The organism is Terrabacter sp. Root181 (genome assembly GCF_001428505.1).
Lineage (GTDB): Bacteria > Actinomycetota > Actinomycetes > Actinomycetales > Dermatophilaceae > Terrabacter.
The window spans coordinates 227,149-284,201 of record NZ_LMHU01000007.1; the positions used below are offsets into that span (position 1 = coordinate 227,149).

55 protein-coding genes (2 of these 55 only partly in view) are annotated in these 57,053 nt (G+C 71.5%); 27 read left to right on the forward strand and 28 right to left on the reverse strand.

Going from position 1 to position 57,053, the window contains the following annotated elements; genetic code table 11:
- The 6 genes from ASD90_RS15225 to ASD90_RS15245 all read right to left on the reverse strand — a co-directional run.
- Positions 1-904, reverse strand: partial view of a hypothetical protein gene (locus ASD90_RS15225; protein WP_056758304.1) — the 5' portion only. Its footprint begins 29 nt before the window's first position; only the first 904 of its 933 coding nucleotides appear in the window; the start codon lies at positions 902-904; its stop codon lies off the left edge, out of view.
- Positions 901-1,617 carry a cytochrome b N-terminal domain-containing protein gene (locus ASD90_RS15230; RefSeq protein ID WP_082588763.1) on the reverse strand — a complete coding sequence of 239 codons (717 nt, stop codon included), beginning with the start codon at positions 1,615-1,617 and terminating at the stop codon, positions 901-903. Before ASD90_RS15230 ends, ASD90_RS15225 begins: the two co-directional genes overlap by 4 nt.
- Entirely contained in the window at positions 1,614-1,787 is a 174-nt protein-coding gene (locus ASD90_RS23595; RefSeq protein WP_157623198.1) for a hypothetical protein, read from the reverse strand. Before ASD90_RS23595 ends, ASD90_RS15230 begins: the two co-directional genes overlap by 4 nt.
- 120 nt (positions 1,788-1,907) lie before the next feature.
- A complete protein-coding gene (locus tag ASD90_RS15235) occupies positions 1,908-3,479 on the reverse strand; it encodes a hypothetical protein (protein WP_056758307.1) in 1,572 nt (523 codons plus the stop codon).
- A complete protein-coding gene (locus ASD90_RS15240; RefSeq protein ID WP_056758310.1) occupies positions 3,455-4,261 on the reverse strand; it encodes an ABC transporter ATP-binding protein in 807 nt (268 codons plus the stop codon). Before ASD90_RS15240 ends, ASD90_RS15235 begins: the two co-directional genes overlap by 25 nt.
- Positions 4,262-4,282: 21 nt before the next feature.
- Entirely contained in the window at positions 4,283-4,936 is a 654-nt protein-coding gene (locus tag ASD90_RS15245) for an MBL fold metallo-hydrolase (RefSeq protein WP_056758313.1), read from the reverse strand.
- Between the two features lie 168 nt (positions 4,937-5,104).
- Here ASD90_RS15245 and ASD90_RS15250 point away from each other — a divergent pair, with 168 nt between their 5' ends.
- Positions 5,105-6,874, forward strand: coding sequence for a hypothetical protein (locus ASD90_RS15250; protein WP_056758316.1), 1,770 nt, complete (start codon positions 5,105-5,107; stop codon positions 6,872-6,874).
- Between the two features lie 49 nt (positions 6,875-6,923).
- Here ASD90_RS15250 and ASD90_RS15255 read toward each other — a convergent pair whose 3' ends face one another.
- The 4 genes from ASD90_RS15255 to ASD90_RS15270 form a co-directional block, all read right to left on the reverse strand.
- Complete coding sequence (locus ASD90_RS15255) at positions 6,924-7,961, reverse strand: aldo/keto reductase (protein ID WP_056758320.1); 1,038 nt, start codon at positions 7,959-7,961, stop codon at positions 6,924-6,926.
- 65 nt (positions 7,962-8,026) lie between these two features.
- Positions 8,027-8,422 (reverse strand): MerR family transcriptional regulator, encoded by a 396-nt coding sequence (locus ASD90_RS15260; RefSeq protein WP_056758323.1) that lies wholly within the window; start codon positions 8,420-8,422, stop codon positions 8,027-8,029.
- Between the two features lie 502 nt (positions 8,423-8,924).
- Entirely contained in the window at positions 8,925-10,139 is a 1,215-nt protein-coding gene (locus ASD90_RS15265; protein ID WP_082588764.1) for an aromatic acid exporter family protein, read from the reverse strand.
- An 85-nt stretch (positions 10,140-10,224) separates the two neighbouring features.
- A complete protein-coding gene (locus ASD90_RS15270; RefSeq protein WP_056758329.1) occupies positions 10,225-11,322 on the reverse strand; it encodes a YihY/virulence factor BrkB family protein in 1,098 nt (365 codons plus the stop codon).
- Between the two features lie 203 nt (positions 11,323-11,525).
- On the opposite strand from ASD90_RS15270, the gene ASD90_RS15275 reads away from it, so the two are divergent.
- Positions 11,526-13,310, forward strand: a complete 1,785-nt coding sequence (locus tag ASD90_RS15275) for a serine/threonine-protein kinase (RefSeq protein ID WP_056758332.1) — start codon at positions 11,526-11,528, stop codon at positions 13,308-13,310.
- A gap of 137 nt (positions 13,311-13,447) precedes the next feature.
- Here ASD90_RS15275 and ASD90_RS23600 read toward each other — a convergent pair whose 3' ends face one another.
- Positions 13,448-13,630 (reverse strand): hypothetical protein, encoded by a 183-nt coding sequence (locus ASD90_RS23600; RefSeq protein ID WP_157610805.1) that lies wholly within the window; start codon positions 13,628-13,630, stop codon positions 13,448-13,450.
- A gap of 249 nt (positions 13,631-13,879) precedes the next feature.
- Here ASD90_RS23600 and ASD90_RS15280 point away from each other — a divergent pair, with 249 nt between their 5' ends.
- A complete protein-coding gene (locus ASD90_RS15280) occupies positions 13,880-14,326 on the forward strand; it encodes a hypothetical protein (protein ID WP_056758926.1) in 447 nt (148 codons plus the stop codon).
- 39 nt (positions 14,327-14,365) lie between these two features.
- Positions 14,366-14,602, forward strand: a complete 237-nt coding sequence (locus ASD90_RS15285; RefSeq protein WP_056758334.1) for a hypothetical protein — start codon at positions 14,366-14,368, stop codon at positions 14,600-14,602.
- On the opposite strand, the gene ASD90_RS15290 is transcribed toward ASD90_RS15285, so the two are convergent.
- The 3 genes from ASD90_RS15290 to ASD90_RS15300 all read right to left on the reverse strand — a co-directional run bounded on the left by ASD90_RS15290 (position 14,599) and on the right by ASD90_RS15300 (position 16,283).
- Positions 14,599-14,994, reverse strand: coding sequence for a nucleoside 2-deoxyribosyltransferase (locus ASD90_RS15290; protein WP_056758337.1), 396 nt, complete (start codon positions 14,992-14,994; stop codon positions 14,599-14,601). The two genes, ASD90_RS15285 and ASD90_RS15290, sit on opposite strands and share 4 nt — an antisense overlap.
- A 205-nt stretch (positions 14,995-15,199) precedes the next feature.
- Positions 15,200-15,469 carry an ANTAR domain-containing protein gene (locus ASD90_RS15295; RefSeq protein WP_056758340.1) on the reverse strand — a complete coding sequence of 90 codons (270 nt, stop codon included), beginning with the start codon at positions 15,467-15,469 and terminating at the stop codon, positions 15,200-15,202.
- Positions 15,470-15,533: 64 nt separating this feature from the next.
- Positions 15,534-16,283 carry a metalloregulator ArsR/SmtB family transcription factor gene (locus ASD90_RS15300; protein ID WP_056758343.1) on the reverse strand — a complete coding sequence of 250 codons (750 nt, stop codon included), beginning with the start codon at positions 16,281-16,283 and terminating at the stop codon, positions 15,534-15,536.
- Positions 16,284-16,566: 283 nt separating this feature from the next.
- Here ASD90_RS15300 and ASD90_RS15305 point away from each other — a divergent pair, with 283 nt between their 5' ends.
- The 6 genes from ASD90_RS15305 to ASD90_RS15330 all read left to right on the forward strand — a co-directional run bounded on the left by ASD90_RS15305 (position 16,567) and on the right by ASD90_RS15330 (position 27,492).
- Positions 16,567-20,343, forward strand: coding sequence for a nitrate reductase subunit alpha (locus ASD90_RS15305; protein WP_056758345.1), 3,777 nt, complete (start codon positions 16,567-16,569; stop codon positions 20,341-20,343).
- Complete coding sequence (narH, locus tag ASD90_RS15310) at positions 20,343-22,034, forward strand: nitrate reductase subunit beta (RefSeq protein WP_056758348.1); 1,692 nt, start codon at positions 20,343-20,345, stop codon at positions 22,032-22,034. Before ASD90_RS15305 ends, narH begins: the two co-directional genes overlap by 1 nt.
- A gap of 53 nt (positions 22,035-22,087) precedes the next feature.
- Positions 22,088-22,720, forward strand: a complete 633-nt coding sequence (gene narJ / locus ASD90_RS15315; protein WP_369793618.1) for a nitrate reductase molybdenum cofactor assembly chaperone — start codon at positions 22,088-22,090, stop codon at positions 22,718-22,720.
- Positions 22,717-23,466, forward strand: a complete 750-nt coding sequence (gene narI, locus ASD90_RS15320) for a respiratory nitrate reductase subunit gamma (protein ID WP_056758354.1) — start codon at positions 22,717-22,719, stop codon at positions 23,464-23,466. Before narJ ends, narI begins: the two co-directional genes overlap by 4 nt.
- A gap of 52 nt (positions 23,467-23,518) precedes the next feature.
- A complete protein-coding gene (locus tag ASD90_RS15325) occupies positions 23,519-24,751 on the forward strand; it encodes an MFS transporter (RefSeq protein WP_056758356.1) in 1,233 nt (410 codons plus the stop codon).
- A gap of 446 nt (positions 24,752-25,197) precedes the next feature.
- Positions 25,198-27,492 carry an FG-GAP-like repeat-containing protein gene (locus ASD90_RS15330; protein WP_056758359.1) on the forward strand — a complete coding sequence of 765 codons (2,295 nt, stop codon included), beginning with the start codon at positions 25,198-25,200 and terminating at the stop codon, positions 27,490-27,492.
- Positions 27,493-27,630: 138 nt separating this feature from the next.
- On the opposite strand, the gene ASD90_RS15335 is transcribed toward ASD90_RS15330, so the two are convergent.
- The 3 genes from ASD90_RS15335 to ASD90_RS15345 all read right to left on the reverse strand — a co-directional run bounded on the left by ASD90_RS15335 (position 27,631) and on the right by ASD90_RS15345 (position 30,767).
- Positions 27,631-28,581, reverse strand: a complete 951-nt coding sequence (locus ASD90_RS15335; RefSeq protein WP_157623200.1) for a hypothetical protein — start codon at positions 28,579-28,581, stop codon at positions 27,631-27,633.
- 144 nt (positions 28,582-28,725) lie between these two features.
- Entirely contained in the window at positions 28,726-29,172 is a 447-nt protein-coding gene (locus ASD90_RS15340; protein ID WP_056758364.1) for an SRPBCC family protein, read from the reverse strand.
- Positions 29,169-30,767, reverse strand: a complete 1,599-nt coding sequence (locus ASD90_RS15345) for an NAD(P)/FAD-dependent oxidoreductase (RefSeq protein WP_235506685.1) — start codon at positions 30,765-30,767, stop codon at positions 29,169-29,171. Before ASD90_RS15345 ends, ASD90_RS15340 begins: the two co-directional genes overlap by 4 nt.
- Before the next feature lie 173 nt (positions 30,768-30,940).
- On the opposite strand from ASD90_RS15345, the gene ASD90_RS15350 reads away from it, so the two are divergent.
- Positions 30,941-31,219: a helix-turn-helix transcriptional regulator gene (locus tag ASD90_RS15350; protein WP_200958636.1), complete on the forward strand. Its 279-nt coding sequence runs from the start codon at positions 30,941-30,943 to the stop codon at positions 31,217-31,219.
- Between the two features lie 98 nt (positions 31,220-31,317).
- A complete protein-coding gene (locus tag ASD90_RS15355) occupies positions 31,318-31,728 on the forward strand; it encodes a hypothetical protein (protein ID WP_056758368.1) in 411 nt (136 codons plus the stop codon).
- A 27-nt stretch (positions 31,729-31,755) separates the two neighbouring features.
- Here the strand turns inward: ASD90_RS15355 and ASD90_RS15360 are convergent, their stop codons facing one another.
- Entirely contained in the window at positions 31,756-32,385 is a 630-nt protein-coding gene (locus ASD90_RS15360; protein WP_056758372.1) for an STAS domain-containing protein, read from the reverse strand.
- Between the two features lie 262 nt (positions 32,386-32,647).
- Here ASD90_RS15360 and ASD90_RS15365 point away from each other — a divergent pair, with 262 nt between their 5' ends.
- From ASD90_RS15365 to ASD90_RS15380, 4 genes are all read left to right on the forward strand, one after another.
- Complete coding sequence (locus ASD90_RS15365) at positions 32,648-33,391, forward strand: GAF and ANTAR domain-containing protein (protein WP_056758375.1); 744 nt, start codon at positions 32,648-32,650, stop codon at positions 33,389-33,391.
- Positions 33,392-33,606: 215 nt separating this feature from the next.
- A complete protein-coding gene (locus ASD90_RS15370; RefSeq protein WP_082588766.1) occupies positions 33,607-34,686 on the forward strand; it encodes an acyl-CoA desaturase in 1,080 nt (359 codons plus the stop codon).
- 107 nt (positions 34,687-34,793) lie between these two features.
- The gene (locus ASD90_RS15375) at positions 34,794-35,291 is read left to right on the forward strand and encodes a pyridoxamine 5'-phosphate oxidase family protein (protein WP_056758380.1); all 498 of its coding nucleotides are present in this window, start codon (positions 34,794-34,796) and stop codon (positions 35,289-35,291) included.
- A gap of 52 nt (positions 35,292-35,343) precedes the next feature.
- Positions 35,344-35,958, forward strand: a complete 615-nt coding sequence (locus ASD90_RS15380; protein ID WP_056758383.1) for a maleylpyruvate isomerase N-terminal domain-containing protein — start codon at positions 35,344-35,346, stop codon at positions 35,956-35,958.
- Between the two features lie 254 nt (positions 35,959-36,212).
- Here the strand turns inward: ASD90_RS15380 and ASD90_RS15385 are convergent, their stop codons facing one another.
- Both ASD90_RS15385 and ASD90_RS15390 read right to left on the reverse strand, forming a co-directional pair.
- Positions 36,213-37,376, reverse strand: coding sequence for an acyl-CoA desaturase (locus ASD90_RS15385; protein ID WP_056758386.1), 1,164 nt, complete (start codon positions 37,374-37,376; stop codon positions 36,213-36,215).
- Positions 37,377-37,433: 57 nt separating this feature from the next.
- The gene (locus tag ASD90_RS15390) at positions 37,434-38,564 is read right to left on the reverse strand and encodes a ferredoxin reductase (protein ID WP_056758387.1); all 1,131 of its coding nucleotides are present in this window, start codon (positions 38,562-38,564) and stop codon (positions 37,434-37,436) included.
- A gap of 85 nt (positions 38,565-38,649) precedes the next feature.
- Between ASD90_RS15390 and ASD90_RS15395 the strand changes: the two genes are divergently transcribed.
- A complete protein-coding gene (locus tag ASD90_RS15395; RefSeq protein WP_056758390.1) occupies positions 38,650-39,882 on the forward strand; it encodes a helix-turn-helix domain-containing protein in 1,233 nt (410 codons plus the stop codon).
- A gap of 22 nt (positions 39,883-39,904) precedes the next feature.
- Here ASD90_RS15395 and serA read toward each other — a convergent pair whose 3' ends face one another.
- Positions 39,905-41,104, reverse strand: coding sequence for a phosphoglycerate dehydrogenase (gene serA / locus ASD90_RS15400; protein WP_056758393.1), 1,200 nt, complete (start codon positions 41,102-41,104; stop codon positions 39,905-39,907).
- A gap of 268 nt (positions 41,105-41,372) precedes the next feature.
- On the opposite strand from serA, the gene ASD90_RS23045 reads away from it, so the two are divergent.
- From ASD90_RS23045 to ASD90_RS15450, 10 genes are all read left to right on the forward strand, one after another.
- Positions 41,373-42,455 (forward strand): sigma-70 family RNA polymerase sigma factor, encoded by a 1,083-nt coding sequence (locus ASD90_RS23045; protein WP_082588767.1) that lies wholly within the window; start codon positions 41,373-41,375, stop codon positions 42,453-42,455.
- Positions 42,448-43,362 carry an STAS domain-containing protein gene (locus tag ASD90_RS15410; protein WP_235506686.1) on the forward strand — a complete coding sequence of 305 codons (915 nt, stop codon included), beginning with the start codon at positions 42,448-42,450 and terminating at the stop codon, positions 43,360-43,362. Before ASD90_RS23045 ends, ASD90_RS15410 begins: the two co-directional genes overlap by 8 nt.
- A 26-nt stretch (positions 43,363-43,388) precedes the next feature.
- Positions 43,389-43,775: an STAS domain-containing protein gene (locus tag ASD90_RS15415; RefSeq protein WP_056758933.1), complete on the forward strand. Its 387-nt coding sequence runs from the start codon at positions 43,389-43,391 to the stop codon at positions 43,773-43,775.
- Positions 43,772-44,077, forward strand: a complete 306-nt coding sequence (locus ASD90_RS15420; protein ID WP_056758395.1) for a phosphatase RsbU N-terminal domain-containing protein — start codon at positions 43,772-43,774, stop codon at positions 44,075-44,077. Before ASD90_RS15415 ends, ASD90_RS15420 begins: the two co-directional genes overlap by 4 nt.
- 216 nt (positions 44,078-44,293) lie before the next feature.
- Positions 44,294-44,845 (forward strand): ABC transporter substrate-binding protein, encoded by a 552-nt coding sequence (locus tag ASD90_RS15425; protein WP_235506687.1) that lies wholly within the window; start codon positions 44,294-44,296, stop codon positions 44,843-44,845.
- A gap of 152 nt (positions 44,846-44,997) precedes the next feature.
- Positions 44,998-45,327, forward strand: coding sequence for a hypothetical protein (locus ASD90_RS15430; RefSeq protein WP_056758398.1), 330 nt, complete (start codon positions 44,998-45,000; stop codon positions 45,325-45,327).
- A 361-nt stretch (positions 45,328-45,688) separates the two neighbouring features.
- Positions 45,689-46,753, forward strand: coding sequence for an acyl-CoA/acyl-ACP dehydrogenase (locus tag ASD90_RS15435; protein WP_056758401.1), 1,065 nt, complete (start codon positions 45,689-45,691; stop codon positions 46,751-46,753).
- Complete coding sequence (locus tag ASD90_RS15440) at positions 46,750-48,099, forward strand: bifunctional PIG-L family deacetylase/class I SAM-dependent methyltransferase (RefSeq protein WP_056758403.1); 1,350 nt, start codon at positions 46,750-46,752, stop codon at positions 48,097-48,099. The genes ASD90_RS15435 and ASD90_RS15440 overlap by 4 nt, the downstream gene beginning before the upstream one ends.
- 35 nt (positions 48,100-48,134) lie before the next feature.
- Positions 48,135-48,824: a glycosyltransferase family 2 protein gene (locus ASD90_RS15445; RefSeq protein ID WP_235506688.1), complete on the forward strand. Its 690-nt coding sequence runs from the start codon at positions 48,135-48,137 to the stop codon at positions 48,822-48,824.
- Positions 48,825-48,979: 155 nt separating this feature from the next.
- Positions 48,980-49,477, forward strand: a complete 498-nt coding sequence (locus ASD90_RS15450) for a hemerythrin domain-containing protein (RefSeq protein WP_056758407.1) — start codon at positions 48,980-48,982, stop codon at positions 49,475-49,477.
- Between the two features lie 1,112 nt (positions 49,478-50,589).
- Here the strand turns inward: ASD90_RS15450 and ASD90_RS24375 are convergent.
- The 7 genes from ASD90_RS24375 to ASD90_RS15500 form a co-directional block, all read right to left on the reverse strand.
- Complete coding sequence (locus tag ASD90_RS24375) at positions 50,590-50,991, reverse strand: hypothetical protein (RefSeq protein ID WP_056758417.1); 402 nt, start codon at positions 50,989-50,991, stop codon at positions 50,590-50,592.
- Between the two features lie 509 nt (positions 50,992-51,500).
- Entirely contained in the window at positions 51,501-52,115 is a 615-nt protein-coding gene (locus tag ASD90_RS15475; protein ID WP_056758419.1) for a DUF3618 domain-containing protein, read from the reverse strand.
- Positions 52,112-52,702: a phage holin family protein gene (locus tag ASD90_RS24750; RefSeq protein WP_082588768.1), complete on the reverse strand. Its 591-nt coding sequence runs from the start codon at positions 52,700-52,702 to the stop codon at positions 52,112-52,114. The genes ASD90_RS15475 and ASD90_RS24750 overlap by 4 nt, the downstream gene beginning before the upstream one ends.
- Positions 52,702-53,520 (reverse strand): hypothetical protein, encoded by an 819-nt coding sequence (locus tag ASD90_RS15485; protein ID WP_056758422.1) that lies wholly within the window; start codon positions 53,518-53,520, stop codon positions 52,702-52,704. Before ASD90_RS15485 ends, ASD90_RS24750 begins: the two co-directional genes overlap by 1 nt.
- Positions 53,521-53,817: 297 nt before the next feature.
- The gene (locus ASD90_RS15490; protein ID WP_056758425.1) at positions 53,818-54,498 is read right to left on the reverse strand and encodes a GPR1/FUN34/YaaH family transporter; all 681 of its coding nucleotides are present in this window, start codon (positions 54,496-54,498) and stop codon (positions 53,818-53,820) included.
- Complete coding sequence (locus ASD90_RS15495) at positions 54,495-54,977, reverse strand: hypothetical protein (protein WP_056758426.1); 483 nt, start codon at positions 54,975-54,977, stop codon at positions 54,495-54,497. The genes ASD90_RS15490 and ASD90_RS15495 overlap by 4 nt, the downstream gene beginning before the upstream one ends.
- Positions 54,974-57,053, reverse strand: the 3' portion of a protein-coding gene (locus ASD90_RS15500; protein ID WP_056758429.1) for a molybdopterin oxidoreductase family protein. 335 nt of this gene lie beyond the right edge of the window; only the last 2,080 of its 2,415 coding nucleotides appear in the window; its start codon lies off the right edge, out of view; it ends in the stop codon at positions 54,974-54,976. Before ASD90_RS15500 ends, ASD90_RS15495 begins: the two co-directional genes overlap by 4 nt.

The window sequence follows — 57,053 nt, forward strand, 5'->3', positions numbered from 1 at the left end:
GGACCCCCAGATGGCGTGGCAGCGTGCGCAGACCCGGGATCCAGGGGATGCAGATGAAGCCGATGCTCAGCAGGACCATCAGGGCCCAGACGGCTATGTCCGCGTTCTCGGACGTCGAGAACGGCGGCACCTGGTACCACAGCGAGTAGAGCCAGAGCCACGGCTGGCCGGGGTAGTTGCCGGTCTCGTTCATGATCCCCCACTGGTCCCCACCGAGGTTCTGGGCCCGGGCCGCGTCCTCCAGGTGGGTCCCGTCGGCGAGCAGCAGCAGTGCCTTGGTGCTGTCGGCACCGAAGAAGGATGTGCGGGAGGTGAGCAGGCCCTCGAGCGCCCCGCTGTCGGCGAGCCGCAGCTCGGCCGCCGCAAGGGCCGGGACCGGTCCGTAGTCGCCGGCGGCGACCTTGGCCGGGTCACCGTCCGGCGCGCTCGCCAGCGCGTCCGCGTACGCGGTGGCCCACGCCTGCTGCCGGTCCGCCGGCGCCGCGTCCCAGACGCGTATCGCAGCGGTCGCAGCCGGGTCCGAGGTGAGGCTCCGGACCGGGTCGAGGACGAGATCCTTGGCGGAGTCGACCGGGATGGTGACCCCGGGCATCGTCTGGAGGTTCACCGGACCGAGGCTCTGGCCCTCCCCCGCCGTGTTGTAGGGCGGACCGTAACCAGCGCTCGTCGTGGTCCCCGCCAGCTCGCCTGCGGCGGTGGCGACGACGTCTGCGGGCGCCTGACGCGCCCACTGCTGCAAGGAGATCGCCGGTTCGTCGGGAGACGAGAAGACGAGTGCGGCGCCGACGGAGAGCACCGAGACCGCGGCGAGTGCGATGACGAACTCCTTGACGAGGTCATAGCGACGCGTCGGGAAGGCGTGCGAATCCGGCGTGGGTCCCCACCCACCGGTCCGGCGAGTCATGGCTGCACCCCAGGGGGCATGCTCTGCGTCGGGGACCGGTCGCCCGGGGCGACGGACGGCTCGGTCGCGCCGATCGGTGGGACGACGCCGTGTCGGCGCACCAGGACGATGTGCACGACGACGATCGCTCCCACGACGAGCGGGAGCAGCGAGACGTGCCACAGCATCATCTGGCCGAGGTCCATGACGTTGAACCACGCGCCGATGCCCGCGGCGTTGAGCCCGTCCTTGGCCTGCGTCGAGATCCACTGGGCGTCGAAGTTGGTCTGGACGAGGTAGCCCGTGAACGCTGTCCCCAACGAACCGAAGAAGGCGAGCGCCCCTGTCGCCCAGGTGAGTCCACGGTCGCCGCGCCACGCGGCCATGAAGAACTTGCCCCACAGGTGGATCACCATGGTGGCGAAGAAGAGCTCGACGCTCCACAGGTGGACGGAGTTGACGAAGTGCCCGAGGGCGCTCGTGTGCCACCACGCGACTCCGCCGATCGCCAGGACCAGTCCGGAGACGATGATGACGACGAGGCTGGCGAGGCAGGCGACCCCGAAGACGTAGATCCACGAGGCGACGTAGGCCGGCTGGCGATCGGGAAGCCACTGGCCCTGGGGGACGAGGCCCTCGACCCAACGGGTGACGGCAGCCGTCCACGTGTTGCTCCGGGACCGCGCCTGCGGCTCGGGAGATCCCGGGCGCAGGGGCGTCGCCGCCCGGCTCACCGGTCCTCCTCCTCAGGGGGCGCCGGGAACGGCAGCAGGAGTGCGAGCACGAAGACGGCGATCATGAGCAGGATGACGAGGAGGTTGGCGACCGTGATCGTGAGCCACCCCCAATGGACGACGGGGCCGGCGGGAACCGGCTGGGACGCGGCGAGGTACTGGGTGATCATGTCTGGCCTCCGGGAGCGCGAAGCTGTGAGTCCTCCTGCCCGGCGCAGATCTACTACACACCGTAAGAGTAGATCCAGGTGCGGCCCCCCGGCACCGGATTGGGATCTGCTGCGGTCGGCCTACGAGCGTCGCAGCGCCGACAGCAGCTCGGGCGCGCGCCGCTCGTAGAGGCGCGCACCGACGCCGACGCCGGCGACGCCGACGAGACCGCCGAGCAGGACACCGACGACGCCGGCTGCCCAGACCGCTGCCGGTGACCCCTGCCAGGCGAGCCACGCGAGCAGGATCGTGGGTGATGCGAGCGCCAGGGTGCCGATGCTCGCCATCGACTGAGCGGCAATGGTGATCCCGGCGGCCCCCGGTGGCGCGTTGAAGGGACTCTCGCCCGACTCGGGGACGGGATAGGGCATCACGACGCTCATGACGCTCGACACGGCATACCCCGCACCGAGCAGGGACACCGACAGACCGAGCGCCGCGGGCAGCAGGTCCCAGCGGTCGGCGACCGCGACCCCGACGACGACGTAGACGGGCACCAGCACGGCGGCGAGGAGGACGTCGGGCAGGAGGCGCCCACGACGGTCGTCGCGGCCGGACGTGCCCGAGACGATGTGCAGCCACAGGGCATCCGACTCGTAGGCGACGGCGTTGTGCTCGCTCCAGCCGAGGAGGAACGCGACGAGCGGACCCATGAGCAGCGGTGTCCATGGGACGTCGCCCGTGTAGAACGGGACGAGCAGCGCCAACGGGACCACGGGCGTCATGGCCATGCTGATCTGGAACCGCGGGTCGCGGCGCCAGTAGGTGAGCACCCGCGCGGCGACGGCGCCGAGCGGTGTGCCGGGCAGGCGGGCGAGGAGGCCGAGGTCGTCTCCCGCCGAGGCGCCCGAGTCGGACCGCGAGACGGCGCGCGGGTTGTCGACCTCGGCGCGCAGGACCTTGGACCACTGGAGGAAGACGAGCACGAGCAGTCCTGCGGCGAGGGCCAGCCGCACCAGTCCGGTGCCGGGGTCACCCGCCGCCACGTCACCCGGGGCGGCCCAGGCCCAGCCGAGCGGGGACCAGCTCACGACCTGCGCGGCGGTCGTCGCGAGGTCGCGCAGGCCCGCGCCGAGGTTGGCGACGACCGAGATCGCCGGACCGATGACGACGAGCAGGAGCAGACCGAGGACCGCGATGACGTCACGGCCCCGACGGCTCGAGATCGCGTGGGTCATGATCGCCGAGACCCATCGGCTCGTCGTGATCGCCGTCAGCAGCCCGACAGCGGTCGCGACGACGGCGACCGCGGTCGAGGCCACGGTGTGGGACCAGGCGACGACGACGCCGGCCGACAGCACCATGGATGCGATGGCGGGCAGGCCGACGAGCGCGGCGGCCACGAGCCCGATCGCCAGCTCGCGGTGCGGGACGGCGAACGTTGCGAACCGCCCCGGGTCGAGCGTCGGGTCGGACCCGAAGGAGAAGAGGGGCACGACCGTCCACAGCACGATCCCGGCGGCTCCGGCGAGCGGGATGACGACGCGCGCCGCGTCGAGCGACCCGCGGAGGGACGCGAGGATGACGGCGAGACCGGCCACGAACACCGCGAAGTAGACGATCCCCACGACGGCCCCGATCGCCTGGGCCCGGCTGCGCCGGAAGATGTTGCGCAGCAGGGTGAGCTTCAGTCGGACGAGGTGCGCAACCACGAGAGCCCCACCACCTCGGTGGACCCGCCGACGAGGTCGACGAACCGCTCCTCGAGGGACCGGTCACCCCGGACGTCGTCGAGCTCGCCCGCGGCGAGGACGAGCCCGTCCGAGATGACGGCGACGTGCGTGCAGATGCGTTCGACGAGGTCCATGACGTGGCTCGAGAGCACGACCGTGCCTCCGGACTCGACGAAGCCGGAGAGGATGCGGCGGATCGTCGCCGCCGAGATCGGGTCGACCGCCTCGAACGGCTCGTCGAGCACGAGCACCCGAGGCGCGTGCACGAGCGCCGACGCGAGCGTCACCTTCTTCGTCATGCCGGCCGAGTAGTCGACCACGAGCTTGCCCTGCGCGTCGCCGAGACCGAGCGCCGCCACGAGCTCGGCAGCCCGCTCGGACGCGAGCTCGCGCGACATGCCACGGAGCAGGCCGGCATACGTGATCAGCTGGAGACCGGTGAGCCGGTCGAAGAGCTTGAGCCCGTCGGGCAGCACGCCGATCAACCGCTTGGCGGCGACGGGGTCGTCCCAGACGTCGCGGCCCAGGACGAACGCCTGCCCCGCGTCGGGGCGCAGCAGGCCCGTCACCATCGAGAGGGTCGTCGTCTTGCCGGCGCCGTTGGGACCGACGAGCCCGAAGAACGAGCCGCGCGGCACGTCGAGGTCGATCCCCTTGACGGCGATGAGGTCACCGAAGCGCTTGCCCAGCCCGCGCAGCGCGATCGCCGGCCCCTCGGTCGGGTCGCCTTGCGGTGCAGGCAGATCGGTCACGTCACTCATACCACTCCCCCGAGTCGAGCGTCAGAAGGTCGCGGACTCGGCGTCGCGCAGCGGGGTGTACGTGAGGCCCTCGACACCGGAGAACTGCTCGATGTGGCCGGAGTACATCCGGTGCCCGACGTCGCTGAGCAGCGCGTCGTGGATGGGGATGAAGACCTTCGGGGCGATGCGTGCGACGAAGGCGATGGAGTCGCGGCTCGCGGCCCACGGGGCGTTGAGCGGGTGGGCGAGGACGTCGACCTGCCCGGGCTCGCCGTCGTAGGCGTCTCCCGGGTGGAAGAGGGAGGGCTCACCGGGGGCCCGCAGGACGACGCCGACGTTGGGGATGCGGGGCATCGCGGCGTGGTTGAACGCGTGCAGCTCACCGACCGGGGAGACCGTGACGTCGCCGACGGCGAAGTCCTCGCCCTGCCGTGACGGCTCCGCGGCCAGACCCTCGTCGCGCAGCTTCTCGGCCGTGAGGGGGTCGGTGTGCACCGTCGCGCCCGGGTTGGCGCGGATCAGGGCGCCGACCCGCGCCGGGTCGAAGTGGTCGGCGTGGTTGTGGGTCACGAGGACCGCGTCGAGACCGGTGAGCTCCTCGAAACCCGACGAGAAGCTGCCCGGGTCGATGAGGATGCGGCGGTCGGCGGCCTCGACGAGGAGGCAGGCATGTCCGAGGTGAGTCACGCGCATGCCACCACCTAATCACGCTCCCCGCCGACCGACCCGCGAGACACAGCACGCACCGGGGGGCAACCCACTGCGCCCGGCCGGGTCGGGTGACAGACTCGCGGCAGGACCGGTCCCGACCCAGGGCCGGCGCGTGGTCGTTCGGCGGGATCGGGGTGACAGGTGGACGCCATGACGCATGAGGAGGACCTCCGCCTGCTCCGGGCCTACGAGCCCGTCGTCCGCCTCACCCGTGGTGAGTACTTCCTCCCGGTCGCCGTCGACGCGTACGTGACCCACGCGAGCCTCATCCGCGACGAGGCAGGGGTGACGACGGTCCTCGCCGGCCCGGGCACGATCGACCTGACCGCACTGGCCGCCCACGGCGCCGACCACGACGGACCGGGCCTCTCGCTGTCGGGGATCGCTGAGCCGCGGTCGTGGACCGACCGGCTGCGCCGCATCCTTCCGGGCGCCCGACCGAGCTTCCGCGCCGGCAACCGGCTCGCCCAGGTCGGGCTCCTCGGACGCACCATCGACACCCTGAGCCGGGTCTCGCTCCTGCTCCGCGGGTCGGTGCCGGGCGGGAGCGCCGCAGCCGCGTACGCCGCCCAGGGCGAGCACCTGTCCCCCGACCGCCCCACGTACTACGGCCGCGTGGTGCGCAGCGACGGCTGGGTGGTGTGCCAGTACTGGTTCTTCTACGCGTTCAACAACTGGCGTTCGGGCTTCTCCGGGGTCAACGAGCACGAGGCCGACTGGGAGCAGGTGACGGTCTTCCTCGACGGCACGGGCACGCTCGACGACGACGGCCTGCCCGCACCGCGGTGGGTCGTCTTCAGCGCCCACGACGAGACCGGCGACGACCTCCGGCGCCGCTGGGACGACCCCGACCTCACGACCGTGGACGGGCGCCACCCCGTGGTCTTCGCAGGGGCCGGATCCCATTCGGGCGCCTACCTGCCCGGCGACTACCTCATCACGGTCGCACCCCCGTCGTGGGGCGGCGTCATCCCCGCCGTGCGCCGCCTCGCCAAGCTCTTCGCCCCGTGGGCGCGAGCGGCCCAGGGCGCCGGACTGGGCATCCCCTACATCGACTACGCGCGCGGCGACGGCCCGTCGATCGGCCCGTCGGCGGAGCTGGCCTGGGACCCCGTCGTCATCGACGAGCAGACGCCCTGGGTCCGGGACTACCGGGGGCTCTGGGGTCATGACACGAAGGACCGTCTCGGCGGCGAACGGGGGCCCGCCGGCCCTCGCTACGAGCGCAACGCCACGGTCCGGCTGTCCTGGGGCGACCCCGTCGGCTGGGCGGCGCTCGCCAAGGTCGCACCCAGCCCGGAGGCCGAGGCGGCCCTCGTCGCCGACCGCATCGACGAGATCGACCAGCAGCTCGCCGACCTGACCGAGGAGTCCGACGCTCGGGTCCACGCCCTGACGACGCGCGCGGCCGGGCTCGGGCCGGACAGCCCCGACGTGCGCGCCCTGGCTCCCGACGAGCACGCGGTCACCGCGCTGCGCATGGACGCCGTGAGACTGCGCGACGAACGGACCCGGATGGAACGCGCCCTGCGCGACGGCCTTCCCACTCCCTCGCCGCACGCCCACCTCTCCCACCGCCGGACCCCGATCGCGGCGGGCGAGCGCTCGCGGGACCGGCTGCTGGCGGTCTGGGCCGTCGTCAGCACGCCGATCGTCCTCTACCTGATCGCCGGCTTCTTCAAGCCGGAGATCACCGACCGTCCGCTCGGTGCCGCCCTGCTGCTCGTGCTCGTCCTCGGCATCGAGGCCTTCACCCGCGGCTACTTCCTGGCGTATGCCGTCCGCGTCGTCGCGGTGATCGGCCTCGTGGCGCTCGTCGGCGAGTTCGCGGGCAACTGGCAGCCCGTGACGTACTGGGTGCTGGTGTCCGTGGCCGTCGTCGTCCTCGTCGTCAACCTGCGCGACGTCGTCCGCCGGTAGGCCCGGGACGACCACGTCGTCGCCGGACCTCCCGTCGCCGCAAGGGCGCTCAGGCGTCGATGCTGGACATGTCGCCGTATCGCGCGCCCTGCACGGCGTCCCGCGGCACGGCCTCGTCGATGGCGGCGAGGTCGTCGGCGGTGAGCACGAGCGACGCGGCGCCGACGTTCTCCTCGAGGTAGCGCACCCGCTTGGTCCCGGGGATCGGCGCGATGTCGTCACCCCGGGCCAGGACCCAGGCGAGCGCGAGCTGCCCGGCGGTCGCACCCTTCGACTCGGCGATGTCACGGACCCGCCCGACGAGCGCGAGGTTCGCCTCGAGAGCCTCGCCCTGGAAGCGCGGGAAGTACGCCGTGCGACGGGAGTCCCCGGCCTCGAGGTCGTCCGCCGAGGCGATGGCACCGGTGAGGATGCCCCGGCCGAGCGGCGAGTACGGCACGAGTCCGATGCCGAGCTCGCGGAGCGTCGGGAGGATCTCGTCCTCGATGTCACGGGTGAACAGGGAGTACTCGGTCTGCAGTGCCGTGATGGGGTGGACAGCGTGGGCGCGCCGGATCGTCCGCGGGGAGGCCTCCGACAGCCCGAGGTGCCGGACCTTGCCCGCCTCGACGAGCTCGGCCATCGCGCCGACGGTCTCCTCGATCGGGACGGTCGGGTCGACGCGGTGCTGGTAGTAGAGGTCGATGTGGTCGACCCCCAGTCGCCGGAGCGAGGCATCGGCGGCCCGCCGGACGTAGTCGGGACGGCCGTTGATGCCGAGCCGTGTGCCGTCCTCGGCCCGCTCGTTGCCGAACTTCGTGGCGAGGACGACGTCCTCGCGGCGACCGACGAGAGCCCGCCCGACGAGCTTCTCGTTGGTGAAGGGGCCGTACATGTCGGCCGTGTCGAGGAAGGTGACGCCGAGGTCGACAGCGCGGTGGATGGTCGCGACGGCGTCGCCCTCGTCACCGGTCCCGTAGAACTCGGACATCCCCATGCAGCCGAGGCCGATGGTCGAGACGACGAGCGGCGACGTCGTGCCGAGGGTGCGGGTGCCGAGCGGTGCTCGTGCTGCGCGGGTGGTGGTGGTCTCGTGTTCGTGGGTCATGTGACCGAGTCAAACCCTTCGAGCGCGCTCGAGGTCAAGACGTGGGGCGCCAGCAGGCGCCACGGTCAGGACTCGGTCCGCTCGAGCGTCGACTGGTAGATCCCGATCTTGTTGTCGATGGCACCGAGGTGCTCGGTCACCTCGGCGAGCTGCGCGAGGACCCGCGCCCGATGGTTCTGCAGCAGGGCGAGGCGCTCGGTCTCGTTCCCGTCCCCCTGCCGGCAGAGGGCGGCATACGCCTTGACCTCGCGGATCGGCATTCCCGTGGCGCGTAGGCGCGTCAGCATCCGGACCCAGGTGAGGTCGCGCTCGGTGTAGACGCGGTGACCCGAGCTCGTGCGGCCGACGCCGCGCAGCATCAGCCCGTCGCGCTCGTAGTAGCGCAAGGTGTGCGTCGTGAGGCCGGTGCGCTCGGAGGCCTCGGCGATGGTCAGGCCCTGGGGCGGTGCGATGACGGTCACTGCACCATGCTGACGCTTCGAGCGCACTCGAAGTCAAGCGGGAGGACTGCTGTCCTGCTCCCGGCCACCCGCCACCGGCCGGCAGACGGCCGCTCGGAGCAGCCGCTGCCGACGCCGGCCGACGCCGCGCGCCGGGGTGAGACGCCGCTGCTGTGCGGCCGGCCACGTCCAGCACTCCCAGCTGGAGCCGCTGCGCTCCGAGCACCCGTCGCGCCTCACCGGACACCCCCCGAAGAAGCGACGGGACGACGGTGTACGCGTGGGGTCGGCGTCCGCGTCGAAGCGGCGTCGGGTGGGAGGTCGGGTGGGAGGTCGGGTGGGAGGCCGGGGGCGAGCTGGGTCGCTGCACGCACGGGGCGCTCCTCTCCTCGGCGGACGACCGGACGGTGGGTCCCCCGACCCCGCACGGGCCGCGGGCGACCGTGCTGGACGCCGACCTCGTGGCCACGTGCTCTGGGAACGAGACGACACCCCCGGGGGTTACGCGTCGGTAGCCCTGGTGTCAGGAGCGGTGCCCTGCCCCGCGTCGGAGTCGAGCCCATACGCCGGACCCGGACGCCGGGGGCCGCAGCGACGCGGTGTCGCCGGGGACGACCGCCGACTCCCGCGCCGACTCGAGCTCGTCGACGGCCCGCAGCGAGTCACTGATGAGCGAGCCGTAGACGGGCCACTGCTCGGGGTCCTCCAGGGGCGTCGTGCGCACCTGCTCGCGCAGCGTCGTGAGGACCTCGCGGGCCTTCGCCGTCCCCGCGTCGAACCTCGTGGTCGCGTCGTCGTCGTGTCGGCCGAGCTGCGAGACGGCCTGCGCCATGCCGTCGAGCGCCACGGCGTACTCCGCGACGAAGGTGTCGGACGGCGCAGGCCCGCGACGTCGCTCGTCCGCGGCGTCGACGAGGGTCCGTGCGATCCCCGTGACCTCCCAGACGGTCCGCCGCAGGGTCGTGACCGTGCGTTCGTAGCCGTCCCAGTCGACGTCCGCGGGACGGAGGTTTTCGCGCAGGTTGAAGCGCGTGCTCTCGCGACCCGTGTGGATGTCGTCCACGACGTACGGCGCCTTGTCACCGATCTCGGTGCCCCGGCGGTACCACCGCCGAGCCGTCTGCTCGTCCCAGTCGCCACGCAGTCCTTCGGCCATCTCCTCGAGGAGCTCGCGCACCTGCCGCGCCAGGGCCGACACCCGCTGGCGCGGCTTGGTGAGGTGGAGCGGTGCGAACACGATCGCGTTGGTCGCGACGCCGATGACGCCTCCGGCGACCGTCTCGACGATCGTGAGGTAGGTGAACTGCTCGTCCGTGCCTCCGACCGTGATGAGCGACAGGAGGACCATGGCCGGCACCTGGATGCCGTGCTCCCCCAGTCGCGACCACCGCCCGATGACGAGCGCGACGAGGATGACCCCGAACATCGTCCACCACGTCACGCCAAAGACCGTCGCGACGATCCACGCGACGCTGAGCCCCAGCACGACGGCCGCGATGCGCTGGGCGCTGGCGGACAGGGAACGCACCATGGTGCGGTCGACGACGAGCAGGGCGGCCATCGGCGCGTAGAACGGGACCGGGCTGTCGAGCACCCGCACCGCGAACTGCCAGGCGAGAACGGTCGCGATCGCGGCCTTGACGAGGAGCAGGAGGGCGTCGCGCTCGGGACCGGGCTGGTGGAACGCCCGGCGTAGGGCACGCACCCGCTGTCTGGTGTCGTCACGCCACTGGCTCATGCGGGATCACCCCTGCGGGGCGCCGGTCGGACGGGCCGGGGGCGTGCGTCGTCTCCCACCCTTCGCACTCTACGGGGCAGGAGGTTCAGCTCGACCTGCGTTCGGAGGCCTCGGCCACGGCCCGCTTGTCGATGTCGTCCATGGCCCGGGTGTCTCGAGGTTCTGCAAACGGCTCGAGGTCCTCGGGCACGCCCTCGGCGATCGCCCGGCTCCGGTCGAGCTCGGCGTTGACCTCGGCGCCGAGCAGGATCGCGATGTTGGTCAGCCACAGCCAGACGAGGAAGATGATCACGCCGGCGAGAGACCCGTAGGTCTTGTTGTACGACGAGAAGAGGGCAACGTAGAGCGCGAAGAGACCGGAGACGACGAGCCAGATGACCACGGCGATGATGCCCCCGGGGCTGACCCACTTCACGCCACCCTGCTTCGCGTTCGGGCTGGCCCAGAAGAGCACGGCGAACAGCACTGAGACCAGGACGAGCAGCACGGGCCACTTGAGGACGCCCCAGACGACGAGGGCCGTGTCCCCCGCGCCGATGAGGTTGCCCACCTGCTCGGCGACCGGTCCGCTGACGACGACGATGACGGCGCTGACGACCATGACGACGACGGCGAAGAGAGTCACGCCGACACGGATCGGCACTGTCTTCCAGAGGGGGCGTCCCTCCGGGATGTCGTAGATGACGTTGGAGGCCCGCATGAAGGCCGAGACGTAGCCCGACGCCGACCAGAGGGCCACGAGCAGGCCGAGGACCGCGCCGAGCCCGGCGCTCGTCCGGTTCGCCTGGGCCTGGGCGATGAGCGTCTGCACGAACTGGGCACTCGACCCGGGTGCGATGGCCTGGACCTGCTTGACGACCTCTGACGTGGCGTCGCGTCCGAGCAGCCCCAGGGCTGCGACGAGCACCGCGAGGGCGGGCGCGATCGACAGCAGGCCGTAGTACGTCAGGGACGCCGCGAGGTCGGTGAGGTTGTCGCGCTTGAACTCCACCCGAGCCCGCTTGACGGCCGCTACGAGGGAGGCCCGCGGGAGGTCGGCTGGACCGGAGGGCCCGCTGGAGTGGTCCGGATCGTGCTCGCGTTCGTGGTCCGAGTCGTTCACGTCGCCGTGCGCGGCGTCGCCCGCGCTGGTTGGCTCGGCCTGGCCTCGGCTGCTGCGTGAGGGGTCGCTTGCTGGTGCCATGCCCGGTGCGTACCCAATGAGCGGCGCGGCCGCACAGCGACGGGGGCCGGTCCCGGGACGTCGGGGCGCAATGGCAGCATGGGGCGCTGGTCTGGGTACGAACCACTGGGCGAACGCCCGGGACTGCCTGGGGTCGTCACCCCGGAGGCCCGCTGCACCCGACCGCAGCACGAGCCGACACCAACCAGAGGGAGAGAGCCAGCATGGTGGGCCAGGAGCCTGACCTCATCGCCGGGCGCTACCGGCTCATGAACCGGATCGGCTCCGGTGGCATGGGACACGTGTGGCTGGCCTGGGACGAGCGCCTGAGCCGCGCCGTGGCCCTCAAGCAGCTCCACTCGCCGGTCGGTCTGGGCGAGGCCGACGCGCGCGTCGCACACGAGCGTGCGATGCGCGAGGCCCGCAACACCGCGCGTCTGCACCACCCGAACGCCGTGCCCGTCTTCGACGTCGTCGACCACGACGGCCAGCCCTGCCTCGTGATGCAGTACCTCCCGTCACGGAGCCTGCACGCCGTGCTTGTCGAGCGAGGACCCCTGCCGGTGCGCGAGGTCGCCAAGCTCGGCGCAGAGCTCGCGTCCGCGCTGGCCGCCGCCCACCGAGCGGACATCGTGCACCGCGACGTCAAGCCCGGGAACGTGCTCGTCGCCGAGGACGGCACGGCGCGCATCACTGACTTCGGCATCTCCCACGCCCTCGGCGACGCGTCCCTGACCTCGACCGGAATGGTGACCGGCACCCCGGCCTACCTGGCGCCCGAGGTCGCACGGGGAGGACCGTCGAGTCCGGCCTCGGACGTCTTCTCCCTCGGAGCCACGCTGTATGCGGCCGTCGAGGGCGCTCCCCCGTTCGGCACCGGCGACAACCCGATGGCCCTGCTGCACCGCGTTGCATCCGGTTCGATCACGCCGCCCGGTGACGGGCCCCTCGCCCCGGTCCTGCTCGCGATGCTCGCCGCCGCGCCCGACGACCGTCCGTCGATGCAGGAGGTGTCGGCGAACCTCGCCGAGGTCGCCGCGGGACGCCGGCCACCCAGCGGGGTGGCCCCGTCGCCGGCCGACGCCCGCGAGGAGCGCGAGGGCCGTGTCAGCCCGACGCGCGTCCTTCCCGTCGGTCCCCGGTCCCGGGAGGACGGAGTCGGCCGACCCGGCGTCGCCGGTGCGGCAGCGGGTGCCGCTGCGGGTGCCGCTGGGGGTGCCGCTGCGGGCAGCGCGCCGGCGGACGTCACCGACGACCTCGGCGGTGAGATCCCGAGCGCCCCTCGACCTGCCTCAGCCGCCCGGGTTGCCGTCGGCGCGCCGCCGAGGACTCCCGCGGCGGCACCCGCGGACGCCACCGGGGCCGACGATGACGGGAGCGAGGGCGAGGATCCTGCACGACGTCGGGCCGCGATCCTGGTGCTCCTCGCCCTCGTGGTGCTCGCCGGTGCGGGTCTCGCCGTCTGGGGCCTGCAGCGCGACGCCGGGAAGGCCGGCGACGTGGCCGCACCCCCCGTCGCCACGAGCAGCCCGAGGGCGCCGAGCACGACGCCGAGACCCACCACGACGGCTCCCACGACGTCGAAGGCTCAGGCCGCCTCGCCGAGCACGCCCCCCAGCCCCAGGCCGTCGACGTCGTCGCCGAGGCCCTCGACGGCTGCGCCGACCACGGCACCGGCCGGGACCACGGACGCCGAGCTGGCGCGCGCGGTGCGGGACTACTACGCGCTGCTCCCGGGTGACACGGACGCCGGGTGGGCACGCCTGACCGACCGCTACCGTTCGACGACCTCCGGCAGCCGTGCGACCTACGAGCGCTTCTGGAGCTCGATCACGTCCGTCGACGTGCGCCAGGCCACGGGGTCGGCTCCGGGTTCGGTGGTCGCGACCCTGCGCTACGTCTTCGACGACGGACGCCGCTACGAGGAGCGGACGTCCTACTCGCTCGTCGACGACGGCGGGACCCTCAAGATCGACCGCTCATCGGTGCTGAGCAGCCGCCGACTCTGATGTCGGGCCGACGGCCGGCGCCGGGGCGGGCCGAGCCCCCGCCGACCGCGTTCGGGTGGCCGTGCCTCAGATCTGGGGCGGGGCGCCGCGGACGACGGGGTGCTCGGGTGCGGCCCGGCGGCTGACGGGAGGACCCGTCAGGGGCAACGCCACATGACCAGTGAACGAGCGGAGTGCCCGACTCGGTTCCGCGCCGCGCCGACCGGGGCCACGACGCTCGTCGTGCATGCCTGCGCGAGACGCTCGAGCATCGCTGCCCGCTCGCTGCCGGTCATCACGGCCACGATGGTCTCGTCGTCGGCCGCCGTCACTGCGCTCATCGTGGTTCTCCCTGGTCGTGGCACCCGGCTCAACCCAGTGACCGGTGTCCCAGGAGTAGGTGTATCAGCCCCAATCGTCGGTTACGTCGCTAATGCCCCGATTTCCGCAAGAAAGTCTCAAGGAAAGTGCAAGAGATGGTCAGTTGACTCCGGTGACGCCGTCGGGCGGATCCGGATTTCCCTGCCCCAACGAGCCGGTCGGTCGCGATGTCACGGCCACCTCGTCGATGCGCCCCTACCGTGGGACCCGTGCCCGGTCCGGAGCCTCGCCCGCCCCGCCCGACCGACGGGCGCGCCGCCGACGTCGTCGACGTCTTCGTCTACGTCGTCGTGCTCAACCTCTTCGTCGAGTACCTCCCTGCGGTCATCAGCGAGACCTTCACCCTGTCCCTGCTCACGGCCGTCCTCCTCAAGGCCGTGCTCGAGGTCGTCGTCGCGGTGAAGAAGCGTGCGAGGGGTCGGTTCAGGTCGGCCCGCAGCACCGCGGGCAAGGTCGCCGCGGGGCTCCTGCTGTGGGGCGTCCTCGTCGGGAGCAAGTTCGTCGTGCTGAAGACCATCGACGTCGTGTTCGGCGACAGCGTCAGCCTCGGCGGGTTCGTGTCGGTGACGCTGCTCATCCTCGCCCTCCTCGTCAGCCGTGCCGCGGTGCGCCGCCTGCTCGCACCCGCGCCCCGGGTGCTCGGCCCCGGCGACTGAGGGTCGACGGGCACGGTCGAGTGCTGCGACAGTGGTCCCATGTCCCTCGAGACGTGGTGGTCGGCGGTGCGGCCCGACACGCGCGACTGGCTCGTCGCGCACAACGGCGAGCCGCTCCCGATGCACGTCGTCGAGGACATCACCCGGGTCGACGGTCCCGTCGACCCCGAGGCCTCGTGGGTGGACGTCGACGAGGACGGAGTGCTGCGCCTCACGGACGCGGCCGTCGACTGGGTCGAGGCCGTGGCCAACGGCGAGACTCCACCGGCTCCCTAGGACACGTCGGCGAGCCACTCGTCGACGGCTCGCACCCGGCGCACGCGCGGGTGGAAGTGGAAGACGCTCTCGTGGACGATCTCTCCCACGACGACGACGTGGTCGAGCCGACCGAGCTCGGCGCGCGCCAGGGCCGCCCCCAGCTCGACGAACAGACCCCGCCCGGGCTCGGCGCTCGACGCCAGCACGACGACCGCGTCGGCCGTCATGACGCCGCTCAGGTCGGTCCGCGCGATCTCCGCGGACCGCGCGGGCTGGTCGGCGTAGCCGTCGGAGAGCTCGAGGTCGTGGGTCCAGTCGTGCGTCAGCGTGTGTCCGGCGTGCTCGATCTCGCGCTGGACCGCCCTGACGGCCTGCGTGTCGCGCAGCTGACCAGCGACGTAGACCTTCACGGGCACCTCCAGGGATCGTCGGGGCGGGGACCACACACCCTGCCACGACGGCCCGACAGCCGGTCGGGCCACGCGGGCCGGTCGAGCCACGCGGGCCGCTCGAGCCACGCGGGCCGCTCGAACCACGCTGGCCGGTCGAGCCACGCTGGCCGGTCGAGCCACGCGGGCCGGTCGAGCCACGCGGGCCGGTCGAGGCCCGGAGGGCTCAGCGCGGCAGGCGCGAGGTCCCGAGGTCGATGACGTCGCTCGCCACGTGTCCGAGGTCGCGGCCGCTCGCCTCAGCGTGCGCCCGCAGCCGGTCGTGGGCCTCCTCGGCCGTCAGGCCGCGGTGGAGCATCACCAGGTCGACGGCCACGGCGACGTCGATGCCGTCGCTCGGGTGCCCGCGCCCGGGTCCCAGCCGTGCCCTGACCGCGGTCGACCGGGACGTTCCCTCGGGACGGCCCCGGTCGGGTCGGGACGACGACGTGCTCACGCCGGTGTCATACCCCGCATCCGTCCGGAGATCTCGCCGTGTCACGGTCCGCACCCACCTCGGATCAGGTCCGCTGCGGCGCCGGGCGATGGAAGGTGGCGGCCGTCGTGAGCCGCGCCGAGCAGGTGCGGTCGGTGACGAAGGGCCGCAGCTCGACGTCGGCGCCGTCCTCGCCGACCGCCGCCATGGTGCCGCGGATCAGACCCCGGTGGATGCCGCACACGATCTCGGGGTGGGCCCGGGCCATCGTCAGGAAGGGGCAGTCGTGGAGGGTCAGCTCGACGGTGCGGCCCCCGGCGGACGTGCCCAGCTCCGGCTGGTAGCCCCACTCGTCGAGCAGGTCGACGGCCATGCCGACCTTGCCGAGCCACGCTCCGCGGGTGCCCGCGACCGGCGGAGCCGGCTCCTCGGCGCGCTCCCGGACCCACCGTTCGCCGGCGCGCTCGGGGTCGCCGGGAGTGCCGTCCTCGGCAGCGGACCAGGCGCTGGTCAACAGCTCGGTGAAGGCCTGGAGGGCCTCGGCACTGGCGAGGCCGGGTCGCCGGCTCCGGGCGTCGACGTAGATCTTGCGCGGCCGGCCCACGGCGCCGCGACGCTGCAGGCTCTCCACGACCCCGACCGCCACGAGGCGCTCGAGGTGGAAGCGGGCCGTCGTGACGTGCAGGTCGAGGGCGGAACCCACCTCGGCGGCGCTGAGCCCGTGGCGCTCAGGACCGCGCTCCGCGCCCACGGCGCCCACGTCGCCCGTCGAGTCCGCGGTGTCGGCCGCGGCGGCGAGCAGGTCGAGGATCGCTCGACGCGTGGACGACGCCATGACCTCACTCCGAGTGCTTGCTGCCACGTCGGTCCTCCATTTCGTTGATTTGGAGGATAGATGACGACCCGTCGCGCCGGGCGGCCGGGTGAGAAACCCATGCCTCAGCCCCGCGATTGCCGCGCCGAAACTGCTTGGGACCAGTAGCGTTGCGGACGCTCGGGGTCACCGGGGCGTCGCCACGGAGGCGCCCGGACGCGCCGCAGCCGATCGTTTTCGATGAACCCCGTCGTCGATTTGGAGGAGTCATGGATCTCCTGCCCCGTCACCGCCCCGGACCGGGGTGGCACCCGTGAGCGCGGCCTTCCGGAGCACCGGCACGGCCCCGGGCGGGGTGGACGGCCCGGCCTCGGCCGCCCTGCTCCGGGCGGGCCGCTTCTTCACCCGGTGGGAGGAGTCCGACGACGGGCGGGCCGTCTTCCGGGAGGGTGGTCGCGCCGGTGACGTCTTCTACCGCGACCGCTGGAGCCACGACAAGGTCGTCCGCTCGACGCACGGCGTCAACTGCACCGGGTCCTGCTCGTGGAAGGTCTACGTCAAGGACGGCATCATCACGTGGGAGACGCAGCAGACCGACTACCCCTCCGTCGGTCCTGACCGACCCGAGTACGAGCCGCGTGGCTGCCCCCGCGGTGCCGCCTTCTCCTGGTACACCTACTCCCCCACCAGGGTGCGCTACCCCTACGTCCGCGGCGTCCTGCTCGAGATGTACCGCGAGGCCAGGGCCCGCCTGGGCGACCCGGTCGACGCCTGGCACGAGATCACGACGGATCCGGACAAGCGGCGGCGCTACCAGAGCGCCCGCGGCAAGGGCGGGCTCGTGCGCGCGTCGTGGGGTGAGGCCGTCGAGATCGCGGCCGCCGCCCATGTCCACACGATCAAGGAGTACGGGCCCGACCGCGTCGCCGGCTTCTCGCCCATCCCCGCTATGTCGATGGTGTCGCACTGCGTGGGCACCCGCTTCATCCAGCTCATCGGCGGCGTCATGACGAGCTTCTACGACTGGTACGCCGATCTGCCCGTCGCGAGCCCGCAGGTCTTCGGCGACCAGACCGACGTGCCGGAGTCGGGCGACTGGTGGGACGCGACCTACCTCATGATGTGGGGCTCCAACGTCCCGGTCACCCGCACACCCGACGCGCACTGGATGGCGGAGGTCCGCTACCGCGGCACCAAGGTCGTCACGGTCAGCCCCGACTACGCGGACAACACGAAGTTCGCCGACGAGTGGATGCCCGCACAGGCCGGCACCGATGCGGCGCTGGCGATGGCGATGGGCCACGTGCTCCTCACGGAGTTCTTCGTCGAGCGCGAGGTCCCCTTCTTCACCGACTACGTGCGCACCTACAGCGACCTCCCCTTCCTCGTCCGCCTCGAGGCCCCCGAGGAGGCGTATGCCGCCGCGTCGGGTGACGGGGCCGGCGCTCCCCTCGTGCCCGGCAAGTTCCTCACTGCCGCCGACCTGGCTGCCGAGGGCAGCACCGTTCCCGACGAGGACGCGTGGAAGACCGTGCTGCTCGACGGGACGACCGGCCAGCCGGTCGTGCCGAACGGCTCGATGGGCTTCCGCTACGCCGACTCCGGCAAGGGGCGGTGGAACCTCGACCTCGACGGAGTGACACCCGCCCTCACGATGGCGGGCGACGGCGCCGAGGCCGTCGAGGTGCTGCTGCCGGCCTTCGTCGAGCCCGACGGCACCGGCTCGGTCCTGCGTCGCGGCGTCCCCGCCCGCCGCGTCGGCGGACACCTCGTGACGACCGTCCACGACCTCATGCTCGCGCAGTACGGCGTCGCGCGGCCGGGACTGCCGGGCATCTGGCCGACGGGATACGACGACGTGACCGCCCCCTACACGCCCGCCTGGCAGGCCGAGATCACCGGCGTGCCGGCCGAGCAGTGCATCCGCATCGCCCGCGAGTTCGCCACGAACTCCGAGCAGTCGCAAGGCCGTTCGATGATCATCATGGGCGCGGGCATCTGCCAGTGGTTCCATGGAGACGCGACCTACCGTGCCATCCTCTCGCTCCTCGTCCTCACCGGCTGCATGGGCCGCAACGGCGGCGGGTGGGCGCACTACGTCGGGCAGGAGAAGTGCCGGCCGATCACGGGCTGGATCTCCCTCGCCAACGCCCTCGACTGGGGCCGTCCTCCGCGCACCATGACCGGTACGTCGTACTGGTACATGCACACCGACCAGTGGCGCAACGACGGCTACTCGGCCGACTCGCTCAACTCGCCTCTCGCCAGAGGGCATCTGGCCGGCAAGCACACGGCCGACACCATCGCGCAGTCCGCCCGGATGGGCTGGATGCCGTTCTACCCCCAGTTCGGCACCAACCCGCTCCAGGTCGCCGAGGACGCCGAGGCCGCCGTCGACGCGGGCACCGCTGCCAGCCCCGCGGCATACGTGGCCGGCGCCCTCCACGACGGCACGCTGACCTCGGCGATCGAGGACGTCGACGCCCCGGAGAACTGGCCGCGCACCCTCGTGCTCTGGCGCAGCAACCTCATGGGGTCCTCGGCCAAGGGCAACGAGTACTTCCTGCGCAACCTTCTGGGCACGCACCACAACGTCCTCGGCAGCGAGAACCCCCTGGCGCCGAGGCCGTCCGAGGTGACGTGGCACGACGAGGCGCCGGAGGGCAAGCTCGACCTGCTGCTCTCGGCCGACTTCCGCATGACGTCCACGACCCTGCTCTCCGACATCGTCCTGCCCGCGGCCACGTGGTACGAGAAGCACGACCTCAGCTCGACCGACATGCACCCGTTCGTGCACGCCTTCACCCCCGCCATCGACCCACCGTGGGAGGCCAAGAGCGACTTCGAGCTCTTCCACCTCCTCGCCGAGAAGCTCTCGGACCTCGCGCGCACCCACCTCGGCGTGCGCAAGGACCTCGTCAGCGTGCCGCTCATGCACGACACCCCCGGCGAGACGGCGCAGCCCGGTGGACGGGCCGTCGACTGGCGTGCGACCGGACAGCCCGGCGTGCCGGGCCGGACGATGCCGGTCTTCCAGCTCGTCGAGCGCGACTACACCGCGATCAGCGAGAAGCTCGCCACCGTCGGCCCGCTCGCCGACACCCTCGGCTTCACCGTCAAGAACGTCACCTACCGGGTCGAGGAGGAGGTCGCCCGGCTCGCCGCCAAGAACGGCGTCATGCTCGGCGGCGCCGGTGACGGCCGGCCGGCGATCGACACCGACGAGAAGCTCGCCGAGGCGATCCTCACCTTCTCGGGCACGACGAACGGCCACCTTGCCGTCCAGGGCTTCCGCACCCTCGAGGAGCGGGTCGGCAAGAAGCTCGTCGACCTCGCCGAGGGGTCGGAGGAGAAGCGGATCACCTTCGCCGACACGCAGGTCGCGCCCGTCGCCGTCATCACGTCACCGGAATGGTCGGGCTCCGAGACCGGCGGTCGGCGCTACGCGCCCTTCACCGTGAACATCGAGCGGCTCAAGCCCTTCCACACCCTGACCGGCCGGATGCACTTCTACCTCGACCACGACTGGATGCAGGACCTCGGCGAGGCACTGCCGATCTACCGTCCGCCGCTCGACATGCACCGGCTCTTCGGCGAGCCGAGGCTCGGGCCCGACGGCTCGAAGCAGGTCACCGTCCGCTACCTGACCCCGCACTCGAAGTGGTCGATCCACTCGGAGTACCAGGACAACCTGCTCATGCTCTCGCTCTCGCGCGGCGGCCCGACGGTGTGGATGAGCCCGCAGGACGCGGGGTCGATCGACGTCGCCGACAACGACTGGGTCGAGTGCCTCAACGCCAACGGCGTGCTCGTGGGGCGGGCCATCGTCAGCTCCCGTATGCCGGAGGGCGTGGTCTACGTCCACCACGCCCAGGAGCGCACCATCGACGTCCCGAAGTCGGAGGCCACCGGTCGCCGCGGCGGCATCCACAACTCGGTGACGCGGCTGCTCGTCAAGCCCACCCATCTCATCGGCGGCTACGCCCAGCTGTCCTACACGTTCAACTACCTCGGGCCGACGGGCAACCAACGCGACATGGTCTCGACGGTGCGCAAGCGCTCGCAGGAGGTGACGTACTGATGCGTGTCATGGCCCAGATGGGCATGGTGATGAACCTCGACAAGTGCATCGGGTGCCACACGTGCTCGGTCACGTGCAAGCAGGCGTGGACCAACCGCGCCGGCACCGAGTACGTCTGGTTCAACAACGTGGAGACGAGGCCCGGCCAGGGCTACCCGCGCCGCTACGAGGACCAGGAGACGTGGAAGGGCGGCTGGACGCTGACCCACCGCGGCAACCTCAGGCTCAAGGCCGGCGGCCGGGTGCAGAAGCTGCTCGGCATCTTCGCCAGCCCCGTGCAGCCCAAGCTCGCCGACTACTACGAGCCGTGGACCTACGACTACCAGACCCTCATCGAGGCGCCCCTGGGTGACGACTTCCCCGTCGCCCGCCCCAAGTCCCTCATCACCGGCGAGAACACGAAGATCACGTGGTCGGCGAACTGGGACGACAACCTCGGCGGCTCGAGCGCGATGGGCCACCTCGACCCGATCGTGGCCAAGCTCAACGCCTCGGTCCGGCGCGAGTCCGAGGAGAAGGTCCGCTTCGAGCTCGAGAAGACCTTCATGTTCTACCTCCCCCGCATCTGCGAGCACTGCCTCAACCCGTCGTGCATGGCCTCGTGCCCCTCCGGCGCGATCTACAAGCGCGAGGAGGACGGCATCGTCCTCGTCGACCAGGACCGGTGCCGAGGCTGGCGGCAGTGCATCACCGGCTGCCCGTACAAGAAGATCTACTTCAACCACAAGAGCGGCAAGGCCGAGAAGTGCACCTTCTGCTACCCGCGGGTCGAGGTGGGCCTGCCGACGGTCTGCTCCGAGACGTGCGTGGGCCGGCTGCGCTACCTCGGGCTCTTCCTCTACGACGCCAACCGGGTCACGGCCGCGGCGGCGACACCTGACGAGGGCGACCTCTACGAGGCCCAGCTCGACCTCCTGCTCGACCCGAGCGACCCCGAGGTCGTCGCGGCGGCCCGGCGTGACGGCATACCGGACGACTGGATGGACGCGGCCCGGCGCTCGCCCGTCTACGCGCTGGCCAAGACCTACCGCGTCGCGCTGCCGCTCCACCCGGAGTACCGCACGATGCCGATGGTCTGGTACGTCCCGCCGCTGTCGCCGATCGTCGACGTGCTCTCGTCGCAGGGCCACGACGCCGAGGACCGCACCGTGCTCTTCGGCGCGATCGAGGCGCTGCGCATCCCCGTCGACTACCTCGCCGAGCTCTTCACGGCCGGGCGCACCGACATCATCACGGGTGTGCTGCAGAAGCTCGCCGCGATGCGCGCCTACATGCGCGACGTGTCGCTTGGCCGCGACGGCGACCCCGCGATCCCCGAGGCGGTCGGCATGAGCGAGGAGACGCTCTACGAGATGTACCGCCTCATGGCGATCGCGAAGTACGCCGACCGCTACGTCATCCCGACCGCGCACGTCGAGCGCGCCCACGAGCTCGAGGAGATCGGCTGCTCGCTCGACTTCGACGAGGGACCGGGGATGTACGAGTCCGGTCCGTTCGGTGAGGCGAGCGGCCGGCCGGCGCCCGTGGCGGTCGAGACGTTCAACGCCCTCAAGCAGCGGCAGACCTCCGACACGGCGATCTCGACGAGCCCGTCGGGCGCGCTGACCGGTCGGGTCAACCTGCTCAACTGGGACGGCAACGGCGCACCCCCGGGACTCTTCCCCGGCCGCACGGACGGCGACGCACCGTGATCGGCCGACGGCGCCGGGCGGCGGCACGCCGGGACGACCGCGTCGTCCACCTCGTGGCGGGGCGTTGCCTGGACTACCCGTCCGGCGACCTCCTCGCAGCGATCCCCTCTATGCGCGATGCACTTGCGGAGCAGGGCGACTCGCCGCCGGCCACGGGACTGTCGAGTCTCGTCGCCCACCTCGACGGAGCCGACCTGGCCGAGCTGCAGCGGGCCTACGTCGACACGTTCGACCTCAGCCGCAAGCACGCCCTCTACCTGTCGTACTGGACCGACGGCGACACCCGCAGACGCGGCGAGGTGCTGGGACGGTTCAAGACGGCATACCGCAGCAGTGGTGCGGTCGTCGACACGCACGGCGAGCTGCCGGACTACCTCCCGATGGTGCTCGAGTTCGCGGCACGCGTCGACGCGGCGGCCGGCGTCGCGCTGCTGCAGGAGTACCGCGCAAGCCTCGAGCTGCTGCGGATCGCCTTGCAGGAGAAGCAGAGTCCGTATGCCGCTGCTGTCGTCGCCGTGTGCGCGACCCTTCCCGGGGAGTCGCCACCCGACCGGGCTGCGGTCATGGAGATGGTCGGCATGACCGGTCCGCACCCGACGGAGTCGGTCGGGCTCGAGCCCTACGACCCCAGGCTGCTTCCGCTGCAAGCGGTCCCGTCGGGCACGACGACGGGAGGAGGCTCGTGAGCACCTTCCTCTGGGGCGTCCTGCCCTACCTCTGCGTCGCGAGCCTCGTCGGAGGGACGATCTGGCGCTACCGCTACGACAAGTTCGGCTGGACGACCCGGTCGTCGCAGCTCTACGAGTCGCGCCTGCTGCGCATCGGCTCGCCGCTCTTCCACTTCGGCATCCTGCTCGTCTTCGTCGGCCACGTCGGCGGACTCGTCATCCCCGAGTCGTGGACCGAGGCCGTCGGTGTCAGCGAGGGGCTCTACCACTTCAACGCGCTGCTCTTCGGCGGTCTCGCCGGGCTGTGCACGCTCGTCGGCATCCTCATCCTCGTCTACCGGCGCCGCACGACCGGACCCGTGTTCATGGCGACGACGAAGAACGACAAGCTGATGTACGTCCTGCTCGGCGCAGCCATCGTGCTCGGCCTCTGGACGACGCTCGTCAGCGTCGCCGCCGGATCCGAGGCGCACAACTACCGCGAGACGGTGTCGCCCTGGTTCCGGTCGGTCTTCCTGCTGAGCCCCGACGTCTCCGCGATGGCCGCGGCGCCGGTCCAGTTCCACGTCCACGCGATCGTCGGGATGCTGCTCTTCGCCCTGTGGCCGTTCACGCGGCTCGTGCACGCCTTCACCGCCCCGCTGCACTACCTGTTCCGGCCCTACATCGTCTACCGCTCGCGCGACGGCGGGACCTCCGGCAACCGCTCCAGCCGTCCCGGCTGGAGCGGGGTCGGCACCTCCGACCGCGACCGTCGCCCCTGAGGGCGCCCCGCACCTCGGCCTCCGTCCACCCACCCCTCGTCCAGGAGCCACCATGAGCCAGACCGCGGCCACGCCCCGAGCGGGCGCCGCACCCGACCTGACCGGGCAGAACCGCAACCTCGCGCTCGCCCTGTTCGCGTTCACCGTGACGTTCTGGGCGTGGAACATCATCGGTCCGCTCGGGGTCCGCTACACCGAGCAGATGGGGCTGAGCAGCAGCCAGAAGGCGCTGCTCGTCGCGACTCCCGTGCTCGTCGGCTCCGTCGGCCGCATCCTCGCCGGCGCCCTCACCGACCGCTTCGGCGGCCGCATCATGTTCCCGATCCTCACGCTCGCCAGCATCCCCTTCGTGCTCCTCGTCGCCGTGGCCGGCAACGCGGGCTCGTTCACCCTGATGCTCGTCTTCGGTTTCTTCCTCGGCATCGCCGGCACGACGTTCGCCGTCGGCATCCCCTTCGTCAACGCGTGGTTCCAGGCCGACCGGCGCGGGTTCGCCACCGGCGTCTTCGGGGCCGGGATGGGCGGCACCGCGCTGTCGGCGTTCTTCACGCCGAGGTTCGTCACCTGGTTCGGCTACACGGCGACGCACGTCATCCTCGCCGTCGCCCTGGCCGCGACGGCGGCCATCTGCTGGACCTGGATGCGCAACTCGCCGCTCTGGCGGCCCAACACCGACCCCGTCGTGCCCAAGCTCGCAGCGGCGCTGCGCCTACCGATCACGTGGCAGATGTCGTTCCTGTATGCCGTCTGCTTCGGCGGCTTCGTCGCCTTCTCCACGTACCTGCCGACCTACCTCAAGGACGTCTACGCGTTCGACCTCACGGCAGCCGGCACGCGCACCGCGGGGTTTGCCATCGCGGCAGTCGTCGCCCGGCCGATCGGCGGCATCCTCAGCGACCGCATCGGGCCTCGTGCCGTCCTCGGCATCTCGCTCGCCGGGACGACGGCGCTCGCCGTCGTGCTCGCGCTCCGACCTCCGCTCGAGCTGCCCGCGGGCCTCTCGTTCGTCTCGATCGCCTTCTTCCTCGGTCTGGGCACCGGCGGCGTGTTCGCCTGGGTCGCCAAGGCCGCCCCCGTCGAGCGGGTCGGCAGCGTGACCGGTCTCGTCGGCGCCGCTGGAGGGCTCGGCGGCTACTTCCCGCCGCTCGTCCTCGGCGCCACCTACGACAAGGTCCTCCCCCAGTACGGTCTCGGGCTCGCCCTGCTCGCGTGCGTGGCCGGCACCGCGCTCGTCTTCTCCCAGCTCGGCATCCGCACTCCCGACCGTCGAAGCCGCACGGCCTGAGGCCGAGGACGCACCGGGCACCGGGGTCGCTCGACCACGGTGCCGGACCACCCGGCATACGGCAGCGGGCGCTCAGTCGTCGGCGTGGCCCAGGGCCGGCTCACTGATGGACGCGCGCCCCGTCTCGAGGTGACCGGCGAAGCCACGCAGGAAGGGCCCCTCCTCTGCGGCGACGGTGAGGTCAAGGTCGTTGCTGCCAGCGGGCCGGCCAGGGCCAGGCGGACGAGGAGACGGCGTACGTGCATGGGGTGTCCTTCGCTCGGGTCCGGTCTGACCCCTCGACGCTAGGGACTGCGCTCGTGGTCGCGGTGCCCTCGACGTGGCGAGTCCGTGAACCCTCGTCGAACACGGATGAACCGGACACCGGCGCGCTTTCGCCGGAACCGGCATCTCGGTGCTGTCAGGCCGTATGCTGCGCTCGTTTCATTCGTCCGACAGGGGGACTCGTGTTCTCGTACGCCCACGCCCGTCGCCGGCTGGCAGCGCTCCTGGCCGTGGGAGTCGCGGCGACCACGGCCGCGACGACAGCAGCCGCTCCCGCTGCCTGGGCGGTCGACGACGTCGCCCCTCGGCTCGACTCGGTCGCGTTCACGTCGCCCGTGGACGTGGGACCGGGCGATCCCGTCACGATCTCGTACTCGGCTACGGACGCCTCTCCGACGGTCTCGATCGTCGCCTCGTTCGTCGACGCAGCGGGACGACGGACGGAGTGGGACTTCGGTGACCAGCTGCCGTTGACCGGCGTCGCGTCGACGACCGTGCCCGACGGCCTTGCCGACGTGCCCACCACGCTCTACACCCTGACCGTCCGCGACGAGTCGGGCAACACGACGACGTACTCGCCGACCACCATGACCTGCGTGCCCGAGTGCCCAGGCGCCGTGCACCAGCTCCCGTTGGACGTGTCGTTGGCCGTCACGGGCTCGACGCCCGACTCGGACGCGCCGCTGGTCACGTCGGTCACGCTCGCCTCACCGAGCGCCGCTGTCGGCTCGGAAGCCCGCCTCCGGCTGGGCCTCGACGAGGCGCACCCGCCCGTGACGTCCCTGGGCTCGATGGCGTATGCCGTCTTCACCGACGGGAGCCACACCTTCCGTCTCACGGGCGACCCGGCGGCATACGGCACCGTGGTCGGGGTCGTGCCGACGTCCGTGCCGAACGGGACGTACCGGCTCGACTCCGTCTATGTGCGCGACCTGGCGGGCAACAGCGCGACGTACCGCTCCTCGGGCGCCGTCCAGGTGTGGCCGCAGGGAAGCGCCAGTGGCCCCTCGACGCACACGCTCCCCTTCGCGGCGACGACCGTCACGGTGACCGGGTCGTCCGTCGACGTCGAGTCCCCCGTGCTCTCCCGCATCGCCTGGACGACACGTCCGACGACGAGCGGCTCGACCGGCACCCTGTCCTACGCGGCGGCCGACGAGTCCCTCGCCTCGGTCACGGTCCAGTACCGGGCGGCCACGGGCTTCCAGAGCCCCTCCTGGTGGGAGTTCGCGACCTCGGCGACCGGCTCCGGAGTCGCGTCCGGACGGGTACCAACGGTGAGCACCGGGACCTGGTACGTCGACGCGGTCGTGCTCCGCGACAGGGCAGGCAACTACAGCGAGTACCGCCACGACGGCACACTCACCTGCAACCGGTCGTGCCCGTCCACCCACACCGTGGGCATCGCAGCCCTCGACCTCTCGGTGGTCGCCGCGCCGACGGCGCCCTCCTTCCTTGCCGCAGTCCCGCTCGACCGGTCGGCCCGCGTGCAGTGGGATCCGCCCACCGACGTCGGCAACAGCGCGGTCACCGGCTACGCCGTGACCGTCTCACCCGGCGGCAGGACGTACCCGGTCGGCGGGAGCGCCCGCACTCTCACCGTGACCGGGCTGGCGAACCACACGGCATACAGCTTCTCGGTGCGCGCCAGCAACGCGGCCGGCCTCGGCCCCGCGCGCGTCGCGACGGCGACGCCCCGCCCGCGGCAGCGACTCTTCATCACCGGTGACGTGAGCAACGACGGGCGCGCTGACATCATCGGCGTCACCCACGGCAACGTCGCCTACCTCTACCGCGGCAACGGGATCGGTGGCATCACCGGCAGCGCCAAGGTCGGCTCGGGCCTCGGCGCCGTGCGCACGCTGCTGCCCGCCCTCGCGAAGCCGGGCGACGACTTCTTCGGCGGCAACGTCCTGTCGGTGACCTACACGGGGTGGGACGAGTCGTGGTGGGCCTACAACGGCAACCGGCTCGTCGCGTTCAACTCGATCTCCCCCTCGACGTTCAACAGGTACCGCCACATCGTGACGCCCGGTGACTTCGACGGCAACGCCAAGGCCGACGTGCTGACGATCGCCGACAACGGCGACCTGTACCTCTGGGCCAACCGGGACTGGGCGCGCTTCTGGGGACCGAAGAAGATCGGCAGCGGTTGGCAGTCCTTCACCACCGTCGTCGGGGTCGGTGACCTCGACGGCGACCGGCACAACGACCTCGTCGCCCGGAGGAACGACGGGACCCTCTGGCTCTATGCCGGCAACGGCTCCGGCGGGTTCCGCTACCGCAAGCAGATCGGCACGAGCAAGGGCTGGAACGCCTTCACCCAGCTCGCCGGCATGGGCGACTTCACGGGCGACGGCCGGAAGGACCTGCTGGCCCTCGCGCCCAACGGCTACCTCTACGTCTACAAGGGCACCGGCACGGGCAGCTTCACGAGCCGGGTCCTCGTCTCCACGGGATTCGGCAGCTTCACCTGAGACCCGGCGTTCACCCCCACGGAGGGGCGCCGGCCACGGTGGAGCCCGCCGACGTGTCCGCCTTGGCCGGGCCCCTGCTCATCGCGTTCCTCTTCGGCATCGTCGGCATCGCGGGCTTCTGAGCCGTCGCCGCCCGCGTCACGGAGCCATGACGGCGTACCCGGAGGCGTCGTGGATCGCCAACCCGGCGTAGGTCGCGTAGCCGCTCGCGCCGGCGTTCACCTGGGCCAGCTGGGCCTCCATCGCCGTGCGGGTCCAGCCGAAGTACGTCTGCTTCGTGTCGACCGCGGTCGCGCCGAGGTAGTTCGTCTCCTGTCCGAGGCGCACCGGCTTGCCGAGCGACGCGCCGGCGGCGAGGGCGGGAGCGGCGACGCCGAGCGTCCCGTCGGTGCCGGTCGCCGTGTTGCGGTAGGACATGACCGTCACGCCGGCCGTGCGCTTGATGATCTCGCGGTCGAGTGTCGAGGCCGCGCCGGTGGTCGCGACGGCGGGAACCGTGTCGAACCAGAAGGGGATGTCGGCCTCGATCGGGTAGGTGCCGGCGTTCGCCTGGAGCTTGTCGAGCAGGGTGAGGTACCTGCCGACGACGCTCGGCCGGTCGGTCGACCACGCGGAGGTGGAGTAGGGCTCGACGTCGACGTGGATGCCCGTGAAGAGACCCGAGCTCTTGGCCGGCTTGAGCCAGTAGGTGATGACCCACGTCGGGTTGTCGACCCAGCCGGGGTCGCCACCGAGGGCGTCCACGCGGATGCCCGCGGCGCGGGCCCGGTCGCTCAGCGCCCTGATGTTCGGCAGCTGGCCGGAGGTGGCGAGGTTCGGCGGGACGGCGACGAAGAGCTGGTCGGTGCCGGTGCTCACGGCGAGGTCGACGGTGGCCGCGGGAGTGCTCGTGTCCCACACCCACATCGCCCGGGTGTCCTGGGCTGAGGACGCCGGGGTGGCAAGCGCCGGGGTCACGGTCCTCACCGCCCTCGGCGTGGACGCCGCCGCGGCCCCGGGAGCCATCGCCAGCAGTGCGACGGCGGTGCCCGCCAGTGCAAGGGCCCCGGCGACGAGTCGGGGCGAGCGGGCACGAGGAGTGGTGAGCATGTGGGGACTCCGGGACGAGGGACGAGGACCAGCCCTCCGAATTGTCCGGATTGTTCAAGACTCGCGCAGGCGATTCGCAAGATTCCCGCAAGACCGTCCAGCCGGGCGGTGTGCACGCGTCGCCCCGGGGCTCGAGGGGCGTCGTCAGGCAGGATCTGGCTGGGCGCGCTCGACGAGGATCGCCAGACGCCGGAGCGCCTCCCGGTTGCGGCGGTCCAGCACGACGTCGCGCACCGGCTTCGGGACGAGCACCGCAGGCCCCTTGGTCGCGTCCTCCTCCATCGTCACCTCGGTGTCGGCGCCGTCCGCGCGACAGGTGATGCGCACGACCCCCTCACCGGACGGCCACGCGCGCACGGTCAGCTCGAGCAGCTCGGGCCGCTCAGACCGACGCACCGTCGTCGTGTCGTCGATGAGCAGGGGCCAGGCACCGACGGAGTGGTGGATGTGGGTGTCGGGCGCCGGCCAGCCCGGTGTGACGTCACGGACGCGCGAGGCGCCGACGACCCACTGGCTGTAGCTCCACCCGTCGGCGAGGACGTCGAACACCGCGTCCGGACTGCCGTGGATCGTGCGGGTCGTCGTGCTCACGTGCGCCTCCAAGGGAGTTGGATCGTGTGGTGGAACAAGGCAGCCCGTGCGGCATTCGCTCCGCATGCACCGTGCACGCCGCCGCCGGGATGGGCCGACGCGGACGCGAGGAAGAGGCCCTTGACCGGCGTCTCGGCGCGCCCGGATCCGGCGACCGGTCGGAAGACGAGCTGTTGGTGCAGCCCCGCCGTGCCGCCGTTGATCGCCCCGCCGACGAGGTTGCCGTCGAGCGCCTCCAGCTCGTGCGGGCCGAGGACCCGCCGGGCGGTGATGCGGTCGCGGAAGCCGGGCGCGCGGCTCTCGAGGCGCGCCTCGATCCGCTCGGCCATGGCGTCCAGGTCGCTCTCGTCCCACATGCCGCGCACCTCGCGGATGCCGGGTCGACCCGCGGCCGCGTCACCCCGAACCCGTTGGGGCACATGGGTGTAGGCCCACAGCGCCTCTCCCCCGGCCGGGACGCGCGTGGCGTCCGCCGCGCCCATCTGACCGACGAGCAGGAAGGGTCGGTCCGGCACGAGGCCGGCTGCCACCTGTGCCCCGGCCAACGTCATCTCGTCCATGGAGTCCGCGACGTGCACCGTGCCCGGGGCCGCCGCGGGTGCGCCCTCCCACGGCACCGGTCCGCCGAGGGCCCAGTCGACCTTGACGGTCGACGGGTCCCACTCGAAGCGCTCCATCCGATGGCGCAGCCGCGAGGGCAGGTCGGCCCACGGCACGAGTCCGCCGTAGAGGGCGGGCGCCGACACGTCCGCGAGCACGGCACGCCTGACCCGGATCTCGCGTCCGGCGGTGCGCACGGCGACCGCGCGACCTCGCTCGACGCGTACGCCCTCGGCCCGCTCTCCGAGGCTCAGCTCGCCACCACGGGTCTCCAGACGACGGACCATCGCGGTCGACAGCCGGCCGGCGCCACCGCGCGGGACGGGGAAGCCGACGGTCTGGCCGAGGAGCGCGAGCAGCAGACCCATGGCCGCCGAGCCCGGGGACTCGAGGCCGATGTCGGCGTGACCGGCGTTGCCCGCCACGAGCATGCGCGCCGCCTCTCCCCGGAAGAGCCGCTCCGTCAGGCTCCGGGCCGGCATCGCCATCTCGCGCAGCAGCTCCAGACCGCCGGAGCGGAGCATCTGGCGGGCGAGACCGGCGCCGCCCCGAACCGGTGGGAACGGACTCAGCAGGCCGCGCAGCACGTCGTCACCGACCCGGTCCCACGTGTCGCAGAGGGCGAGCCACGCGTCGCCGTCGCCGGGTGCGTCGTCGTCGAGAGCTGACGCGGTCGCCGCCCGGTCCCGGTGGAGCACGCCCCACCGGCCGTCGCCGAACGAGTGCCCGAGCACGGACGGGGCGTGAGCCCACGCGAGCCCGTGCTCCTCGAGACGGAGCCCGCGGATGGTCGGCGAGGCTGCGGCCAGGGGGTAGAAGGAGCTGAAGGTGTCGTGCACGTGCCCCGGCGCGACGGAGTCGTCGCTCCACACCGCCCCTCCCGGCCGGTCCTGCTCCTCGAGGACGATGACCGACCACCCGGCGTCGGCGAGGAGGTTGGCCGCCACGAGCCCGTTGGGTCCGCTGCCGATGACCACGGCGTCCGTCGTCGTCACGATGTCCCTCCGTCCGGTCGTGCTCGACGTACCCCGTCGACGACAGAACGAACCCGAGGCGGCACTCGCCGCCCCAGGTCGTCGGCTACGAGGGACTCGCGAGAGGGAGCACGGTTCGTCCGGGGTCGGGCCCGACCGCCGGTCGTCCGACGACACGGAAGCCGATGTGGCTCATGCCGGTGTCGACCATCTGGGGTCGCCGCGCGGGCAGGCGCACCGCCTGGGTGTCGCTCGAACGGGGCGACAACGGCTCGGTCGCCGAGTCGCTGACGGACCGCGAGCTGTCCGTCCTGCGCTGGCTCACGACGATGATGTCGGTGGCCGAGATCGCCGACGAGCTGTGCGTGTCCACCAACACGGTGAAGACGCACGTCGCCGCTGTCTACCGCAATCTCGGTGTCGCGAAGCGACGTGACGCCGTGTCGCGGGGGCGCGAGCTCCGCCTGCTCTGAGGCACGAGCGGGCCGATCCGCGATCTCATGCCGCCAGGGTGACGACCACCGCTCTGCGCTCGTCGGACCATGGGGCATCGCCAGACACGGGAGGACGCATGACCAGCTCGCCCATCAGCACGCCGACGCGACCGCACGGTTGGAAGTACGGGACGGTGCTGTTCGTCGGGACCCTGTTGCTCATCTCCGGGGTCCTCGAGTTCCTCCGGGGCCTGTCCGCCCTCTTCGACAACACGCTCTACGTCAACACGCCGAAGTACATCCTCGCCTTCGATACGACGGCCTGGGGCTGGATCCACCTCGTCTGGGGCGTCGTCCTCGTCGTCATCGGCGGGCTGATCCTCGCCGAGCGGCCCATCGGTCGCATCCTCGCCCTCGTCCCGGTCTCGATCGCGATGGTGCTCAACTTCGCCTCGTTGCCGCTCTACCCGTTCTGGTCGATCGTGCTGCTCGCCCTGAACGGGCTCATCATCTGGGCGCTGTGCACCGCCGAGTTCGCCGAGCTCTGACCGACCTGGTCGTCCACGCACCGCCCTTCAGCGGGCTCTGAGCTCCTCGAGCGCCGCGCGGTTCGTGCCGAACATCGCCGACCGTTCGTCGAGCCCGAAGCGGTGCAGACGGTCCGCGACAGCCGGGCGGACACGGCTGTAGTGCACCTGTGTGCCGCGGCCCTGGAGCCAGGACGTGAGCTGCTCGAGTCCGTCGGCACCGGTCACGTCGATGTCGGTGACGCCCTCCATGTCGAGCACCAGGTGTCGGACGGCGGGCGCGCCCGCCCCGTCGGACGCGCCCGATGGGGCAACCTGCGCCGCTTCGACGACGGCGTGCACGCGATCCCGCAGCAGGCCGACGTTGGCGAAGAAGATCGGCGCGGAGAAGCGCACGACGATGACCCCGGGCTCGCTCTCGGTGGCGTCACCCAGCACGGGAAGGGCCTGGTCCGGGTCCTCGGTCGTGCCGAGCACGTCGACGGCGGGGTTCGCCGCGCGTCGGGTGAGGTTGACGAGGGCGAGGACGAAGGCGATGAGGATGCCCGGGATCGGTCCCAGGAGCAGGGCACCGAGGAAGCGGGCGGCAGCCACCCCGAACTCGAACCGGTCCTTGGCCCACAGCCCGCGCAGCGTCGCGGGGAGCCCCCCGTGGTCGCCACGCCGACCCGTCCTCATACGCCCGGGGTGAGGCCCCGAACCGGGACCCGGACACGATCCAGGAAGACGTCCTCCGACACCGGGCCACCACCCTGACCAACCGACCGTCGCCCTGACGAGCGCAGGCTGCGTACCGAACTCGGGCTCCGCGGCTCCCCCGCGACGCGTTCGTCCCGGTGACAATGGTCGTCAGACCGGGTGGCCGTGCGACTCCACGCCGGCGGGCACGTCAGGTCTGCCCGCTCCAGCACCCGGCACGGGACGACGGGAGCCGACGGCGATGGTGGCGAACGAGCAGCTGGCCGAGGTCTTCGTCGAGATCGCCGACACGCTCGTCGACGACTTCGACGTCATCGAGTTCCTCGGCCTGCTCGCCGAGCGCGCCGCGCAGCTCAGCGCGTCGTCAGCGGGCGGTCTGGTGCTCGCGGACCCTCGGGGGCAGCTCCAGTTCGTCGCGGCCTCACCGGAGTCGGTCAACCTGCTCGAGCTCTTCGAGCTGCAGAGCCAGGAGGGTCCCTGCCTCGAGTGCTACCGCCTCGGGGTCCCCACGTACGCTCTCGACCTCGACACGGCCGAGGCGCGCACTCGGTGGCCGTCCTTCGCCGAGCGAGCCGTCCGTCTGGGGCTGCGGTCGGCGCACGCCTTCCCCCTCCGGCACCGCCAGACGGTCATCGGGGCTCTCAACGTGTGCTCCGCGACACCGCGCAGTCTCGACGAGCCGGAGGCCACGATCGTGCAGGCCCTCGCCGACGTCGCGACCATCGGCATCCTGCAGGAACGCACGATCCGCGCCGGGGAGGTGCTGACCGAGCAGCTCCAGGCCGCCCTGGTCAGCCGGGTCAGCATCGAGCAGGCCAAGGGCGCCCTGGCCCGGAGCATGAACATCGACGTGGACCAGGCGTTCACGATGCTGCGCAACTACGCCCGCGCCAACAACCACAGGCTGAGCGAGCTGGCTCGAGGGGTCGTGTCCGATCCCGCTCGCTTCCCCGACCTGACCCGGGCGGACCCCCCGGGTCCGTGACCCGACGGTCCGGCGGCTCCGCACGCGTATAGTCGGGCTGGTAGGCGAGTCCCTGGACCCCGGTCGCGTCCCTCCCGTGAACGTGACCGCGCGCGTCGTCCGGCACCGCCGTCTCCGAGCCGGTCACTCCTCACCTGCCCGTGAAGCCTGTGTCGTTCTCGCCGTGAACGATCGGTGTCCACGGGAACCGCAGTGACACAAGGAGATCGATCGCCGTGAGCAGCACCCACCATGACCACACGACCGGAAGCTCGTTCACCGCGCTCACCCGTCAGGTGCACGACCTCGGGCTGATGCGTCGACGGTATGCCTACTACTGGTCCAGGCTCATCGGCGCCGTCGTGGCGATGGCTGCATGGGTGCTCACCGTCGTGTGGATCGGGGACAGCTGGTGGCAGATCGCGCCCGCAGCGGTGCTCGCGGTGCTGATGACCCAGATCGCCTTCCTCGGCCACGACGCGGCCCACCGCCAGATGTTCCGTTCCGGCCGCATGAACGACTGGGTCAGCCTCATCGTGGCCAACCTACTCGTGGGCATCAGCTACGGCTGGTGGCAGAGCAAGCACACCCGCCACCACGGCAACCCCAACAAGGTCGGCTCCGACCCCGACATCGCGCTGGGTGTCCTCGCCTTCACCCCCGAACAGGCGCACCGCTCCCACCGTCCACTGGTGCGCTGGCTCGTGGCTCACCAGGGCTGGTACTTCTTCCCGTTGCTGCTGCTCGAAGGACTGTCACTGCACTGGCAGGGCATCCACCGGGTCGCCGGCCGTCGTCGGGTCGACCGCCGGTGGCTGGAGCTGGCCTTCCTGACGATCCGTCTCGCGGGCCTGCCGGTGCTGCTGCTGCTCGTCATGTCACCGGCGAAGGTGGTCGCTGTCCTCGCTGTCCAGCTCGCTCTGTTCGGCCTCTACATGGGCCTCTCGTTCGCGCCGAACCACATCGGCATGCCTCTCGTCGCGCCGGGGCTCAAGCTCGACTTCCTCAACCGCCAGGTGCTCATGAGCCGCAACATCAGTGGCGGGCGGTGGATGTCCGTGCTCCTCGGTGGGCTGAACCACCAGACCGAGCACCACCTCTTCCCCTCGATGGCCCGCCCCGACCTGCGCCGGGTGCAGCCGCTCGTCGTCGCCTACTGCGCGGCCGAGGGCGTCCGCTACACGCAGACGACGCTCTGGACGGCATACGGCAGCGTCATCGCGCATCTGAACTCCGTCGGCCTCGGGCAGAACGACCCGTTCCTGTGCCCTCTCGTCGCGAGTCGACGAGCGGTGACCGTGACGGACGCTCGCTGACGGACGGGCGAGATCCCGGCCGGGCCGATGTCGAGACGCGCGAGCCGGCTCCGTCCCCCGGGTGACGGGCGTCCACTCCGGAGGCCCCGCGCCCAGGGAGGACGACCGTGCACCCGAACGAGATCACCGAGGTCCTGAACCGGCCGGGCAGCCAGGAGCTGCTGGCCCGAGACGTGGCCCGCCTGGCCTACGTCGCCAAGGACGGCACGCCGCGCACCATCCCGATCGCCTTCACCTGGAACGGGACCGAGCTGGTCATGTGCACCAGCACGAACGCTCCGAAGCTCCCGTCCCTGCGCCGGTCCCCGGCGGTCGCACTCACGATCGACACCGAGGTGCACCCGCCGACGATCCTGCTCATCCGCGGCCGCGCCGAGCTGGACGTCGTCGAGGGCATCCCCGCGGAGTACCTCGAGATGAACGGCACTTACACGATGACGCCGGAGCAGCGGGTCGAGTGGGAGGCGGAGGTGCGCTCGCTCTACGACGGGATGGTCCGGATCGTCGTCACGCCGACCTGGGCCAAGCTGATCGACTTCGAGACGACGCTGCCGAGCGCGGTCGAGGAGCTGGTCCGGGAGCGCGAGCGCCGGGAACGAGGGTGACTCCCCGTCATCCCGGTCGGGGACCGTCCGGATCCGGTGGCACCGTCCTGCCATGACCACCGTGACGACGCCCGGCGCGCTCACCGACCCGCGCCCGATCACCGACCTCCTCACGCCCGCAGCCGCCGAGTGCCGGCGTGTCCTCGAAGCGGCCGCCGACCACGACTGGAGCGCGCGGGCGGGCGACCTCGACTGGTCGTGCAGCCACACTGCCGGCCACGTCGCGGACGTCCTCTTCTCGTATGCCGTGCAGGTCGTGGCGCGACCGGTCGACTCCTACCTCCCCATGGAGGTGACCGTCGAGCCGTCGGCCACCCCGGACGGGCTCGTCCGGTCGGTCGTGACGTGTACGGAGCTCCTGCGCCTCGCGTGCGGCGCCGCGCCGGTCGGAGTCCGCGCGTGGCACCCCGCCGGCATGGCCGACGCGGAGGGCTTCGCCGCCATGGGCGTCGTCGAGGTGCTCGTCCACACCCACGACATCACGAGCGGCCTCGGCCTGGACTGGGCACCACCGCCCGACCTCAGCGCGCCCGTGGTGACGCGCCTCTTCCCCGACGCACCCGCTGGTGACCCGGCGCAGGTGCTGCTCTGGTGCTGCGGTCGCGCCGCCCTTCCGGACCGCCCGCGCCTCGAGACCTGGCGCTGGGACCCGACCGTCCGCCGGTGAGACGGCGGTGCCGCGGGAGCTGGTGCCGGACGCAGCTCGGGCGGGCAGCACAGAGCCCCCGCTCAGGTGGGCGAGCGGGGGCTCTGTTCGGTGCTGCCCGTCCCCGACGGGCCAGCCATGGGCGCCCCTCCACGAACACCCGGGCTGTTCCGGGCCGCCCGTGGGCGACCCGACACCCAGTAGACGATCGGGGTGCGCTTTCATGACACGATTTTTCGAGTCGGAGGCGATGACCTCGCGAGACGTGACCGGCCTCAGGCGGCGACGTGCTCCCGAGCGGGCTCCGACGCGGGCAGGTCGGTGACGGAAGCGCCCCGGCCCCGGCCCAAGAAGTCGTTGGGCAGCGACAGCCGGATGACCTTCTTCCACGCCGAGGCGACCTGACGCGGGAGCGAGCCCGTCGTGTACGTGAGGCCGTACCTCCGGAAGAGGTCCTGCACCTGCGGCGCGATCTGCTGGTAGCGGTTGCTCGGCAGGTCGGGGAAGAGGTGGTGCTCGATCTGGAAGCTGAGGTTGCCGCTCATGAAGTGCATGGCCTTGCTGCCGCTGATGTTGGCCGAGCCGAGCATCTGGCGCACGTACCACTCACCGCGGGTCTCCCCCACGATCGACTTGCGCTCGAAGGTCTCGACGCCCTCGGGGAAGTGGCCGCACATGATGACCGAGTGGGTCCAGAGGTTGCGGATGAGGTTGGCCGTGGCGTTGGCGGCCAGGGTGTTGAGGAACGACGGGCCCGACAGGAGCGGGTGGATGACGTAGTCCTTCGTCATCTGGTTGCGGATCTTCTTCAGCGTGACCTTGGCGCGCGCCCGGAAGTCGGGGTCCTGGCGGCGCTCCTTGGTCGCGAGGTTCTTGCCGAGCTCGAGGTCGTAGGCGGCGATGCCGTACTCGAAGAAGCACGCGTTGACGAAGTTCCACAGCGGCTGCGCGGCGTAGAGCGGGACCCACCGCTGGTCCTCGTCGACGCGCATGATGCCGTAGCCGAGGTCGTTGTCCTTACCGATGACGTTCGTGTAGGTGTGGTGCAGCTCGTTGTGCGAGTGCTTCCACTGCTCCGAGGGGCTGGCGTTGTCCCACTCCCACGTCGTCGAGTGGATCTTGGGGTCACGCATCCAGTCCCACTGGCCGTGCATGACGTTGTGCCCGATCTCCATGTTCTCGATGATCTTGGCGACCGCCAGGCCGGCCGTGCCGACGAGCCAGGCAGGCGGGAACATCGACACGAGCAGGACGGCGCGGGAGCCGAGCTCGAGCTTGCGCTGGGTGGCGATGACCTTGCGGATGTAGGCGGCGTCGTCGGCTCCGCGTGTGTCGATCACCGACTGGCGGATCGCGTCGAGCTCGACGCCGAGCTGCTCGATGTCCTCGGGCGTGAGGTGCCCGATCGGGTTGTGGGCCTTCTTCTGCAGGACGGTCATGGTGACTCCTCTGGTCAGGGGGTCTGGAGGTCTGTGGGTCTGGTCTGTGGGGCTGGGTCAGTGGTCGATGACGCAGGCGCCGGCGGCTGCGGAGATGCAGGTCTGGATCGGGACGCCCTGGCCCTCGGTCTCGCCGGGCGTCGCGGTCGTGACGGCGCCGGTGCGCAGGTCGCGCACGGCGCCCTCGCGCAGGGGCAGGACACAGCCGAAGCAGATGCCCATGCGGCACCCGGACGGCATGAGGACGCCGGCGGCCTCGGCGGCGTCGAGGATGGGGGTCCCGCCGTCGGCGTCGACCGTCGTGCCGGAGCTGGTGAAGTCGACGGTGCCGCCCTCGCCGACGACGAGCGTCGTGACCCGGAACTGCTCGGTGAGCAGGTCGAGCCCACGCTCGTCGTGGTGGCGCTGGAGCGCGTCGAGCAGTCCGCCCGGACCGCACGCGAGGGTCTTTCGCTCGTGCAGGTCCGGCACGAGGGTGTCGAGGTCGGCGACGTCGAGGACCCCGTGCTCGTCGTCGTAGCGGGCGACCAGTCGGATCAGGCCGGCCTCGTCGAGGGCGCGGAGGTTGTCGATGAAGATCGAGTGGGGCTCGCTCGGGGCCACGTGGACGACGACGATGTCGTATGCCGTCGAGCGGGCCAGGCGCACCACACCGTCGTCAGCGACGGGGTAGAGGTTGCGGAGCATGCCGATGACCGGGGTGACGCCCGACCCCGCGGTGACGAAGAGGAGCTTCCCGCCGTCGGTGGGCAGCACGAACTCGCCCTGGGCCTGCTCGAGGTGCACGAGCGTCCCAGGCTGCGACTCGCGCACGAGGTGGGTGCTGACGAGCCCGTCCGGCACGGCCTTGACGGTGATGGAGATGTTGCCGTCGGCGCGCGGGCCGTGGGTGAGGGAGTAGGCCCGCCACTGGCGTATGCCGTCCACGTCGACGCCGATGCGGACGTACTGCCCCGGCACGTGGCCGGCCCAGTCGGCGCCGGGGCGGATGACGATGGTGGCCGCGTCCGCCGTCTCGGGGTGGACGGCGACGATGCGCCCGCGCAGGTCGGCGCCGGGGCGCAGCGGGTCGAACAGGTCGAGGTAGTCGGCGGGCAGCAGCGGTGAGGTCGCACGCTCGGCGAGCTGGAGGAACCGTCGTCGCAGGGACGGTCGGGTGGCTCGAGTCGAGGGTGCGGTCAGGCTCATGCCCCCAGCATGACTGAGTGACAAGGGTAAGATCCTGACCGTAGGGCGTGAAGTCTTCGGGAACTCTTGTTCGGAGGAAACAGCCATGGCGTCACAGGCCAGCAGCCCCACGGTCCGGGGCGCGGCCGACCTGCAGCTGGACCACGCGGTGCTCCGGGTCCTCCGGGAGCGACTGCCCGCCATCGCGTCGACGACGGTCACGGCGGTCGTCGACGAGGTCCCCGACTACCGCGGAGCCCTCGGCGGGTCCGCCGGCGACACGATCCAGCGCGCCGTCCAGATGGCCATCGCCGGCTTCCTCAAGCTCGCGGGCGGAGGACGCGACGTCGACGCGAGCACCCCGCTCGGCCCGACCCGGGAGGGGGCCTACGCCCTCGGACGCGGCGAGGCACGAGGTGGGCGTTCGATGGACAGCCTGCTCGCGGCATACCGTGTCGGTGCCCGGGTGTCGTGGCGCGAGCTCGCCCGGGCCGCCGACGAGGCCGGGCTCCCGGCGTCGACGATGGCGAAGTTCGCCGAGCTGCTCTTCGCCTACATCGACGAGCTGTCGGCCGCGAGCGTCGCCGGTCACACCGACGAGCTGACCACGAGCGGACGGGTGCGTGACCGCTATCGCGAGCGCCTGGGTCAGCACCTGCTCGCGCGGGCCGGCGTCGACGTCCTGACCGCGGCCGCAGCCCGGGCGGAATGGCCTGCCCCGACCACGCTGACGGCCGTGCTCCTGCCGGCCGCCCAGGGACGGCGCGCCCTGGCCTCCCTCGGGGCCGACACCCTCCAGGTCGGCGAGGACCTGCCGGGCACCGAGGACGCCGACCCCGACCATCCCCCGACGCTGCTGCTCGTGCCCGACGCCGACGGGCCGGGTCGGGTCCACCTGCTGCGCGTGCTCGCCGGACGCCATGCCGTCGTCGGTCCCCCGCGCCCCTGGGACGACGCGCGGTCGTCGTACGACCGTGCCGCGCGCACGGCGAGGCTGGCCCGGCCGTCGCGCGCCGGCGCCCCGGTCGACACCGAGCAGCACCTGGCCGACCTCGTGCTCACGGCCGACCCCGACGCGCTCGCCGACCTGCGAGCCCACGCCCTGGCTCCGCTCGCCGACCTGCCCCCGGGCACCCGGGACCGCCTCACCGAGACCCTCCTGTCGTGGCTGCTGCACCAGGGACGTCGCGACGCCGTCGCCGCAGAGCTGCACGTCCATGCCCAGACGGTGCGCTACCGCATGGGCCAGGTGCGCGAGCTCTACGGCGATCGCCTGCTCGACCCGGCCGTGGTGCGCGAGCTCGTGGTCGCCCTGTCGGCCGCTCAACCGCACCCCTGACGAGGACGGGCGACGTCTCTCGTCAGGTCGCCCAGGTCCGCAGCCAGACGGTCTCCTCCAGCTGGCGCAGACGGTCCAGGGTCTCCTCCGACAGCGCCACGTCCGTGTCGGTGATGACGTAGCCGAGCTCGCCACGCGTCGACAGCGACTGGCCGGTGATGTTCGCACCCGCCGCGGAGAGCGTCTGGTTGATGGAGGCCAGGACTCCACGCACGTTGTGGTGGAGGTAGCCGGCCCGGAAGCCGCTCTCGGCCGGCGGAGCCGACACCTCGGGCAGGTTCACGGACAGCGGCGTGACGCCCGTCTGCACGAAGCCGAGCAGCTTGGCCGCGACGAACGCCCCGATCTCCTCCTGGGCCTCCTGGGTCGAGCCTCCGACGTGCGGGGTCAGGATGACGTTGTCCAGGCCGCGCAGCGGCGACTCGAACGGGTCGCCCTGGGCCTTGGGCTCGCTGGGGAACACGTCTATGGCCGCGCCGGAGAGGTGTCCGGAGAGGATGTGCGCGCGCAGTGCCTGGTCGTCCACCACCATGCCCCGGGAGGCGTTGATGAAGACCGAACCGGGCTTCATCAGGGAGAACTGGTCGTCGCCGAAGAGGCCGGCGTTGCCGGGTCGACCGTCGACGTGGAGGCTGACGATGTCGGCCTCCCCGAGCAGCTCCTCCAGCGATCCGAGCCTCCGGGCGTTGCCGTGCGCCAGCCGGTCCGCGGTGTCGTAGAAGACGACGTGGAGCCCGATGGCCTCGGCGACGTTGGACAGCTGGGTGCCGATGTTGCCGTACCCGACGATCCCGAGGGTCTGACCCCGAGTCTCGTGGCTGCCGCGGGCGGACTTGTCCCAGATCCCGTCGTGCATCCGCTGGGTCTTCTCGGGCAGCCGGCGGGCCAGGGCCAGCATCTCGCCCAGCACCAGCTCGACGACACTCCTCGTGTTCGAGAAGGGAGCGTTGAACACCGGCACACCGTGCGCGGCCGCCGCCGTCAGGTCGACCTGGTTGGTGCCGATGCAGAAGCAGCCGACCGCCAGCAGGTCGTCGGCTGCGTCGAGGACGCGCTGCGTCACCTTGGTGTTGGACCGGATCCCCAGCAGGGACACGCCGACCAGGGCGTCCACGAGATCACCCTCGGTCAGGGACCCCGACCGGACCTCGACGTCGTGACCGTTGCGTCGAAAGGCCTCGACGGCGACGGGGTGCACGTTCTCCAGCAGCAGCACCTTCACGTGCGCCTCCTTGTCCGGGACAGGACGTTGTCATGCGAGCGGGTGGGTGGCCAGCGCCTCGTGAGACACGTCCACCGGGATCGACCGACCTGATGCTGCCATGCGGGTTCGGCTCGCCGCCAAACCACCCACGAGGTGGTCGGACCGATGCCTGCTCCAGTGACCTCAGGTCCCCCTCCGGGCCGAGACCACGGGTCGCGGCGACGGGTCGCGGCAGCGGGTCGCCGCACGGGGCTGGGGATCGGGGTCACTTGGGTACGTTGACGCCGTGAGCGCGACCGAGCGCGCCGGGGGTCCCCCCGGGCACAGCGCCGAGGACGTGGCGGACCTGCTTCCCATGGTCCGTCGGATCGTCCATGCCCGCGTCGGCTCGCACCCCTCCGCGGAGGACCTCGTCCAGGAGACGCTGACCCGCGTCCTTGCCGCCTCGGCCACCATCGAGCCGGGCATGCTCGAGCCCTACGCCATCGTGACGGCCCGCAACGTGGTGGCCTCCATGTGGCGCGACGCCGACCGCCGGCGGCGCAACCAGCACCGGGTCGTCGACCTCAGCACCCCCGACCTCCCGGACTCGCAGGTCGTCCTCGACGAGGAGCAGTCGGCGATGGCCACGGCTCTGGCCCGGCTGGGCGAGCGGGAACGTCGAACCCTGCTCGAGCACGAGGTCAGCGGCACCGACACCCACACCCTCGCTGCCCGGGCCGGCAGTACCGCCGGTGCCGTGGCTGCCCAGCTGAACCGCACCCGCGCCCGCCTGCGGGTCGAGTACGTACTCGCAGCTGAGCAGGCGGAGCTGCCGACCGACCAGTGCCGCGCGGTGCTCATCGCCCTCAGTGGCGGTGACCAGCGGCGGCAGCGTGAGGTGCGCGCGGCCCAGCACCTCCTCGAGTGCGAGCTGTGTGCTCGGTTGAGCGAGCCGCTCCTCGAACGCGGGCAGCAGCGGGACGACCGTCTCCGCATACCCGTCACGGCGGATCCCGACATCGTGTCGGCGCGGCGGGCCGCCCGTGAGCTCGCGTCCCGTCTGGACTTCGCGGCCACCGACCTGACGGTCATCGCCACGGCCGTGTCCGAGGTGTGCCGCAACATCGTGCGCTTCGCCGGGACGGGTGAGGTCGTGGTCGAGCTGCTCGAGGTCCCCCGCCGTGGGATCCAGGTCGTGGCCCGTGACGGCGGACCGGGCATCCCCGACATCGACCGTGCCCTCGACGACGGTTTCAGCACGTACGGCGGGCTGGGACTTGGACTGCCCGGGGTCCGCCGGCTGATGGACGAGTTCGCGATCGCGAGCGAGCCGGGCCACGGCACCACAGTGACCATGACCAAATGGGAGAGGACCCACGATGGATGAGCGACCGGAGGAGCACCCGCAGACGCGGGCCCTGCACGAGAGCCACTGGGCGGACCATGGCGGTGGCGAGCACCTGCTGTCGCAGCTGGTGGCCCATCTGCGCGAGCACCGGACCCGACTGCAGGAGGAGTGGTCCCAGCGCATCCAGCAGGCCCACCTGCTGACCGCCATGACCCCTCAGGAGATGGCCGCGGAGACCACGTCGGTCTACGACAACTACGTCGAGGTCCTCGAGACCGGCAACGTCGAGGCGCTCCAGCACTACGCGCGCGACCTCTCGGAGCGCATCATCCCGCGCGGGGTCGAGACGCACGAGGTCGTCGGGATCGTGCTGCTCCTCCGGGACGTGCTGGCCCGGTCGCTCTTCGAGAAGTACCAGCGCGACTTCTCGAGACTCAACGAGGTGCTCGACGCGTACGAGCCTGCCGCCAACCGCATCGCGAACACGGTCGCCGTCAGCTTCGTCGACGAGCGCGAGCGCATCATCCGCCAGCAGCAGGACGCGATCCGCGAGCTGTCGACCCCTGTCCTCCCGGTGCGCGAGCGTCTCCTCATCCTGCCGATCATCGGCGTGCTGGACAGCGAGCGCGCACGTCAGCTCACCGAGCAGCTGTTGTCCGGCATCCGCAAGCACCGCGCCAAGGTCGTCGTCATCGACATCACCGGCTCACCGGACGTCGACGAGGCCGTGGCGAACCACCTCGTGCAGACGGTCGACGCGTCACGCCTCATGGGCGCGAGCGTCATCATCACTGGACTATCCCCCAAGATCGCCCAGACGCTGGTGACGATCGGCGTCGACCTGAGCAAGATGAACACGATCGGCGACCTGCAGGGCGGCCTGGAAGAGGCCGAACGTCTCCTCGGCTACACCGTGACCCGGAAGGAGGGCAGCACCAGCTCGTGAACGGCGGACCGGCTCTGGTGTCCATCATGCGACAGGGATCGACCCTGATCGCATCGGTGCACACTGCCCTCGACGACTCCGAGCTGGTCCGGTTCGAGCACGACCTCATCCACCAGATCGGCGAGCACCGGTCACGTGGCGTCATCATCGACGTCGCCGCCCTGGACGTCATCGACTCGTTCGCGGCGCTGACGCTGCGGCGCATCGCCGAGATGGCGCGCCTGCGCGGGGCCCTGACGGTCCTGGTCGGCATCCAGCCCGAGGTGGCCTTCACGATGGTCCGCCTCGGCATGGGCACCGGCCAGGTCCCGACCGCGCTCGACCTCGAGGAGGGGCTGGCCCTGCTCGCCGCCCACCCCGGGGCTGGCACCGACTCGACCGAACGGGACGCCCGACCCGGATCCACGCCGTGACCGGCCCCACCGGCCGCACCGTCCTCGACGACCTGACGCAGGACTACCGCATGACCTTGCGCCGCTTCCTCCCCCGCCGTGACGAGGTCGTCCGCGAGTCTGCCTACGAGCTGGGCCGCCGAGCGTTCACGGCGGGCGTCAGCCTGCTCGACGTCTGCCGCATCCACCACGACGTGTGCCTCGAGGTCCTGCGGGCGACGGGGGCCGACGACCTGATCGGTGTCGTCGACGGCGCCGGCGAGCTGCTGCTGGAGGTCCTGGCGGCCTACGACATGACCCACCGCAGCGTGCTCGATCCCTGAGCGCGGGCACGGACGCCTTGGGCGTCCGCGCATGACGCGGGCATGTCGCACATCCGTTCGGGGCGCGCTGCTCCGCCGTGCTCGCACGGGCTGCACGGTGCGGGAGGACCCGAGCACGTGCTGTCGACTCCCGCGTCATCCGGATGGGCCGACGGCCTCTTCAGGGGTGACCGACGGCCCACGAAGCCGCCCTCACACCGATCAAGGAGTCACCCCATGAAGCTCACCACCAAGCTGTGCGCCACCGGAGTCACCCTCGCCACGACCGCAGCCCTGGGCCTGATGCCCGCCGCTGCCGCGTCGGCTGCCCCGTCCGCCGCTCCCGCGGCCGCCCAGGCAGCCAGCACCCCCCGGACCACCGCCTCCTCGACGATCAACCAGGTCATCGCCGGCGTCGGCACGTTCGCCGGTTCCTTCACGCCGACCTCGTTCACGAACCAGAACGGCCAGCTCGCCGTCACCGGTCTCGTCACCGGCACCCTGACCACCCTGACGGGGACGGTCATCCCGGTCAGCCAGACCGTCACCACCACGGTGGCGAGCGCGACCACAGCGGGCTCGTGCGACATCCTCAACCTCGTGCTCGGGCCGCTGCACCTCGACGTCCTGGGCCTGGTCATCGACCTCAACCAGGTGGTCCTGAACATCACCGCGCAGTCCGGCGCCGGCAACCTGCTCGGCAACCTGCTCTGCGCCGTCGCGGGCCTGCTCGACGGCAACGGCATCAACGGGCTGGCCACCCTGCTCAACCGACTCCTCGGCCTCTGACCGCAGAGGCTTGCCCCGCTGCACACCCCCGGGCCTGATCTCACCCGGGTGCGGACGGCGCCGGTCCCACACGACCGACGCCGTCCGCGCGGCCAGCCGCTGACGCCAGGGACGACACCATCTCGGGACAGACCGACCGACCCAGGAGAACCATGCGCCCCCTCACCGCCTCAGACCCCGTCGGCACGCACGTCCTCTACGTCGGACGAGCCGACCCGACGGCCTCCGTCGACGTCGACCGGGACGCCGGTCGCGGCCTGGAGGAGAACCACCCCGGCACCGTGACGGCGGTCGACGAGCAGCACGGAGTCCGCATCGCCTTTCTGGGTCTGGAGCACGAGCCGATGGCCGAGCGGCGCTTCCGGGCGGACGACACTGGCGTCTTCCCGGGGCTCGTCGCCGTCGGCCTCGACGACTGGGAGGCCGCACGGTCGATCGGCTGGTGGGCGGGACTGTGCCGCGACGCGCGCGAAGCCGGCTGACGCTCGAGTGCTGCACGGCGCGGGGTGCACCCGTCGACGTGTCGCCGCCCTCCCCCGACGGGTACGTCACAGACCTCGGGGACGACACGCTCTCTGGTCGGGCCGGGGAGTGCGACACCGCCATCACCTCTGGAAGACCACCATGATCGTTCTGACACTCGCCGCTCCCATCGTCGGCTTCGCCCTGATGCTCGTCATGCAACGCCTCGAGCACCGCATCATCACCGGCGATCCTCGTCCCGGTTCGCGAACCGAGCGCTGACCGCCTCAGCGGCCACCGCGGCCCGTCGCCGGGTGGGTATGTGCAGCTCGTGAGCCGACCGACCTCCCATCCTCCCGCACCCACTCAGCGGACCGCCCGGTGACCGGGTCCGTCCGGCTCTCCGACGACACGGGATCCGGCTCGCCCATCGAGTGGCACCACGACGGGCCCACGGCCGGGTTCGAGGATGTCCGCGACCCAGGTGCGGCGCTTCGGCTCGTCCGTGACCGTCCCGAGGCGTTCCCGCTTCCTGGAACGGGCTCCACGCCGGCGCTCTGGGAGTCATTGGCCTCTGTCGCCGCGGTCAGCCTGACTGCCGCTCGCGCCATCGAGCCCCACCTCGACGCCCTGGCGATCCTCGCGGAGGCCCGCCGGGCCGGGCACCAGGTCCCCATGGCCGGGACCGAGGACGCGACGTGGGGCGTCTTCGCTGCAGAGGGACCAGGCATGCGTCTCGAGGCGCGCGGGGACGACAGCCCGGTCGAGCTGACCGGGACGAAGCCGTGGTGCTCGCTGGCGGGCTCGCTCTCGCATGCGCTCGTCACCGCTTGGGATGGCGAATCGACACGACGGTTGTATGCCGTCCGGCTCGGCTCCGGGAACTCCGTGACGGTCCAGCCCGCCTCCTGGTTCGCACGGGGTCTCGCGTCTGTGCCGAGCGGACCCGTGGTCTTCGACGGGGCCGAGGCAGCTCCCGTGGGCCCGAGGGGTTGGTATCTCGAGCGGAGCGGGTTCGCCTACGGCGCCATGGGCGTCGCCGCGATCTGGTACGGCGGCGCGGTCGGCGTCGCGCGCCGGCTCATGCGCCCGGGCAGGGAGCCCGACCAGATCGCGCAGATGCATCTCGGCGCCGTCGACGCGTCCCTCTGGGCCGCCCGCGCCGTGCTGGCCGATGCGGCCGCACGCGTCGACGCTGGGCGAGCCACGGGGCCGGATGGATCAGCCTTGGCGCTGCGCGTCCGGCACGTCGTCTCGCGCGCCGCCGAGACGGTGCTGCTGAGAGTCGGGCACGCGACCGGCCCGGCTCCGCTGGCCCTCGAGGACGACCACGCCCAGCGGGTGGCCGACCTCGAGCTCTATCTCCGTCAGGAGCACGCCGAGCGCGACGAGGCGGCGCTCGGCCGTCACGTCCTCGAAGGGCAGCCCGCGGGGCGGGCGAGGTGACGGATCACCCGACGTTCACGCACACCGAAACGGGCACGGCCGAGTCCAGGTGGCGCGAACGCCCGGAATGGGAGCAGGTCGCGCCGGTCCAGCTGGCGACGACCGCGGCTCGTCGGCTCGTCGTCGTCGCGGCTCACCCCGACGACGAGACGCTCGGCGCGGGTGGCTTGACGGCGCAGGCTGCCCGAGCCGGTCTCGACGTCGTGGTCGTCCTGGTCACGGACGGGGAGGCATCCCACCCCGAATCCCCCACGTCGGCTCGGGAGGCCCTCGCGCGCCGACGGGTGGAGGAGTCCCGCGCTGCGCTGGCCCGGCTCGCGCCGTCGGGGACCCTCGTGCGCCTCGGCGTGCCGGACGGCGCCGTGGTCGACCACGCCACAGAGGTCGTCGACCACCTCGTCGACCTCATCGGTGAGCGCGGTGAGGCCACCCTCGTCGTCGCGCCCTGGCGGGACGACGGCCACGCGGACCACGACGCGACCGGACGGGCCGCGGGAGTGGCGTGCCGGCGTACCGATGCCCTCTTGTGGGAGTACCCGATCTGGCTCTGGCACTGGTGCGAGCCCGCGGACGCGCCGTGGGCGCAGCTTCGGACGCTCGCGGTGCCTGCCGACGTGCAGGACGTCAAGCGAGAGGCCGTCCGCCTCCATCGCACCCAGGTCGCGCCGCTCTCGAACCGGCCGGGTGACGAGACCGTCCTGCACGCTCACATGCTCACCCACTTCGACAGGTCCTACGAGGTGTTCCTCCCTCTCGACGCACCGTCCGACGACGCCCTCGACGACCTGCACGAGTCGTCGGCCGACCCGTGGAAGGTGCGCACGAGCTGGTACGAGAAGCGCAAGCGAGCCGTGACCCTCGCCTCTCTCCCCGGCGAGCGTTACTCCCGGGCGTTGGAGGTCGGCGGCTCCGTGGGCGCACTGGCGGCCGAGCTGGCCGGACGGGTCGATCACCTCGTCGTCATCGACGAGAGCCGGGCGGCGACGAACGCGGCGCGTTCCTCGCTCGGCTCCCTCGTCGCCGTCGAGGTCGTGCAGGGCAGCGTCCCCGAGGACTGGCCCGCCGGGCAGTTCGACCTCGTGGTGGTCTCCGAAGTCGGCTACTTCCTGAGCCCCTCGAGGCTGAGGCGGCTCGTCGTCCGGGTCGAGTCGTGCCTGACGGACGACGGCGCCGTCGTGCTGTGCCACTGGCGCCATCCCGTACGCGGGTGGCCGATGGACGGTCCCGCCGTGCACAGGCACTGGAGCGAGTGGTCGGACGTCCCCCGCGTTGCCACCCATGTCGAGGACGACTTCCGGCTCGACGTGTTCTCCCGCACCGGGGCGCACCGGGCGGGGGCGTCGTGACGGTCCCGGCGACCCGGCCCCTGAGCCGCGTACACGTGGTCATACCCGCCAACGACGAGGAGGAGCTCCTCCCCGCGGCCCTGCGCTCCGTCTCCGACGCGGTGGCGCAGCTCGGCCGGTTCAGGCCAGAGATCCACACCAGCGTCACCGTCGTGCTCGATGCCTGCGTCGACGGCTCGCGTCGAGTGGCCGAACAGTTTCCACAGGTCGCCCTGAGCGAGATCGAGCGACGCTCGGTGGGTGCCGCCCGCGCGCACGGGGTCGTCGTCGCGACGGCCGGTGAGCCGGCGTCGGAGCTCGACCGTCTCTGGCTGGCCAGCACGGACGCGGACTGCGTGGTGCCGAGTGACTGGCTCGTGCGCCAGGTCGTGCTCGCCGACGTCGGCGTGGATCTCGTGATCGGCACCGTGGAGCCCGACGACGCCCTGGACTCGGCGACCCTCGCCCGGTGGTGGCGGCTGCACCACCTGCGTGACGGGCACCCGCACGTCCACGGCGCCAACCTGGGGGTCCGCCTGTCGGCGTATGTCGACTGCGGCGGCTTCGAGCCGGTCGCCGTCCACGAGGACGTCCGTCTCGTCGAGCGGATTCGGAGATCCGGTGCTGCCTGCCTCGCCTCTTCGGCGGTCCACGTGCGCACCTCCGGTCGGACGCGAGGGCGCACAGCCGGAGGGTTTGCCGACTACCTCGGGGCCTTGTCCGAGCAGGAGTCGCTCACCGGGTGACGGCCACGACGTGACACCCGAACCGTCCCCGGTCCATGACGTCAGGGTTCGGCGTACGGGGCCCGAGTGTTGGGCGTCGGCGCACTGGGTACGACAGAGGTGGACGCCCCAGGCGCCCCTCGTCTGCTGCCACGACCCCACTCGAAGGAGTGCCCATGTCCACCGATGCCATCGTGCTGCTCAAGCAGGACCACCAGGAGGTGCGCCAGCAGTTCCGCGCCTTCCGCAAGCCCGACCAGACTCCGGTCCAGAAGCAGAAGATCGTCGACACGATCCTCGAGCTGCTCACCGTGCACACGTACATCGAGAACGAGGTCATGTACCCGCGGGTCCGCGAGCTGCTGCCCGACCTCGAGGACGACGTGCTCGAGTCCTACGAGGAGCACCACGTCGCCGACGTGCTCTGCATGGAGCTCGCCGCGATGGACGCCACCGACGAGCGCTTCGACGCCAAGACGACCGTGCTGATCGAGAACGTCGAGCACCACATGTCCGAGGAGGAGCAGGACTGGTTCCCCAAGGTGCGCGAGGGGCTCGGTCGCAAGCAGCTGCAGGGGCTCGGCGAGGAGCTGCTCGAGGCGAAGAAGGCGGCGCCACGTCGGCCCGAGCAGCCGAGCGCGATGAAGAAGGCTGTGGACGCGGTCATCTCCTGACGGGCGCCGTCCACGACACGATCACGACATCTCCGAAGGAGACCGCCATGAGTGGCCAGATCCCTGCCGTCCCCATCGAGACGGAGCCGCAGAGCCCGTGCGACTGCGAGAACTGCCCGGACGGCTGTACCTGTGACACGTGCGCCTGCGGGGACTGCACCTGCTCGAGCTGCAGCCATTCCGCCTGACGCCCCTCCGCTGCGGACCGGGCGGCGCCAGGAGGCGAGACCCACACATCACTCCGGCGCGGGCCTCGCTCTCCGCACCCGCGTCTCGCCGGCATCGTCCACACGCGGCCGCCGAACGCGTCGCCGGGACTTCTCACACGGCTGGTTACGCCAAAGACTCCTCGGAGCTCTGGCGCTGCCGGCGGGCGGCCAGCTCGGCCAGTAGCACCCGCTCACGCCGACGCAAGGCCGCCTCACGGCTGACCTGGCCGGGAAGGGGCCGCGGACCAGCGTGGTGTGCGTCCTCGCGCAGCCGGTCCTCGACCCGTGTGAGCTCGGCTACCAGCTCCCGGACGGTGAGCTGTGTGAGGGAGTGGGAGTCATCGGCGATCGCGTCGTGCGCATACCCGCTCCCGGCGGGCACAAACGCCTCGCCTGGCTTGTCGACGACGGACGACCGGGCAGCCCGACGCGGCGTCAGCCTGCATGTCATCGGGCTCAACGCCCCGCGCGCTGGGTGTGTTGTAGCCCGCGCTAGTAGTGGCACGGTTCAAGGGTCAGAGCGGTCCAACACAGCGCCGACTCCGTCATCCCGTCCCAGGGGAGATGAGTCATGGCGTAGCCGACTAACCGCCCGCGACGTGTCTTCACCGAACGCGACGTGCAGACATCCGTCCTCTTCGACCGCCTCTTCAGCGCACGCGACGACTCCGAGCGTGAGAGCGTCGTCGCGCAGATCGTCACCCCCTACCTCGACCAGTGCACGACGATGGCCGGCCGCTACGACGGCCAGCCCGCCTGCGGTGGTGCGCGAGGAGCTCGAGCAGGGACTGGGTGCAACCCCGTCGGAGGACGATCTCGCCGCGGCCGTCGACGCGTCGGTCGACGAGCTGCGAGAGGTTTGCACGTGCGACGACCGCGTTCCCCCCGCTGTCGATCGACTGCTCACCGGTGGACGACGACCGTCCGAGCCTCGCCACCGTTCTCTCGCGCCCGGACGGCGAGCTCGAGCGCGCGGAGGACCGAGCCGACCTCGCCGGCGCCCTCACCGTGCTGGACGACGACGACCGCGAGCTGCTGCTCCTGCGTTACGTCGACGGCCTGACTGAAACGCGAGATCGGCGAGCTGCGTGGGGTGAGCCAGATGCACGTGTCCCGCTGCCTGCGACGCATCGTGGCGGGCCTGCACGAGCACATCGCCGGTGAGGCGCACACCGGTATCCCGAACGAGCTGAGCTCCGCCTCCTGACGCGCCCGGCGCATGACCAGCGGCTCACCGAGACGACCATGGCGGGGACGCAGGTTCGCGCTCCCGGTGACCGTCGTCTTCGCGTCTGTCAGCGCCACGTCCTGGAAGGTCTCGCAACGACGGCCCGTCAGGGCTGAGTGCGCGTTTCGAAGCGTCCGGGTGGGGGTACCGGCCGAGAGAGACACCGGCTCACGAAGGAGTGGACACCATGGGCGTGTGCGACCTGTGCGGCAACGACTACGACCGCAGCTTCACGATCACCCGGGGCGACCGCTCCCGGACCTACGACAGCCTGGAGTGCGCGGTCACCGACTGGGCGCCCGCCTGCGGACACTGCGGGTGCCGCGTCCTGGGCCATGGGGTGGAGAAGGGCGGAGTCGTGTTCTGCTGCTCCCACTGCGCTGAGTCCCCGGTGCACGCCACGCGGACCGACCGCCCCGCCACCGGGCCGTGAGACGTCACCGATGACGGTGCTCGTGGACCGTTCCTGAGCTGACACGCTGATGGACCCGACCGTGTGGTCGGGTCCATCAGTGCACGTGGCACGAAGTGGGGCCGGCCCACGAGTCTCGGCCGGCCTCTCACGTCGGCTGAGCGTCCGGGACGGTCAGCCCTGTGACTGGTTCCTGACGCTCCCGGCGGAGTCGGACACGCTCTCCCGCACGTCCGTCGCTGCCTGCTGCCCTTCCGCTTTGACGTCCTGGGCTGCTGACTGCGCCGTCTCCTTCACCGACTGGACGGCGTCCTGCGCAGGCTCCTTGAGGTGCTCCGCAGATTCGCTCGCCACGTCCTTGGCCACGGCCTGTGCCTGCTGCACCACAGGCTCGGCCTTGTCCTTGACCGTCTGGGCGAGCTGGCGCTCCTTCTCGGAGGCGGGCAGGAGCGAGCCGAGGAGCCACCCGGCCCCCAGCGCGATGAGGCCGGCCGCCAGGGGGTTGCCCTGCGTCTTGCTCTGGACCGTCTGACTTGCCTGGCTGGCGGCATCCCCGACGCTGTGGGACATGTCTGTGGTCCGGTCTCCCGCCTCGGACGCGGACCCCATGACGCGGTCCCGCACGGCGCTGGCTCGTCCCTTGACCTTCTCGGCCTGCCGGTGCGCGACATGTCCCGGGCTGACGGACTCACCGAGGGCGTTGACGTCGCGGCTCAGCTCCTCACGGGTCCGTTCGATGTCTGCCCGGATCGCGTCCGGGTCGTTGGAGGTCTGGTAGTTGGTGCTCATCGTTCCTCGTTTCCCTTCAGCGCCTCCGGGACCCGCTTGGCGGTCTCCATCGTGCGCGGCAGTCCTTGGATTTCCTTGGTGGTGCGTCGTCCCATCGCCGCAAGGACCGCGGCGATGACGGCCCACACGGCCATGACGATGACGGCGGCCCAGCCACGGCTGTCGAGGGCTCGAGACAGCCACTCCCACACCGCGACCGAGAGGAAGAGCAGCGCCATCCAGCCCGCGAGGGCAGCACCGCCGAACATGCCGGCGGCCTTGCCGGCGCGCGTCGTGGACTCCCGGACCTCGGCCTTGGCCAGCTCCACCTCCTGGCGCAGCAGGGTGCTGAGCCCTTCGCTGATGTCGGCAACCAGCTCCCCGATGGAGGCGTGCTCCGCCTTGTCCTGGGAGCTCTCGTACGAACTGTCGTACGAACTGTCGTGCCGACCCGCGGAACTGGCGTATGCCGTGCCGGCCGGCTGACCTCTCCCGGACGGGTCCGTGGTGGTGACCGCCGGGTCGGCCCCGGCATACGGGCCGGCCGCGGGTGCCCCGGGGGTGGCCGCAGCAGCCCTTCCGGTGGTGCCTTCAGGCCAGCTGCTCATCAGAGCACCCCGCTCCGGCCTTCGGTGAGGTCCCCGTCGATCGGGTCGGACGCCACGCCCCCCGTCATCGGGGTCACGGCGTGCGTGTCACTGTCGCGCACGCCCACCGTGTAGGGCTCGCTCCGCACGGGAGACTCGGACGGTGGCACCGTTGCCGGCGCAGGACCTCCCGTGCCGAGCGGCGTCGTCGCGGGACCGGCACTGCTCGCCGACCGCAGCGACGCCGGGGTGCCGGAGCTGCCACTGCCGTCGCCGGTCAGCCCACGGGTCAGTCGTCCCCCGACGACGCCGAGCACCGCAGCGCCGAGCAGGAAGGCGCCGGGCCGACGCCGCGCGAGGGAGCGCAGCTCCTCGATCATGTCCCCCGGCTGGCGGTTCTCGATCCAGTCGGCGGCGGAGCTCGCGCGGTGAGCCGCCTGTCCCACGACCTCCCCTGCGACACCCGGCTGCGAGGAGCTCGAGGCCATCTGACGCAACTCGTCCGCGAGCGACCGGAGTCCACCCACGGCGCGCTGTCCCTGGGACGATGCCTGGTCGTCGAGCTCACCGCGTACCTGCTCGAAGAGCTGGCGCAGCTGGGTGGTGGCCTCCGACATGACGTCCTTGGCGCCCGAGGCGGCGGTCTCCGCGACGTGCCGGCTGCTGTCTGCCGCATCGGACGCGACGGACTTCGCCTCGGTCCCCACAGTCGTGCCGCCATTGGCGCCCTGCGACGGGGACGTCGAGGCCGAGGTGTAGTAGCTGTCCCCGGTCGAGGACGATCCCGGGCCGACGGTCACGTCGTCGGGCACGGTCGTCTCGTACGGTCGTTCGGTCATGGTCTGTTCCTTCCGTGGTCGCACGTCCGGGCATGCCCCTGTCTCGAGCCGCCCGCCGAGCTGGTGTTGCTAGTCACCGGGTACCCAGCCGGAGAACGTCCAAGCAGGTCCGACACAACTGGGTGTGACGGTGCGAGAACGGGTATGGCATGTGGTTACATGCTGTGACCCCAAGCGTTTTGGCGTCCTCCAGCACCGAGCCACCAGCCACGTGAGCGCATGTCGAAGAGGCCTGCGCGACCCTGCTCTCGTCGCCCCCGCTCCTCGCCCGAGGACGACGATCGTCCGGTGACCGAGCTAGACCTGCTTCCGGACGCCGGCCTCGTGGGCCACGGTGGCGAGCTCCTCACGCGTCGACGCCGTCATCGTGTCGGCGCCGGGTCCACGTCGTCCGACAGGCAGCACGGTCACGTGCTGCACGTCCTCGAGCTCGAAGGCCAGAGCGGCATACGCCGCGAGGAGGCCGAGGGCCACACCGAGCCAACCGGCGCCGGTGAGCCAGACGGGCGAGCCGGTCAGCTGACCGACGCCGGTGACGGCGAAGCGGGCGGCGCTCAGTCCCATGACGGACAGACCCGCCAGCTTGCCCGTCGCAGCCACCGTGGGCACGACCATCGCCACGGCCGAGCACACGAGCAGCACCCCGAGGGCTGGTGACGTCGCACCGGGCGGCGCGCCGAGCATCGTGAAGCCCACGGCCGCCCACGTGCCGGCCAGGACGCCCATGCCCGTCCCCGCCACCGGGTCTCGCGCCAGGAAGCCGAGGACGCTGGCAATGGCCTGGAGCGGCACGGTGAGCACGAGCACGCCGAGCGCGACGACATGGCCCTGCTCGGGTCCGATCACGCCGAGCTGGAGCATCGCGACCGTGGTCGTGGCGACCATGAGCGCGAGGAAGCCGAGCGGGAGCGGGTTGCCGACCGGCCGCACGACGACGCGGGTCTGGATCTCGTCCGGGGCCGCGGTCCGGGTGCTCATACGACCAGAGCCTGCGTCGAGGACTCCTTGATCTTGGCGTTGGCCCACGTGGCCTGCCGCTTCGTCTCCGCCTGGCAGCGCGTCGCCAGCTCGAGGAGCTCGTCGTGGACGATCGCCTGGGCGGCCTGGCCGATCATCTCCCAGTCGGTCAACACGCTCGACGCCCGGAGGTAGACGTCGCGCAGGTCACGGACCATGACCAGCTCACTCTCAGGAGACCTGCCACCGCGCTCCGACATCCAGCGACGTGCCTCCTCGACGAGGGTCGGCGTCCCGTCCGGCGTCGGGTCCAGGTTCTCGCCGAATGATCCTGCGATGGCGGCGATCTCGCGCACGTGGCGCGAGGACCACTCGGCCAGGTGCACACCCATCTGGTGGACCTCGTGGTCAGCCCGGTGCTCATCGGCCACGCGCAACAGCGTGCGCGCCAGCTCGTTCTCGTCATGGTGCAGGTCGCGGAGGACCGTGCCGATCCTCATCGCTCCACTCCTTCTGCCGTTGCCGCGGCCACGGGGGCCGAGGCGGTGTTGTCGGGGGCGGGCGACGGTGTGCCGTCACCATCGGCCACCTTGCGCACGGCGCACGCCGCCGTCTTGAAGATGGGCTGCTTCGACGCGGGGTCCCAGTCGGTCCGGGTCAGCTCGTTGGCCGCTCGCCCGTGGTCACCCGGGCGCCACCCCTCCCCCGTGTCCCAGTAGCCGTAGTGGAACGGGAGGAAGACCACCCCGGGGCGTATGCCGCTGACCCGCACGCGCGCCCGCACCTCCCCTCTCGCCGTGGTGACCTCGGCGAGGTCGCCCTCGGCCAGGCCATACGTCTGGGCATCGGTCACCGACACCTCCACCCAGACGTCGGGCGCCGCCGCCTGCAGCTCGGGCGCCCGGGCGGTCCGGGTGCGGGTGTGGAAGTGATAGACGGTCCGACCCGTGATGAGCTGGAGCGGGTGATCCTCGTCGGGTATCTCGTGTGGAGGCCGGTAGTCGGACGACTTGATGACGGCCCGTCCGAAGGGATTGAGCGCGCGGTACTCCTGCTCCTCGACGGGCGCGCCGGTCTCGAGGTCGCGGCCGAAGGTCTCGCACTCCTCGGGTGACGCCCAGAAGGTGCCTCCGGCATACAGCCGCTCCGTGCCGTCGGGTGACTCGTCGGTGCAGGGCCACTGGATGCCGCTGCCACCACGGAGCTTGTCGTAGCTCAGGCCGCTGTAGTCGCACGGTCGACCACGGCTGCACTCACGCCAGGCGTCGAAGGCCTCTTCCGCGGTCGACCACTTCACGAGCGGCTGACCGTCCTTGTCCTGCAAGCCCATCCGTGTCGCGAAGTCGACGAAGATGTCGAGGTCGGACCGTGCCTCCCCGGGTGGGTCGACCGCCTTCTCGGAGAGGTGCACGGTGCGATCGACGTTGGTGAACGCGCCGGTCTTCTCGCCCCAGGCGGCCGCAGGCAGCACGACGTCGGCGAGCTGCGCCGTCTCGGTGAGGAAGATGTCCTGCACGACGAGGAAGAGCCGCTCCTGCGAGAGGATCGATCGCATCCGCGCCAGCTCGGGCATCGAGACGACGGGGTTGGTGCCCGAGACCCAGAGCATCCGGATGGAGCCGTCCTCGACATAGCGCATGATCTGCATGGCGTGCGTGGGCGGGGTGGCGTGCGGGATCTGCTTCGGCTCGATGTTCCAGACCCGCGCGAGGTCCTCGACGTGGGAGCGGTTGCTCCAGTTGCGGAAGCCGGCCATGTCGCCGTCGGCACCGCACTCACGGGTGTTCTGCGCGCTCGGCTGGCCGTTCATCTGCAGGATCCCGCACCCGGGTCGGCCGATCATGCCGCGCAGCAGGTGGAGGTTGTTGACCTGCACTGCCGCCGCGGTCGCCTGGTGTGACTGGTAGAAGCCCTGCAGCACCGTCGAGAGCAGCGCCTCGGCCTCGCCGATGATCCGGGCTGCGCTGCGGATGTCCGCGGCCGGCACGTCGCAGATGGTGCTGACGACCTCGGGCGTGTAGCGGGCGACCGTCTTCTCGAGGTCGGCGTAGCCGACGGTGTGGGCGGTGACCCAGGCCTCGTCGACGTGTCCGTTCGCGACGATCTCGTGCAGCAGGGCGTTCATGAGCGCGACGTTCGTGCCGGGACGAGGCGCGAGGTGCACGGTCGCGGCCCGGGCCACGGGGGTGGGCCGGGGATCGACGCAGATGACCTCCGGTGGGTCGTCGCCGGCCAGCCGGTCGAGGATCCTCATCCACAGCACCGTCTGGGTCTCGGCGACGTTGTGGCCGAACAGGGCGATGACGTCGGCGTGGTCGACGTCCGTGTAGGAGCCGGGTTGCCCGTCGCTGCCGAACGACTCCTTGAGCGCCTCGGCCGCCGTGGCGGTGCAGAGGCGCGTGTTGCCGTCCACGTGGTTGGTCCGGATACCGCCGTGGGCGACGAGCGCCAGCGTGTAGTACTCCTCGAGGAAGAGCTGACCCGTCGTGTAGAAACCGACGGCACTGGGGCCCTGCTCCTCGAGCAGCGCTTGCGTCCGGCCCACCACGACGTCCATCGCCTCGTCCCACGAGCAC

Coding starts and splice junctions, on each gene's coding strand:
- ASD90_RS15485 (WP_056758422.1), bottom strand. CDS start 53,520: ATGACCGAACGACCGTACGAGACGACCGTGCCCGACGACGTGACCGTC.
- ASD90_RS15250 (WP_056758316.1), top strand. CDS start 5,105: ATGACGCATGAGGAGGACCTCCGCCTGCTCCGGGCCTACGAGCCCGTC.
- ASD90_RS15415 (WP_056758933.1), top strand. CDS start 43,389: ATGCGACAGGGATCGACCCTGATCGCATCGGTGCACACTGCCCTCGAC.
- ASD90_RS15350 (WP_200958636.1), top strand. CDS start 30,941: ATGCCGGTGTCGACCATCTGGGGTCGCCGCGCGGGCAGGCGCACCGCC.
- ASD90_RS15275 (WP_056758332.1), top strand. CDS start 11,526: ATGGTGGGCCAGGAGCCTGACCTCATCGCCGGGCGCTACCGGCTCATG.
- ASD90_RS15380 (WP_056758383.1), top strand. CDS start 35,344: ATGACCACCGTGACGACGCCCGGCGCGCTCACCGACCCGCGCCCGATC.
- ASD90_RS15475 (WP_056758419.1), bottom strand. CDS start 52,115: ATGAGCACCAACTACCAGACCTCCAACGACCCGGACGCGATCCGGGCA.
- ASD90_RS15450 (WP_056758407.1), top strand. CDS start 48,980: ATGTCCACCGATGCCATCGTGCTGCTCAAGCAGGACCACCAGGAGGTG.
- ASD90_RS15390 (WP_056758387.1), bottom strand. CDS start 38,564: ATGAGCCTGACCGCACCCTCGACTCGAGCCACCCGACCGTCCCTGCGA.
- ASD90_RS15245 (WP_056758313.1), bottom strand. CDS start 4,936: ATGCGCGTGACTCACCTCGGACATGCCTGCCTCCTCGTCGAGGCCGCC.
- ASD90_RS15425 (WP_235506687.1), top strand. CDS start 44,294: ATGAAGCTCACCACCAAGCTGTGCGCCACCGGAGTCACCCTCGCCACG.
- ASD90_RS23600 (WP_157610805.1), bottom strand. CDS start 13,630: ATGAGCGCAGTGACGGCGGCCGACGACGAGACCATCGTGGCCGTGATG.
- ASD90_RS15335 (WP_157623200.1), bottom strand. CDS start 28,581: ATGCTCACCACTCCTCGTGCCCGCTCGCCCCGACTCGTCGCCGGGGCC.
- ASD90_RS15270 (WP_056758329.1), bottom strand. CDS start 11,322: ATGGCACCAGCAAGCGACCCCTCACGCAGCAGCCGAGGCCAGGCCGAG.
- ASD90_RS15360 (WP_056758372.1), bottom strand. CDS start 32,385: ATGAGGACGGGTCGGCGTGGCGACCACGGGGGGCTCCCCGCGACGCTG.
- ASD90_RS15325 (WP_056758356.1), top strand. CDS start 23,519: ATGAGCCAGACCGCGGCCACGCCCCGAGCGGGCGCCGCACCCGACCTG.
- ASD90_RS24750 (WP_082588768.1), bottom strand. CDS start 52,702: ATGAGCAGCTGGCCTGAAGGCACCACCGGAAGGGCTGCTGCGGCCACC.
- ASD90_RS15255 (WP_056758320.1), bottom strand. CDS start 7,961: ATGACCCACGAACACGAGACCACCACCACCCGCGCAGCACGAGCACCG.
- ASD90_RS15395 (WP_056758390.1), top strand. CDS start 38,650: ATGGCGTCACAGGCCAGCAGCCCCACGGTCCGGGGCGCGGCCGACCTG.
- ASD90_RS15365 (WP_056758375.1), top strand. CDS start 32,648: ATGGTGGCGAACGAGCAGCTGGCCGAGGTCTTCGTCGAGATCGCCGAC.
- ASD90_RS15385 (WP_056758386.1), bottom strand. CDS start 37,376: ATGACCGTCCTGCAGAAGAAGGCCCACAACCCGATCGGGCACCTCACG.
- ASD90_RS15410 (WP_235506686.1), top strand. CDS start 42,448: ATGGATGAGCGACCGGAGGAGCACCCGCAGACGCGGGCCCTGCACGAG.
- ASD90_RS23595 (WP_157623198.1), bottom strand. CDS start 1,787: ATGATCACCCAGTACCTCGCCGCGTCCCAGCCGGTTCCCGCCGGCCCC.
- ASD90_RS15240 (WP_056758310.1), bottom strand. CDS start 4,261: ATGAGTGACGTGACCGATCTGCCTGCACCGCAAGGCGACCCGACCGAG.
- ASD90_RS15490 (WP_056758425.1), bottom strand. CDS start 54,498: ATGAGCACCCGGACCGCGGCCCCGGACGAGATCCAGACCCGCGTCGTC.
- ASD90_RS15430 (WP_056758398.1), top strand. CDS start 44,998: ATGCGCCCCCTCACCGCCTCAGACCCCGTCGGCACGCACGTCCTCTAC.
- ASD90_RS15495 (WP_056758426.1), bottom strand. CDS start 54,977: ATGAGGATCGGCACGGTCCTCCGCGACCTGCACCATGACGAGAACGAG.
- ASD90_RS15285 (WP_056758334.1), top strand. CDS start 14,366: ATGTCCCTCGAGACGTGGTGGTCGGCGGTGCGGCCCGACACGCGCGAC.
- ASD90_RS15355 (WP_056758368.1), top strand. CDS start 31,318: ATGACCAGCTCGCCCATCAGCACGCCGACGCGACCGCACGGTTGGAAG.
- ASD90_RS15265 (WP_082588764.1), bottom strand. CDS start 10,139: ATGAGCCAGTGGCGTGACGACACCAGACAGCGGGTGCGTGCCCTACGC.
- ASD90_RS15300 (WP_056758343.1), bottom strand. CDS start 16,283: ATGGCGTCGTCCACGCGTCGAGCGATCCTCGACCTGCTCGCCGCCGCG.
- narH (WP_056758348.1), top strand. CDS start 20,343: ATGCGTGTCATGGCCCAGATGGGCATGGTGATGAACCTCGACAAGTGC.